Origin of the sequence: Cupriavidus oxalaticus (genome assembly GCF_038900635.1) — a bacterium.
In the GTDB taxonomy this organism is placed as follows: domain Bacteria; phylum Pseudomonadota; class Gammaproteobacteria; order Burkholderiales; family Burkholderiaceae; genus Cupriavidus; species Cupriavidus oxalaticus_B.
Genome location: NZ_JAYMRX010000030.1, coordinates 1 through 57,671, shown reverse-complemented (window position 1 = coordinate 57,671; position 57,671 = coordinate 1). Strand labels below are relative to the sequence as shown.

The window sequence follows — 57,671 nt, the reverse complement described above, 5'->3', positions numbered from 1 at the left end:
CCTTCGCCGGCATCCGGGACTTCTGGAGACACACCATGCCCTACCTGCTGCGCAGCGGCAGTCTGACCAACTACGCCGAAGTGGCGCGGTCCGCAGGACTGAATCCCCATCAGCTTTTGGCCAATGCCAGCCTGAGCCGCTATGCCCTGCTCGACCCGGAGATCCGCATCCCGGTCGAGGCCGTGAGCCAGCTCCTCGAGGCCTCGGCGGCCTCGTCCGGCCAGGTCGACTTCGGCCTGCGAATGGCAGAATCCCGCCAGCTCGCCGACCTGGGCCCCGTGGCGCTTGCCATGCGGGAAGCGCCCAGTCTGCGCATGGCTCTCGATTCGATGGTGCGCTATCTGCACCTGCACAACGAGGCGCTTTCGCTTCATATCGAAGGATCCGGCGAACTGGTCACGGTGCGGGCCGAACTGCTCGGCACGGGTGACGGCGGTCGGCGCCAATCCATCGAGCTGGTGGTCGGGGCAATTCATCGCGCGCTGCATTGCCTGCTCGGCCGCCTGCACGGCGTGCCCCTGGTACCGCACCGCGTCTATTTCACCCACGCGGCACCCGCCAATACGGCCACACATACCCGACTGTTCGGCACAACGGTGGCGTTCAGCCAGGAGTTCGACGGCATCACGTACCGCGCGTACGACCTCGAAGTCCCGTTGATAGCCTACGACCGGTCCACAGTATCCGCGGCCCGGAAGCATCTCGATTCCTTGCTCGCCGAACGTGGGGAGAGCATGACCGACAATGTGAGGCGGCTGGTTGCATGCATGCTGCCGCAAGGCAAGTGCTCGGCCGACGAGGTTGCCCGGCAGTTGGGGATCGATCGCCGCACGGTCCATCGCAAACTCCGGCTCTCCGGCCAGAGCTACCTGACACTTCTCCATGAAGTGCGCGCCGATCTCGCAGTACGCTACATCGCAAATATTGAACGGCCGCTCTCGGAAGTTGCAGCGCTGCTCGGATTCACTTCGCTTTGCGTTTTTTCCAGGTGGTTCGCCACGCGATTTGGTTGTAGTGTGTCGGAATGGCGCGGTCGGCATGCGAACGCGGTCCAATCCGCGCCTGCGCAGTGACTGGTACAAGGAGCCAGACCATGCAGAACCAAAGAAGATCGGCCGATGCCATGCTGCCGACACTGGGCCGCCTATATCGCGAAGTGCGGACGATGAGCCGGCGGGTGCATCGCCAGTCGATCTTGCGGACTCGCGATGGTGTCGGCGACTACGCCGGAAACGTATCCTCGGTGATCAACGATATCCTGGATCAAGGCGACGCCCACGAGAGAGTCGTCTGCTTCGCGTCTGCAGCGGAGTTCGGCATCCCGATGCATCACCAGAGCGAGCGTTGCCGTCTGGCAGCCATCCGTACGGGTTCCAGTGCGATGCGTGTGTTGTACTGGACGGCGGTCCGGCGAATGCGATCGAACTGGCCAGCGCCGGATGAGGAAGCGGATCGCCATGCGAGGACCCGCACATCCCATGTAACTGAAGCATCCAGCCCAGCCATGAAGCGGCCTGAGACGGTGCTTTGCCGACAATGCGAAGCCCTGCGCAGCGATGCGCGGACTTCCCACGGACACGACGCATTGCGTCCCATCTCCGGAATGTATTTCCGATTGGCTGCTAGCGGTGTGCTGACCGAAGCGAGCGAGCACAAGTGCCGAATTTGCAGCACCAGCTGGACGCAACACAGGAGTGCTGCAAGCCTGTTCGTGAGTTGGTCCATTTCGAGGCAAGCGGCTGGTTCCTGATACAGCCGATTTGACCAATGATCGCGGACCTGGCTCTTGTTGAGAAACGACGGCTTTGCACTCGAAAGCTATCGTTGCAGTCGATCGAAAGCCAATGGCTGAGATGGGTCGGAAGTTGCCCCTGACCAACGCATACGACTGCACTCTCGCCCCCCCTCACTTGGGATATCGATCTAGAGCCTCCGCTCGCCGCAGCGCGGGGCGACCGCAAAAAGCAACGGCCCTGCCAATGGGCGAAGTGCGCCAAGCCGGCGGCGCGAACTCGTCACATGAGCCGAGGTACTCACAGTCGTGAGTCCTCGTGGTCCCACCATACGACGCGATCGCCTGAGATCGTCTGAGATCGTCTGAATCCCAACTCCGGTGCATTCATTGAAGAAAATGTCAGGGCCGGCGCCTGTCTGATTGCCGCAGACTGGCTTTCTCTCATGCAGAGGATGTGACGCCATCAGTCCACGGGACCGTGCCCATTCGAAAGTCATGCGCTGGCGCCGGTCGCTCAGGCCAAGGGTGATGCACGCGTCATGTGCTTATCGTGTTTTGCACGTTTTCATTTTTCTGTCCTCGCCAGCCCTACTGGTCAACGAACCAAAGGGGCAAACATGAATGGCATGAAATTCTCCCATCGGCACCAGAAGCGGTTGGCGAAAATGTATAGCACAGATTATACCGACTTAATCTACAACCATTTGTTTTTATTGGTGATTTTACTCATTCATCCAAACTCACATTGCAAGCCATCCATGCACAGACATAAGGGAAGACACGCAATTCAACTTTCGGCAAGTCACGTTCAAGTCAAAATATTCTTGAAAACACCGTGGTGATTTCTTAGTCTTAGCGGAGACCAATTCTCCTGCTTCCCGATGAGCCCATTCTCCATAGCTCTACGAACGTTGCGCGCGAGGTTCGAACTGGCGCAGGGAGAGTTCGCAGCACGGTTGGGCTACCGCCAGGCGTACGTCTCTGCTCTCGAATGTGGTTCCAAGCTTCCCAAGGAAGCGGATCTAGTAGACAGGATCGTTCAAGTCTTAAATCTGGATCCCATGGAGGAGGCTAGCCTGCGCGAAGCCTTTGAAATGTCCCGGCACTTCAACCTTCCGCCGCGCGGCTCGCCCGCCGCAGCGTATCGTTTGTGTGCACAGTTCTCTGAAGTGCTACCCACGCTCTCCCCAGCCGACGCGAAAGCCCTGTCGGCAATGTTGGAAGTGTTCCGTCGCAACAAGCAACCGCCCACCTTCGCCGACCGCGCGTCGGAAGCTACCAAGGAGATTCCGATGTAGAAAATAAAAACGCCACCTAACCCCGGAGGACTAGGCGGCGTGGAGATATCTTTCGATACCTCTGGTGGCACAGTCAGTATCGAACGCGTTCTCCCACCTGTCAAGTCCTCGTCCTGCTTTCCTGCCTGGAAGGGGGGAAGCCTATTCCCCGGAGAGGATAAATGTCTTGTGCCAGAAAGGTAGTCACGCGCTCGCCACATCGGCGAGTCGGACGTATTGCGTGCCCGTGGTTCCAGCCGACTGCGATCGAGTACGAAAGCCTCCTAGAGCGCGATTTCGTTCGACTCACCCTCCTAGACTTGGGAGTCTCGTCGATTTCCCACCAGCCCTTTTCCCTGGATCTTGGGAATCTGGGCAAGTATGTGCCCGACTTCCTGCTCATCGGACCAAATAAGAATCTTGTCGTCGAAGTAAAGCCAGAAGTCCACGCTGCCAGCGCCAGGAACAAACCGCGCTTGGCACGAGCGAAGGAAATCCTGCTTGATCGCGGATACCGATTCGCAGTCGCAACGGACAGGCACATTCATGGGGACGGCCGCCACCATCGCGCAAGCATCCTCTTGCGCCATGCGCGTGGCCAGGTCGGAACTGCCATCTTGGCTCGAGTCGAGGAAGTTGCCTCCCGCCACTGTGGCGGCATTGACATTGGCGGCCTGGCGAAGGCAGCAGACGCGCCGCTGCAGGCAATCCTTCACCTTGTTGGCCGCCGGCGCCTTCGGTTGAATGCGATGCTAGGCCTTGGTGAGGCCGATCCTGTCTATCCACTCGGAGACGGCCATGTCCGTGTACAGACTTGATTGCGGCTTGGTCGTCCAAAACGGGCAAGCGCAATGGCGCGTTCATAGGCTCCTAGATGACCATTCCATTCAACTCGAAAACCAAGCGACCCGGGCGATCCGGCGCATGAAGATCTCCAAGCTTTCAGCGGATATCTTGCAGGGTAAGCTGACTGTCGTCCGAGACGCCGACACTCCGGTGACCAATGTGGAGCGGGGATCCACCTCATCTCTGATGTGCACCGCAACTTTGCCTGATCGGTATAAATCGGATCTCGAACGAAAATACGCCTATGTAAGACATATGCGAAAGATCGGTCTTACAAAGGGGCAACGCACTCGGATCGCGGATGCTATTGAGACCTGCGCAAACCTATTGAAGGACATCCGGCCTCCCAAAGTTTCAACGGTTATGCAATGGATGCGTGACTACGAAAGAAGCGGCGAAAACCCGACCAGTTTAGTATCGCGAAACGTGAAACGCCGCGCGTCACCACGACTCAACCGCGACCTAAGACGCCTTATTGAAAAGATCCTTACGGATTACTACTTCGTTAAGAACGGATGCTCCATACGAACGGCTCACGACAGAGTCATCCGAGCGCTCAGTGAGGAGTCAAGTACGGCACTGCCAACGATGACGGATCGCGGCGTCAGCCTGTCGACCGTCCGCCGCATCATTCTCGAGACGTCTCCATTCGACCGAGATAGAAGCCGCCTGGGAACGGCACAAGCTCGGGCAAAGTGGCGGTTCTCAAAGCCCGGCCGTGCCTCAACGCGCCCGCTAGAACGGGTCGAGATAGATCACACGCTAGCGGATTCGTACGTCATTGATGATAGATTCATTCTACCCCTAGGCCGCCCAGTTATTACTGTGATTGTGTGTACATACAGTGGCTATATCCTTGGCTTCTTCATATCTTTTGAAGGCGAAACTGTCGGGCGTTTGGTCCAGTGCATCAAAATCGCCATACAGCCCAAAGACACAATCACAGCAGGACACTCACTGTCCAACGCATGGCACTCGGTCGGCGGGTGGGAAACACTTTGCTTAGACAACGGCGCCGCAGGTCACACCCAACCATTTCAGCACATAGCAATGGACCTCGGCATGGACATTGAATACTGTCCAGTCCGTATGCCTTGGTTCAAACCTAGTGTTGAGCGATGCCTCGGAGAACTAACCCGTCAGTTGCCTCCAAATGGTCGCCCCAAGAAGCCAGGCTCGAGTCCAGACCCATTCAACCCAAATGAGCATGCTTGCATAACATTCAGTGACTTCTGCTACGGAATTCTCAAATGGGTTGTTGATGTACATCCATTCGAAATAAACGAAAGGAAGTTAGCACGCCCTATCGACCTATTCCTTGAGGGGCTCGATAGCTGCCCGCCTCCCACGTTGATAGACAACACGACGTGCCTCGATGTTATCGCCGGCATAGGTACCACAGCAATGGTCGACCACGGCGGTGTTGTTCGTCAATACCTCCGTTACACGAGCGACGAGCTCGTCGCTCTTAAATCGGAGGTAGGTGCAAAGTTCAAAGCCAACATCAAATATGACCCATACGATCTGGGTCGCATCTTCCTCCAAGACCCACGTACCGGCCACTGGATCACCGTGGGCGCACGAGACCAAGAGTACACCTCCGGCCTGACAGCGACACAGCACAAACTTATTCGAAATGCTGCAGGCAAGAAGCTCACCCTTAGCAATGCAGAGACTGTCTTGAGAAAGGCGCGGTTGGAACTCCAAGACCACTGGGCCAATGCTATCCGGGCCGGAAAGAGGCTGAAAAAAAGCTCCCGCGATCTGGCCCTCTTTCAAGGGCTGAGTTCGATTTCTCGGCCGATCCAACCTGGAAGCCACGCGCCGATGCTTGTCGTCACCGACGATGTCCCATCCGCAGCAAACGCGCCAATACCAAGCTTCGAAGTGTTCACCGGAGATAAGCCATGAGCTACAGCGCGAGAGCCCTACAGGTCGGTCACAGCATTCGCGATATTCGCATTCATCATCCAGCGTTCAAAGATGCTCTAGATGGGGTAGGTCGAATCATTCAACTGGGTAACAACCTCCGCCATCCGTTCGGAGCTTGCATCATCGCACCGTCAGGGGCCGGAAAAACATTGCTTATCGAATCCGTGAAGAGTAATGAATGCGGTTGGTCATACTTGAGGCCTCAGAGTGTCCTCGTTGTGTCGCTTAAGGAAGCGCCTACCGTAGCACAGATTCAGGAGGACCTTCTGTCGAGCTTTGATTATGTCATTGCTCCTCGTACTGGGCGAAAGACAAATGCAGTCCTCTTCAATGTTCTTGTCGCCGCGATCGAACAGCACGACATCTTGCTCATTGTATTAGACGAGTTTCAGCATGTCTTTCTCTCCCGCAAGGATGAAGCGCGCGCCGCCATCGTCGACTGGGTCAAGCGCCTGATGTCCGTAACCAAACGTCCAGTACTTCTTTCCGGCACAGAAGTACTGCGTTCCATAGAGCGGGCCGATCCTCAACTGACGACTCGAATCGCTTCCATCTTCAACATGCCAGATCTCAAGAACGATGAAAACTGGAGAGGTGTCTTATCTGGCTTTGCATACGCAACGAAGGATGAGGTGGATCTCACGGCCCTGACGACCCATGCGAACCTCATGTTCAAGGCCACGCAGGGTGTCATGCGAACACTGAAGGCTTTGATCATGGAAAGTGCAATGATCGCCATTGACGCTCAGCGTGCCTCGGTAGAACGGCAGCATCTTGATCTTGCCTTCCAACGCCTATTCGGCAATGGCTCCTCCAAGGACAACCCCTTTGACTGAGCGTCCGCAAGCATATGAATCCATTCCCTAAGCAGGAAGACATCGCGCCCGGCGAGGATGGAATGGGATACGCCTTACGAATGGCGACAGCGAATGGGCTCACATTTCATGACCTGGCACGACATCTCGCATCGCCAGGTCACCTTTCCCTCCCCGCGAGCTCAATCAACGTTATCGCTTTCATGTTCGGCTGTCGACCAGAACGACTCCGCAATGCCTTTGTCGTTCGCCATTTCCGCAGCGGTAGCCAAGCCGCCTACTTCCTTGGTCAGCTGTTCTTGAAAACCTATCAGCTGCGACAGACCCGTCCCCAACTATGCCCTGTGTGCGTGGGACGGTATGGCCAGACTCGTGCAGCGTGGTCACTTTCGCTCTTGACGTCCTGCGTGTCTCACGAGGTCCGTCTCATTGATCGATGCGTGTGCTCGCGACCGATCCTATGGCGACGACCAAGCATCGGTCTTTGCGAATGCGGGCTACAACTAACGGAAGAACACCAGGGTGCGAGGCAAGCTGACTTTCGGGAGTTGTCGGTGAGCAGGCAAATCGAAAGCTTGCTGGCGTCCGATCATCTTAGTGTGGTGGCGGGGCAAGCGCCGACTTCTCTGAGCGGCTTTGAAAACGTGACCATCGATACGTTCGTCCGCCTGGTTTGGATTTTCGGGATCCTAGACGATCTGCAGATCGATGAGTACCCGAGTAGTGCCAATCGAAGGCTACAAACCGTCGATGCAAGTGTCGTCGCGTGCCGGGCCTACGATCGACTGTCAGCTGTAATCTCCGGTTCGCACACTGCAACAAGAATGCGGCTTGTGGGCAAGGCCCTTCTCAGTCTTTTCGACGACGTCAGCACAGCAGCGGACGCTACGCTGATCTCATTGCTTGCCTCCCGCCTACAAGGGGTCTCCGCCTCCCCCTTTATACCCAGATTGATCGAGATGAATCGACAGCTCTCCTTGTTCGAGGACCATCGTGACCCGATCCCGAAGCATTCTTAGCGTTCCATACCCTTTCCCCGACGAGTCCCCTTCCTCTTGGATTGTTCGTGTCTGTCAATTTCATGACATAACCTACCGATGTCTCGTGACCTCTCTCGGAATGAATCCGGTCCGTGACCCGGATATCACGTCGGAGCATGAGCATGTATATCGCATAGGAACCGGCACTTGTGTTTCACCGAAGCGTCTACGCGAACTGTCTGACACGTTTCGTGCTGTTCAATTGCAGCCAACGTTAAAGAATCTACTGGTTTTTGACGCGGAGAACGCACCGTCCTATCGACACTGCCCAGAGTGCCTTGCTAGCGACTCCATCCCATATTTACGGATTGGTTGGCGGCTCAGGGACTGGATCGTCTGCCCCGATCACCTTACGCGCTTGCTCCATGGATGCCCCCATTGCGGTGCACCCCTTCGATGCGCAACGTCGTGGATGAACCGTGCCAGGAAAAAGTTTCCGCGGATCGACCAGTGCGCTGAATGCAAGTCACCCATGATGGCGGAAGCTAGGCAGGTCGGCTCCCACATCGTCATCGACAAGAACCAAATCAATCTGCAGTACGCGATCTTATCTGCGATACGCAGTGGATCCTTTGCTCTTCGCGGCCCTCATGTGACGGTGCCGTTGGAGTTTCTTGTATGGCTTCGGAAAAATCACTCAGCAATCGACGAATATAGAGTGCACTGGCTCGCCACATGGGCTTCTCGAAAACGCTCTTATACCGCTGCTGAATTTGAAAGGAGAGTCACCGAGGCTTACGACATCGAACGCAAGAACGAATTCAACGGTGAATATACAATCGATTCGTATATCAATTTCTATAGATCGTATCGCGCCGACTCCACTGCAACTGAGGATTCTTGTAGCGAATACGTGGAGCAAAATCGATTTAGTTACTTCATGTCACTGCTGGTAACCGCTTACCATCTTCTAGGGAATAGGAAGGTGACATTCGCAAGCCTTTGCCGGGTGGGGAGGAAGCGTAGAAAACCGCGCGGTTCGCAATGGCTAGAGGCATGCTGGAATGCCAGCCCGCTTCGGCAAGGGCGCCCAGCGTGAAAGTGCAAATCGTCTTTGACAGCCTGCCGTCCAGCACCGATTACCCAAAATCTGAGATGGAGTCCACATGTCCGCTCATACGCTTCTGCCACCAGTCGCCTCAACGGAATTGGAGGATGGTAACGGACAACAGCCTGGCGAATGCGAGAGCGACCATGAGGTCCCACCGAGCATCGTACCGAATGGCGCCCGACGAAGGCTGTGCCAGCAGCATTTCGCAGTCTATCGCGGTTACCTAGAAGGCTTGCCAATCGAAGAACTGGTCGACCGATACTTGGGGCCGGCGGAGGTCGCGTCTCCCCGCGAGGCACTGCGCGCCATTCGTGACGAGCTTTCCATGGCGGCAGCACGCTTGGGGCGACACAAGGCAGTGAAGCTGCTTCGCGAGTCACATCATGGTTCAACTGCCGCCCTGGCAGGGGCCAAAGGGCTACCAACATTGGAGGAATTCCGCGCGCGCTATGATCCGGACGGCGTACTGAGTGAAATGGATTTGCTTATCAGCTATCGCGAAGCGTATGACCCCATTTCGCAAGAAGGCGACGCTGTACGACGCACCCGCCGACAATCGGACATACGTCGGCGTCAGTTCACCGCCCTAAATGAATTGGCCAAGGTGCTCGCCGAGGCACCCTTAGCGCAGCACCGACTGGCCGGCTGGGTCGAGTGGATTGGTCTGCGCGTAGCAGAGCGACTTGCGAAAGTTTCCCTCAATACGGTGGCCGAGTTAGTCGACTACATCAATATGCACGGGTATCGCTGGTTCAAGCGGGTGCCACGGTTAGGCGAGAAAACCGCTCAGCGCCTCGTCTGCTGGCTAGACCGGCATGCTGACACCATTGAGCGCCCCCTCACACTGGTCGCGCGTCGGCCCCAGCGCAGCCTTGCGCCGACGGAATTGGCCGCACAACGTACCCCTAACGCCGGCGTGGCACCCTTGGAATACTACCTGCCTCCGGCCGCGCTCGATGGCACCGCCGGCTCCAACCGCGCGCCAGCCGAACTCAACCGAATTGGCGCCAACAACGACTACGACGCTATCCAACTCTGGGTAGGTCTCGAAGGGATCAGCGCCCACACCCAGCGTGCGCGGCGAAAAGAAGCGGAGCGCTTCCTCCAGTGGGCAATCATTGAGCAACGAAAGCCCCTGTCATCACTAACGACCGGCGATGTGGCCGCCTATGTCAAATTCCTCGCTGATCCGCAGCCATCCGAGCGCTGGATCACCACGCGACGGATACCGCGCTGGCACGCTGACTGGCGTCCATTTGACGGGCCGCTTTCAATGGCCAGCCAAGCCACGACATTTGCGATACTTAGCAGTCTGTGCACTTGGCTCGCGCGTCAGCGCTACCTTTACACCAACCCGTTTGATGGAGTTCCAAAACCTCAAGCCGCAGTGAAGGATCCGAGGGAGCGTAGTCTGAGCCGCGAGCAGTGGAGCGATCTTGTGAACCGTGGCCTGGCTGCACTTTCCGAGGAGGCTCGCCCGCGTGCGCGATTCGCGCTATGGCTCGCCTATGGTACCGGCCTTCGCCTCGCCGAGCTCACGTGCGCTCGCCTGGGCGACCTACAGCACTGCGCGCTCGATGGCACGCAGCAGGGTGCCTGGATGCTTAAGGTAGTGGGCAAGCGACAAAGGGTACGGTATGAGCCGTTCCCCCCGGCGCTCTTCGACGCATTGCTCTTATATCTAAAAAGTCGCGGACTAGGCGCCGCGCCTGCGTCATGGCCGACCGAAGCGCCGCTATTGGCCCCGCTGTCAGGCGAGACTCCGCTTACCCACGGCGCAGTCGCTGCGCTCTATAAGAGCATCTTTACGCGGGCGTTTGATGCAAGCACAAAAGCGGACACCAGCGGCGGCCCCCAACTGCGCCGGGCTAGCGCGCAGTGGTTACGGCATACACATGGCCGCCACGCGGGCGAAGCTGGAACGCCCGCCGAAATCATAGCGGCCAATCTTGGGCTTGCCAGCCTGGCCTCTGCATCCGCTTACGTCCACACCGACTATAGGCGTCAGTTGGAGGAAGTCGACAAATTTCTCTCCAGTTATGCGACTGAAGAGGCGCCGCTCACGTAGAGGTGAGAAGGAAATGCCAAGTTAATCCTTAAAATCGCATTCAGGTCGAGCATGCCATGGGCACATACTGCGTGGCGGATGTGGTGGCGTGGGAAAGCGAGCTGCCCTATTGCACGCCGGCAAACTGTCGGACCTCGACGTGGAGCACATCGCCCAAGCTCGGCCTGGAACGCATCCGACGGCTGCATTGCGTCAGCTTTCGGCCGCAAGCGGCAGCAAGCTGACCGACGGCGAAGGGTCGAGCGGAGAGGATCGCAGCTTCTCGGGGGAGGGTTGTCCGAAGCCAGCTTCGGTCATTCTGAGCCTCGTCACGAACGTCCGTTTCGGCGAGATCGAGTTGCTCGACACGAAACATGATGGTGTCTTGGCCGGAGATCATTACGCACTGTTGGCGCGTGTTCGTCATAAGCTGATTTCTGGACACTCCGCCGACGAGTTCCATCCGCGTTCTAGTCTAGGGGAGCTACCGGAGCGACGTGGGCGCGATGAACGGAACATTGTCGCCGTTGTGGCCGAGCCGGAAGTACTTTGCCTGGTCGGCCCGCAGCGTCACTGCGATCTCATTCGGCGGGTCGCCGTGGAAGCTGCACAGGCCCGCGCCACGGGCCATAGAAGTGCCAAGCAGGCGCTCCCCGAGCGGCACGTAGAAAGTCGCGGTTTCGCTTGTAGCGAGCTTGCCGGCCAATTGGCCGTCCACGTAGAAGCCATAGTCGCAGCCGCCGCCTCCGGCGCCGCTGTCTCGCGTGACGATCACCTTGCTGGTGCCCGGCGCCTGCTGCTGCAAAGCGAAAAGTCGGTCGGCCGCGACCGGCTTCGCTTCGCTGAGCGGCACGTGCGACGTGGCGCAAGCGCTCAGCAATCCTACCAGTACACCTGCAGCAGCCATCCGCAGCATTTCGCCCCCCCGTTCCGTTATGGCCGGGAAGTATATAGGAACGCTCCTATGAACTTTACCCACACGGTTTTTGGACCTCCAGCCAGACGACATTCCGTAAGTGCCGCCGCTTATTCCTCAGAGTACACAGTCCGGCCAATTCCGGTTCCCTACAATTTCCCGGCCATGACCGTGAAAGGCTTTTCGACATCCTCCGCGGCGGCGTTGAGTCGATTGCGGATAGCGTCTGCTCCCATGGACGGCTGATCAAACTGCGACTCGACGCGGGCACGAGCTGCGTTCAACTCGGTCCTCACATCGTCCACACGCATCGTTCGGCGACCGATGCGAACTGCCTCGAAATTGGGCGGTTCCGGCGAAAAAGCGATGTCTAACAGGAAGTTGGCCTGCGCGCGCGCTTGTGCAAACGGCGAGAGCTTCCCAGACGGACGCTTTTTGTTCGATCGAGCCATTTTGCTTTCCCCACAAAACTCACCAGTTCCCCATGCTACTTCATTCCTGGGCAAATCCACCGGCAGCGCCGCTAGAACATTCGTTGGACTGCTGACACGGCGTCCTCGACCTCTTCCTAGCCAGCACCTTCACAGCACTGCCCTCTTATTAGAAGTGGCAAATCAGATGGCTCGCTCTACCACCAACTGGCCGCTTGCTAGCTCCAGCCGCATCAGCTCATGCCTGCCATCTGGATGCTCACGTACCGCGCGGCCAGGATAGCGCGGGTCGGATATGTAGATAGCACGACCTGCCATCAGGTGGCGCTCCGCCTCTGCTCCATCATCGTTGGCGATCATGCTTTCGAAGACGGCAAAGAACTGCTGCTCCTCGAGCGGTGAGGCGTCATCCAACGATTTAAGATCAATCATTGACGCTCCAATGTGCAACGCTTTTCCTAACGCCGAGCGAATTAGCCTTCCGAGAAGGCCGTCTTAGCCTAACCATACTGGAGGACACTGAGTAACGATGACTTTGTGAGGCAACGATCACTAAACGCGCATCATGAAGCCGCTTGAGAAGGCACGACTGTCCGGCTCAAATCGCCATAAGTGGGACGCCTTTCAAGCGGTAAACCCAAGCATAATTTCACGCGACGTTTCTTGCAACGACCCGGGCATGCACCGTCAGTTGAAGCCGGCTTACTGAGCAATGGCATCCCCAAGCATCCTTGCCTGTGTCCAGCGGAGAGGACGCCCGCAGCGGCGCTTTGCCATTTCGTCATAGTTCAAAGTTAAGTGAGATTTCTTTCCGTCGATTACAGGCAAAAGAATACGCGGCTTGCTGATCAAGGACAGGAAGTTTGGGTTTCACAAGGACGTAGCTACAACGATCGCTCATATTGCCTGCCACAACGGGAACCTGCCGCAAGGGGGCCCATGCTCACCGGTGATCTCGAATATGATCGCATCCGTATTGGACTTTCATTTGTCCAGGCTCGCGCGGGACAACGGATGCGTCTATACACGATATGCTGATGACATCACATTCTCTACTAACAAAAAAGCCTTTCCGTCCGCCATTGCAACGCGCAACGAGTCGAGCGAGCATAATTGGAATGTGGGCATTCAGCTCGCTGGACTAATTAAGAAGTCCGGCTTTTCCGTAAATGAAAAGAAGACGAGGATGCAATACAGGACATCTCGTCAACAGGTCACTGGTCTGGTGGTGAACAAAAGAGTCAATGTTACAAGCGAGTACAAACGACTCGTGCGTGCATACCTCTTTTCGCTCATCAATCACAACAGATTCACCATCAAGAAAGTCGAGCGCTCACAGTTAGGTGACGTAGTTTCGCTGATCGATGGCACGCGAGAACAGCTTCACGGGATGTTAGGCTTCGTTCATTCAGTAGACAGCGTTTTTCGGACGAATGTAAAACAACACCCTCAGAACTATCCGGGAATGCAACCGGATATAAAGAAAGATACCAAGAAGCCCACTGGAACATTAGAACTCTATCGACGCTTTCTGTTTTTCACTCGATTTTTCTCGAATACGCTTCCTCTGGTCGTCTGCGAAGGTAAGACTGATATTGTTTATCTGAGCAACGCTGTTCATCAATCGAAATCCGCGTTTCCGCAACTCGTAGCAAAGAATGCTGAAGGCGCTGACGTATTGAATTTTCGATTCTTGAAGTATGCACGCAAGCACAAACGTAAGAAAAACGTGTACTTACCGAACTGTTCCACTGTGCAAATACTCGGTGCAGGAAGTGGCGGAGGGCCAAATCTAGGGAATTTGATATTAAACTATCAGGCGGAATATCATAGATTTCGCGCGCCAAAAGGAAAATATCCAGTTATTTTTGTGGTCGACAATGACAGTGGAGGAAGGGACTTCTTTAGCAAAGTGAAGAATATTGTGAAGATAACAGGACACGAGTCGTTCGTTCGTCTGTTTGGGAATCTCTATATTGTTCCGCTCCCACTCAGTGGTGCATCAGAGAAAAGTATTGAAGAGCTGTTTTCTCCCGCTGACATAGCTAAAGGTATGGACGGGGAATCGTTCGATTTTACTAAAGACAGCAGCGACGCGACCTCTATCGGCAAAGCCGGTTTTGCATACGATTTTGTGGCAAAACAGGCTGAAGACCTTGAATGGAGGGGATTCCATCCACTTCTACAGAACATTTGCGCGGCGCTAGATGATTACGCCGCCCTGACGAAGTGAGCCGGTTAAACAGGAACCCGAGTCGGCGCGAGCTGAACCGCAGCCGACCAGACATTCGCGAGGGGCGACCGCGCGTGCGGCACCAGATTATACTGGTACGGGTGTTACGTACACTGACGTCCAGGACGCGGAGCAGGCGTTGCGACTTTTGGCGACCCTCTCGATGGAAGCGTTGGGTCGTTACGTCTTGTTAGCTGGCAGCCCATCGCACATTCTTTGAAACAGAGCTTCATAGTCACTGAATCGATGAATCGTCTGTATCGTCATGGACCTGTTCGCCAAGATCAGAGCCTGTATTTCCCCCCCTATGAATACTCGTTCGCTTAACGGCACGGCAGCGTCATTGGTGCGCTGAGCTTCCATGAGGCGTATGAAGTCGCTTGGGAATGAATTTACAGAAGCATCTGGAATGCCAGGTTTTGTGCGGAGGCCGTACTCAAGGCGCTCGGACCTGAATGAGTTGGTGGACCGATAGGCAAAACCCACGTATCGAGACTCCGCTTCGGAGTAGCCAATGTGATAAATCGTAGTAGTTTGCGCCTCACTAAGGTTGAACTCCATACCGAGTTCTTGTAGCGGCGGAGTGACGTACTGATCGAGGTGGTGGATATCTCGGGCCAAGAAGCGCTCAAGCTTGACGAACCATTTCGTCGCAAGGTCACCTATCCCCGTGGCAAACATGACACCCTGTAGGTGCGGGAGAGGATAGAGCTTCGTGGTGAAGAAATACGGATTGCCCGTATCGCCCGACATAGCGAGTGTGTCCATGGCGATAATGACTTGTTCCGGTCCAATGTTGAAGATGGCTGCGGTCATGTACGGATCTTATAATGCCTACGTAATTGGCGAGTCACGAGTTTCAAAAGCGGCTTCGAACCTATCGCTTCTGAATCAATGATAGACCAATACCTGCGAAACTCGCCGCGGACATGTAGAGGATCGGTTCCCGACCCAAGTGAGCCACTGTCGAACGGTCGCAAGCCATAGAGTGATTGCCCCGTTCGGAAGGGGACAGCGCAAGATGTCTCATTGTGGTTGACAAGGATGTCGGGCGCTGCACGGAATGGACGAGGTGCGGACATGGTGAGCCGGTTCAACCTAGAACGCGAGCGGCGCGACCTGACCGGCCGACCAGCACATTCACGAGGGGCGGACGCGCGTGCGGCACCCAGATTGCATTGGCACAGATGTTACGTACTCAGGGCCGCGACGCCGAGCAGGCTTTGCGACTGTTGGCGGCTCAGCTCTGCGCGACGCGGTCGCTGCACAGCGTACGCATCGAGCGCTAATCGCTTGGCTGCTGCGCTATGGGATGTCGGCCTGATTGAACGACGGGACTCCATCAGCATAGTGCGCGCGGACCTCTTCTCTGCGGCGGATTCCGGTCAAGTGCTGCCGCTCGGCCCCACACACGAAGCCGCTACTCAAACGACCGGTCCGCTCTGGCGCGGGGATGACCAAAGGGTAGCCTTCGACCTCCACTGGTGCCGTACTTCCTCGTCCCAGGAGCGACGCGACCACGAAATATAACCGTTCCAGATTATGATGTAAGCTAACGCATTGCAACACAATAAGAATTTAAAATTCTGTTTTCGGAAGATCAAAGTGACGAACCTAAAGTTTAGCCTCGATACTATCCAGCAAAAGGCACGCGAGCGAACCGTAAAAACGCAGAACGTTGAATACGATTTGGAAACTCTCATTAAACGCATCGAGCAAAAGACAATAAAGCTTGACCCGGATTATCAACGGCGTCATCGGTGGAGTGCTGAAACGTCGTCACGTCTTATTGAAAGCCTGATTCTCAACATCCCGATTCCCATTGTCTTTATTTCACAGGATGTGGACGTCGATGAAGAAGCCACGAACGGCGCGAGATACACGGTTATCGACGGCCAGCAGCGTCTTACCGCGATCTTCGAATTCATGAAAAACAAGCTGTCGTTGGAAGGACTTGAGACATTATCTGAGCTAAATGGCGCTTATTACAAAGACCTTCCGCCGTTCCTTACAAGGCGACTGGAAGAGCGAACAATCAAGTGCCTTCGCATAGACTCGACGGTAGATGCGCAGGTCAAATTCGATATCTTCGAAAGACTGAATACGGGCTCAATAAGGCTTGAGTCCCAAGAGCTGCGGAATGTTACGGCCAGAGGGCCGTTCAACGACGTACTCAAGAATCTGGCGAAGAAATCATATTTTCGGCGATTGATTCAGGTAGATGATAAGTCACCGGACGAAAGCGCTAAAGTTAAGAAAATGGAGGACGTCGAGCTCGTTCTCCGTTTCTTTGCGTTGAAATATGAAGGACACGAAAAAATAAAGAAGGGCTTTAAGGAATTCTTGACCGTTAGTCAAAACGAGCTTAACAAACTTGATGACGCGGAGATTGAGGCGCGCGCGCAACAGTTCGAGGGATACATGGAATTCCTCCTTGAGGTAATGGGGCCTCAAGCTTTCTCTAAATGGCGCAATGACTCCGGAACCATGAAGAAAATGTCGAACTTTAATGCAGCGGTTTATGACGCAGTCGCCATTGGCTTAGCTTCGACCGTACCACTCACGGAGTTACAAGCACGAAAGGACGAGCTTGCCGCTAAACTGAGTGACGCCAGGTTAATTTTGTTTTCGCAGCCCCCTTTCGTTGATGCAATCTCGGGCAGCGTCAACGATTCAGCCAAGGTCTCTAAGAGAATTTCTATGTTTGCCGAGTATCTCGCCTCATGAGCACGGCTGTTTTCGCGGTAGCCTGCTCAATCCCAGGCAGAATCGAAGAACTGTCGCGTCTTACGCGACTAGCGGAGAATGAGCAAACACGTAGCGAAGAGTCATTCAACACTCTCTGCCGCGCATGCTCGGTTTTGCTTGCATCTCATCTAGAAGGTTTTTTAAAGGATTTATCTAAGAGCATTTCTACAGATCTAAACTATTATCTAAAATCGTTTAGCGGAATGCCAGAAGCTCTGAAGCGAAGTTTTTGCGAAAAAATCGCTTTCTATGAGGGAGTGCCGTCGGAAGAGATTAATGCACGAATTACACAGCTCATTGCATTTTTCTCTGCCAATTCTGTCAACATCGATTTGCAAGCTTTTACTTATAAAGAAAATAAAAATAGGAATGCCGGACCAGACGTGATAGATGCCGCATTGGCAAAGCTGGGTGTACCTTCTGTTCTTGGCTCGATGAAGAACTCCAAGCTTGAAAACGTCTTCAAGAATGATGCAAACTCTACGCATCTAATACGGCGGGACTTGCGCCGCTTCCGCTCTCTTGTATATCACTATCCCTACAGAGGCGTCCCCGCAGCCTACGCGTTCGACTTCAAAAATGCGAGAGGTTCGCAGAAGGGAGCGAATACGTCGCTTTGGCACACTTATATAGAGGAAGTTACGCAAAGGAGGCATCGGATTGCCCACGGGGATACGATGGAGAACGACGCGGACGCGACGATTCTGACGCAGGATATAGAGAAATTAGATGTTCTGATGCACGGGATGCTTTTTGCGGCGACCACCTACTTGGGAAAAAAAGGCTAAGACTCTCAAACCTTCAGAACCACGCCTGTGTTCGCTTACATCATTGAATGCAGGATTACGAGCGAAGGGGCGCTCTAGGCTGAGCAGTTGAATGACCCAAAAGCATCGGATTCTGCCGACCGGTCCCGATCATCGATTCCCCCGGGCGATTCAATGAGCGATGGCGCATCATTGCTTGTGTCCAGCGGAGATGACGCGCGCAGCGGCGCTTTGCCATTCCTCACATAGTTCAAAGTTAAGTGAATCGGAGTGCAGAAGGTTCAAGGTTATGCGAACCAACGGTACAACGTTCAATTAATCACTTGCCCGGAAACGGCGTGTCCGTGTGCTAGTCAGTTCAAGGTTGAATGAATCTCGACACCAAACATGCCCTAGTGCTGTATATTCGTACAGTGTAAGGGCAGGCGACGGTCAGTCAACTGGCCCTCGATCTAGTTCTGGTGGTTACTAGTGCCGGTACACTCCACGCGCCGACAACTCAAACACAACAAAGGTCATGGACAACTTGCAGAGGAGCGTATCGATACTGACTCAGCGACAGGATGTCGTTCCATTCGTTGAGAGCGTTAGAAGCGCGGCCGACTCGGACAAGGATGCGCTCGGATTTTTCCCTAGTCCGGTCTATCTGGAGTACGCGACCAAAGGAAACCTCTTTGTCGCGGCAAATGGAAATGGCGACGAGCATCAGTACGCGGGACACCTTCTCTTTGACCTTAGACAGCCAAGAGCGAAGATTCTCCAAGTCTTTGTTGCCCCAGCCTTCCGAGGCATAGGGTTAGGTAAAAAGCTTGTTGAAAGGCTCAAACAGCATCTGACAGATCTTCAATACGTCTCAATCGAAGCGCGTGTGGCGGAAGATTTGTCCGAATCCAATCGGTTTTGGGAAGCACAAAATTTCCATGTTCAGCGGGTTGAGCCGGGGGGAGCCAGCCGCGGTAAGCAGAGGCGCATGATCGTGGTACGGAACCATGAGCTGGCCTCACCACAACTTTTTGGGGCAAGCGGAATCAATTCAATGAATCCACTTGGTCTCGGCTTCGCTGCAGGGACTGGTAAGCCTACTTATCTCTTGGATATGAACGTCTTGTTCGATCTAGGCCCTAGAAGACAGCGACGCAATGATGTCGTCAACTTATTTCGCGCGGAGCGAATGCAAGTATGTAGCCTGGCTATCAGCTCCGAGATTCGTAACGAACTGGCAAGATCCTGCCCTGCGGGAAAGACCGACCCCATGCAAGATTTCGCATCGATCTTGCCTGCATACCCGGTACTTGAGGAAGACTCCAAACAGCTCACCAAGGAACTCGAAACACTCGTATTTCGCGAACGAAGCCAACGCAACGCACTTACCCCTAACGATAGATCCGATCTAAAGCATCTGGCCACTGCGATCTCCCATGGTCTGGAGGGCCTCGTAACAAGTGATGCAACTATTTTAGGCGCGGCTGCTGATCTACGAGACCGGTATGGAATTGATGTTCTATCTCCTTCAGCGTTCACTCTTCAAGAGCCACACCCCGTCGAAATCACAGCGTATGGAACGGAACCTGATCGGGTCTTGGCATTTAACGAAGCCCTGCACACGGACGACGCAGACATCAGAGCCATGCTGTCTAAATGGAACGTCCCGCCATCACAACAATTAGCGGAATGGGCAACGGTAGACGGCTCCAGGCAGACGAGCCGGCGCTACGTCGCACGAAGCGACGACGGCATTCTCGGCTACTTGACTTGGCGCCACACGATAGACCAGAAAACTATCATCGCAATGGTGGCCGTCGAGGAGCGATCCCCTGCTGCAGCAGACTGCGCGCGGCTGATCTTGAGCAAACTTAATGAGCAAATTCCATCCGATGCTAGCTACCGACGCTTCCCCGTCATCGCGTCGAAAGGCAACTCGACATCTGACTCTGGAAGTGAGCTAATACGCCGGCGGACAGCGTCTGGGCTCATGGTCGGCTGATCAAAGTGTGCCTCGACACGGGCGCGTGCGGCGTTCAACTCGGACCTTAGCTGTTGGAGGCGCACCTTCCTGCGTCCGATCCGGATCGTTTCGGGGTTGGGACGGTCCTGCGAAAACACGAGATCCAACAGGAAGTTAGCCTGTGCTCGCTCTTTGGCAAATGCCGAGCGTTTCTTAGATCGACGTCTTCTGGTGGATTGGGTCCCGTTTCGCTTTCCCATATCGATACCCTCTATTTCACCTCGGTTAGGCAATGAAAGCCCACTCGTGAAAACGGTTGCCGGAGGAGAGTCGTCAGAGAGTTTGTTCTACCACCAACTTGCCACATGCATAATCCAGCCGCATTAGTTCGCGTCTACCATTCGGATGTTCGCGTACCGCGCGGCCAGGATACCGCGGATCGGATATGAATATGGCACGACCTTCCCGCAGATGGCGCGCTGCTTCTGCGCCGTCGTCGTTGGCGATCATGATCTCAAATGCGGAAAAGAACCGTTCCTCTTCAGCAACTGAGGCGTTGTCCAAGGTTCTAACATCAATCATGATCGCTCCAAAGTCACAGGATTCTTCCCTGCAGCTACTGCAAAAAGGGCATCGCTAGTTAGTGAAGATCATGCGGTAGACCGTACGGCACTCACGTCGACCGCAAGGCTCCACACTTGTCCAGGCAGTGCATTGGGCGGCCGCACATGATTGGAAAGCCAGTCGCCGCTTTCTACTTGACATTCCAACCCAGTAATCTCGCCGGATAGCCATTCACGAAGCGCTATTACACGCTCCAGTTGCCAAGACGGTGTACCGTTGTGGCACGGCGGGATTAGGACCGAGACAGAGCCAATTCTATCTGGCGATGACAATAGAACATCACGGAGGCGTGCAAAGTTGGCCGACATGATCCATTCGCTGTGTACTGAGTCGTCGTAAGTTTGAATCAGTTCGATCAGCAAGGTCGGGCTTGTACTGGCGAAGGAAAAGCAGCCTGGAACCTGGCGAACCTCTATCTGTATAGCGTGGGTGTGCCCGCTCTCTCGCGGCAGGCCTGCCACATCGAGGGTCTGAGCCAGGAAACCACCTGCTATGTCTCGATGTCCTACTTCGACGAAACCGACCCGTTCGCAGATTTCGTCGTCTTGCTGCCCCCTGACGACCAGGTTGATCACGGCGAATACCTCGCCATCCTTGCCGAGGCCATACGGGCCCGCAATGGCTGGCAACGCATCCTCAAACGGTGTGCCCCGGATCAGAGGCGCCAACCCCACGTCACGAATATCAGGAATACACCATGAGAAGGGCTGGATCAACGGAGGCGAGGGCGCCGGCTCGTGCAAGGAAAAGTGTCGTCAGGCACTCAAGGCATTCCTGCACACACAAAGCACCCAAGTGCGGGCGGATCGGTTGCTGCAGTTAGCTGACCGCCCGATCTGCGGCACCCTGCAAATCAGCTCGACCCCGAGGCTGCCTCGGTGCTCGTCGATGAAGTCCCTCAGGACTTGAATCGGCGGTGGAGTTCCGCCTGAGCGAAGAACGCGCTGGTCAGCTTCAGGATCTCGTTGGCCCTGCGCAGTTCGCGGACTTCTCTCCAGATCCTTGATACGCTTGGCATCTGCCGTGGTTGTGCCCGCACGCTGCCCGGTGTCGCGCTCGTGCTGGCGACCCCAAGTCAGCAAGGTTCGCAAAGAGCGGAGCCTCCTCGAAACCCGGGGCGGTTGTTCAGGATGCCCAACGTCGCGCTCTTCGCAGTGAAGTTCCCTTGCGCGACGCGAATCGCCAAGGCCTGCATCAACTCGAAAACGCGATCCATATCCGGCGGTTGCTTCTTGGAGCCGAACCTCAGAGTCATTGCGCCCTCCGCCTGTGCCGCGATGAGGGTTGCGCGCGCGTGGCATTCGCGCGCGGTGGCAGACGAGTCCAGTTCGCGTATCAGATCCACATAATTCGCTCGATAGGCCGAGTAGAGTCTTCTCAGGAGTTCATTTGTAATGTCCGAGTGTTGAGCCAGCGCAAACATTTCGAACGAGAATCGGCAAATGCTCGAATCACAGGCTTCTTCAAAAGCATCGACAGTGATCTCACAAAGTCGCTCCAGCGCTGGTTTGCCGCTTGGCTTGCCCATTTCCGCATAGCGGTCCACATAGACCTTCATAAGCGCGCCAATTGTCGAGCGGAGCAGGTCGTCATGGGTCGGGAAATAGTTCTTGAGCGCGGATGGGATGATGCCAAGCTCCTTAGCCACACGCGCTAGTGTAAAGTTCGCATATCCTTCGGTCGCCAATAGGTTAGCGGCACAAGAGATGATCTCGTTGATCTTCACCTCTCGACGTTTCCCTCGGACTGTTACTCGATAGTAGAGGGTGTCCTGTCCCGTTTGTCGAGTGCTCAACTCGAATGGTTTGTTCTTCTCAGAGATGCCGACGTGCGCACTGCTCTTGCCGTGTGCCCTACGATTGCGCGAACCGTGAAGAGGCGCATCGCTTTCCAGTGTCTGTGGCGGCAAGTCAATAAGCATCTTCACAGATCGCTTTGTCAAGCGCACGAATTCTGCATAGTCCTTTTCCGAGTCTCCACCGTGGTATGCGAGTATCATCATTCCAGCCGTCTGCGCGATAATCACGGACGCGCGCACCATGCGCTCCGTGTCAGTCAAAGCCGGGTGGATTTCCGATAGCAACTTCGCAAGGGTGCTTCGATACTCGGTATAGATATCGTCAACGAGATCGGCAGCATATGGCTCATGCTGAGAGAAAGCCCAGGCCTCAAACAGGAACTTCGGTAGACTGGTTTCGTTGATGTCGTGAAAAATGCGGTCTACCAGCGCGGAACAGCGCCGCATGGTGCTGATACCCGACTGGCTTGCGATTGCCGTGTAGTTGCAGATTGTCTGGCGCACATATTCCTGCAGCGCCACGCGTAGCAACTCCTCCTTGGTTCGAAAGTAGTACTGGAGGTTTCCTAATGTGATTCCTGCGCGACTCGCTACACGGCGTGTCGCGAATGCAGCATATCCATCCTCCTGAAACGTTTGTTGGGCCGCAAGAATAATCTGCGCAATTCGTTGCGCAACCGGCCCGCCATCGGGTCTTGCCCCTGCAAGATCGTCAAATGTTTCGCGCTTTATCACGTTCTGTTGCACGTCGGCTCTCCAAGATTTCTTGCCTCGACCAGCCGCTAGTTGTAGGTCGCTACGGTGGTAATAGCATACATCATCCTGTCGCTTCCTATATGCGGCCACTCCTGCCGTGAGGTTGTGGACTGCAGCCTGCTTCGGTTGCAGCCGAGCTCTGCCGTCGACTCGTGGTCGCTACATGTGCCTATGTTCCGGCGCATCTGACTTGCGCCCCCCCCTCCGCCAGTCAGTGTTTTCCCTAGCCTCGTGTTCCTTGATCATAGGTCGCTACGTCGCTACTATTAGGTCAACGAGGCGCTATCAATAGGTCGTACAGGCGTTGTGATGGATGGTGTAGCTCCGAGCAGTAAGCGAGAGCGCCTGTCGGGCAAGTGTCGCACCAACTGGTGTTTTCCCTACCTTTGATCGCCTTGATTGTGGGTCATAACGGCGCTATGTGTAGGTCAATAGGGCGCTTACGTGGCCTGGTGCGATGCCGCATCAACAGAATGTATCTCCCGTAGTGGGATGGATTCGACCCGGCGACCGTGGCAATGGGAAAAAGTAACCTTGAGATTGGCGATCACTCGCGTTGTTGGAGGAAATTGAATCGGTCGACGAGTGTCTTTGATACCGAATTAATTTTCAACTGTTGCTGAAAAAGGAGAGGCTATATGCAAGTAACTGACCAAATGAAACAGGACTTGGCCGTTAATGGGGCCATCGTCATCCGAGGCTTGTTCTCGCCAGAGCAGATGAAGCGTGCGCGTGAGTGTTTCGACTACGCGATCGCCCACCCCGGCGCCGGCAAAATCATCTTCGAAGGAACGAGTGACGCGCACTACAACGAATACGGCAATCCTGCGAACAGAGATATGTACCTGGCATTTGTCCGGGAGGTTGGGCTCCAGGATCTCTTCGCGTCCCTATGGGACTCGGAGCACGTCTGGTTCATTTCCGAAGAACTGTTCATCAAATCAGGTGGGAAGGCAGGACGCTCGCCCTGGCACCAGGACACCTCACTGATACCGGCAAACGGGCCGCACGTGGCCAACATCTGGCTCAGCTTTGAGAGCCTTCCCAAGGAGAATGCGCTCGAATTCGTGCGCGGCTCCCACCTCGGCCCCGAGTATGACGTGCCCGCATATGTCGACCCATCGGACCCTACGGCGCCGGGATGGGGGGGGGACTTCTTCCAGCAACTTCCTGACATCGAGGCGGATCGCAAGAAAGACCCGACGTCGTGGGACGTGATCTCCTGGGATCTAGAGCCTGGCGACGCTCTGGTATTCCACTCTGGCACGCTGCACGGTGGCGCTCCCGTGACGCCTGCCTGCCCGACTCGCCACACAATGGCAATGCGGTTCATCGGCGACAAGCTGTTCTACCGACCGCTGCCCTCCACGATGTGCGGCTATGAGATGGAGTTTGGTGGGGCCAACGATTCGTCGTTGAATCCCGGTGATCCCTACCACCCCAGTCATTACACCCAACTGCGCTGAGCATAGTTGCCGCTACAGCGGCCATCCTCTTACTCTCGGGCGACCGACGGTGAGAGGATAGTGACGTTGAAGTTGGTGAGTATGCGGTCCACGAACGGCGTCCCTCAGAGTCGGCGGCAGAGCGCGTAATGTAACCGTGGGACGGCGGAGGTCAGCAAACCTCTTCCGAGGAAGCACCGCGTTCATGGCTGACCTGGCCTGACGACACACCTACGGATTTAATGTCGATGTGGGCCGCGAATGCGATGGCCCTACCTTGAGCTCTTGGTGACAAAGTTCCCGTGCGCGATGCGAATCGCCACGGCCTTCATCAGGTCGAAAACGCGATCCATATCCGGCGATTGCTTCTTGGAGCCGAACCTCAAAGTCGTTGCGCCCTCCGCTTGTGCCGCGATGAGGGTTGCGCGCGCGTGGCATTCGCGCGCGGTGGCAGACGAGTCCAGTTCGCGTATCAGATCCACATAGTTCGCTCGATAGGCGGAGTAGAGTCTTCTCAGGAGTTCATTTGTAATGTCCGAGTGCTGGGCCAGCGCAAACATTTCGAACGAGAATCGGCAAATGCTCGAATCACAGGCTTCTTCAAAAGCATCGACAACGATCTCACAAAGTCGCTCCAGCGCTGGTTTGCCGCTTGGCTTGCCCATTTCCGCATAGCGGTCCACATAGACCTTCATAAGCGCGCCAATTGTCGAGCGGAGCAGGTCGTCATGGGTCGGGAAATAGTTCTTGAGCGCGGATGGGATGATGCCAAGCTCCTTGGCCACACGCGCTAGTGTAAAGTTCGCATATCCTTCGGTCGCCAATAGGTTAGCGGCACAAGAGATGATCTCGTTGATCTTCACCTCTCGACGCTTCCCTCGGACTGTTGCTCGATAGTAGAGGGTGTCCTGTCCCGTTTGTCGAGTGCTCAACTCGAATAGTTTGTTCTGGACCTGCTTCTCAGAGATGCCGACGTGCGCACTGCTCTTGCCGTGTGCCTCGCGATTGCGCGAACCGTGAAGAGGCGCATCGCTTTCCAGTGTCTGTGGCGGCAAGTCAATGAGCATCTTCACAGATCGCTTTGTCAAGCGCACGAATTCCGCATAGTCCTTTTCCGAGTCTCCACCGTGGGAAGCGAATATCATCATTCCAGCCGTCTGCGCGACAATTACGGACGCGCGCACCAGGCACTCCGTGTCAGTCAAAGCCGGGTGGATTTCCGATAGCAACTTCGCAAGGGTGCTCCGATACTCGGTATAGATATCGTCAACGAGATCCGCAGCGTATGGCTCATGGTGAGAGAAAGCCCAGGCCTCAAATAGGAACTTCGGCAGATCGGTTTCGTTGATGTCGTGAAAAATGCGGTCTACCAGCGCGGTACAGCGCCGCATGGCGCTGATACCCGACTGGCTTGCGATTGCCGTGTAGTCGCAGATTGCCTGACGGGCATATTCCTGCAGCGCCGCGCGTAGCATCTCCTCCTTGGTTCGAAAGTAGTACTGGAGGTTTCCTAATGTGATTCCTGCGCGACTCGCTACACGGCGTGCCGAGAATGCAGCATATCCATCCTCCTGAAACGTTTGTTGGGCCGCAAGAATAATCTGCACAATTCGTTGCGCAACCGGCCCGGCATCGGGTCTTGCCCCTGCAAGATCGTCAAATGTTTCGCGCTTTACCACGTTCTGTTGCACGTCGGCTCTCCAAGATGTCTTGCCTCGACCTGCCGCTAGTTGTAGGTCGCTACGGTGGTAATAGCATACATCATCCTGTCGCTTCCTATATGCGGCCGCTCCTGCAGTGAGGTTGTGGACTGCAGCCTGCTTCGGTTGCAGCCGAGCTCTGCCGTCGACTCGTGGTTGCTACATGTGCCTATGTTCCGGCGCATCTGGCTTGCGACCCCCCCTCCGCCAGTCAGTGTTTTCCCTAGCCTCATGTTCCTTGATCATAGGTCGCTACGTCGCTACTATTAGGTCAACGAGGCGTTATCGATAGGTCATGCAGGCGTTATGATGGATGGTGTAGCTCCGGGCAAGCGAGGGCGCCTGTCGGGCAAGTGAAGTGCTTCGGTTTCGACGTTCTTGAAGCCTAACTATTGAAAGGCCCATATATGAGCATCCGTAAGCTGGCGGCTACATCGTCGCCCCAAGAAGTCTCAGCCGTCCTGCAAGAAGATGGGGTTGTCTGCGTGCAAAACTTCGTGACGCCGGAAACGCTGAGCGGATTGAAGCAGGATCTGCTGCCTCTCCTGGGGCAGGCGGCGGCAGGCGACGATGCGTACTTTCACGGCGACAAGACGCGGCGCCTCTCGCGGCTGTTCGCGCGCACGGATCATGTTGCTGCAATCGCGATGAATCCGCTGTTTCTCGAGGCTTCGCGCAATATCCTGCAAGCGAATCCGCCCACGGTGTGGTGCGGTGACCAGCAGTCGGAAGTTGTGCCCGACATCCAGATCGGCGCAACGCAGGTCATTCAGATCTTGCCCGGGCAGGGCGGGCAACCGCTGCATCGCGACGACTTCGTCTATCTCTGGCGCCACCCGTCCCCGCAACGCGAGACTACCGTGAACGTCATGGTGGCGCTGACTGAGTTCACGCATGAGAACGGCGGAACGCGGGTCATTCCCGGTAGCCACAAGTGGGACGACGAGCGCATGCCGAAAGTCGAGGAGACAGTCTCCGCGGAGATGAATGCCGGCGATGCTCTCCTGTGGCTTGGGTCGACTTACCACGGCGGCGGGGCGAACGTTGCGGATGCTCCCCGTACGGGCATCACGATGCCTTACATCCTGGCGTTCCTACGGCAAGAGGAAAACCATTACCTCTCCATTCCGATCGAGAAGATAAAAGCTTTTCCCGAGGAGTTGCAGCGGCTACTGGGCTGGTCGATGGGACAAACCTACGCCGGCTGGATCGAACGCAATGGTCAGATTGTTTCACCGCTCGAGCTTCTGAAGCTGGAAGAGTTCAAGGAAGTTGGCTTGCTTCCGTGAGTCAGTCCGAAGACGACCAAACGTACTTTATTGATTATGGAATCGACCACTAAACGACAACCAATCATTCCGCCGCCGTTCCAGGTCTGGTACGACGCCTACCACTTCGCGCCCGCGACTCGCGTGGGAGACACGATCTGGGTCTCCGGCCAAGTCGGGGCGACGCCGGATGGAACGGTCGGTGAGGATATTCAGGCGCAGGCCCGGATAGCCTTCGAGTCACTGAAGGCCATTCTCGAGGCGGCGGGCGCGAGTCTGGCCGACGTCGTCGAACTGATGACTTTCCACATCGACCTCCAAGGCGAAATCGAGGGGTTCGCGGCGATCAAGGATGAGTACTTTCCCGAGCGCTTTCCGTCGTGGACGGCGGTCGGGGTAACGCAGTTGGTTTTTCCCGAGTTGCGTGTCGAGGTTCGGGCTGTCGCCGTGGCAGGGTCCGGCGAGAAGACGGTGGTATCGAAGTAACCATAGTTCACCCGAGTGCGGCGTGACCGGTGTGTTGAGGCGAAATCGGAAGGAGAATCATGATGAAGAAGTGCAGAATTGGAACTGCGTCCGCTATTGCGGCCGCTGCATTCCTTGTGATCGGCGCGGCCATCGCCGCGGAAGGTCTCACGCCAGAGGGCGGCGACCGCGCCGCAAGCAAGGACGGCAGCGTGCCGGCCTATACAGGTAAGCAGTCTCCCGAGGCAGGCTGGGAGTGGGGCAAAGTTCGCGGTGATTTCTGGAAACACAAGAACGATAAGCCGCTGTACTCGATCGACGTATCAAACGTCGATAAGTACGCAGAAAAGCTGACGCCGGGTCAGATCGCGCTGGTCAAGCAGAAGAAGGGCTATCGGATGGATGTCTACCCGTCCCATCGCGAGTGCCAGTTGCCAGACGCCATTGCACAGAACTCGACGGCGAATCTTACGGCGGCAAAGCTCGATTCGACCGGCGAGCAGTTGCAGACCGCGAACCTTCCGGGTGTGGCGTTTCCGCAGCCGAAGAGCGGCGCCGAAGCGATGATGAACTACCTTATGCGGTACCGGGGTGAAGGCATTGAATGGCCGTCTGTGGTGACGACTGTCTCCCCCCGTCCAGGTAGCAGCGAATGGATCGATGCAATCAGCACGGCATCTCAATATTTTCCGTCGGGCAAGTTGGGCAAGCGCACGCCTCAGGACGTCGACCAACTCAGCAGTGGCACCTTCTTCAAGATGGAATCGCCGCCGGCACTCGCGGGGCAGGCCTTTGTTCAGCGTCAATTCTTCAACAAGGATCCGGAAACTTTCTACTACTTCCCGGGGCAGAGGCGCGTGCGCCGCATGCCGGCCTACACGCACGATGCGCCGGGGATCGGCTTTGAGAATCAGTACCTGATCGATGAAACCAACATGTTCTTCGGCGCCATCGACCGCTTCAACTGGAAGCTCGTCGGCAAGCAGGAAATGATCGTGCCGTACAACGCCTTCGGCATGTACAAGTTCAATGAGAAATTGCGCGACGTGGTAACGCCTGATGGCATCGCCGCCGCTAACCGGCGCTATGAGATGCACCGCGTGTGGGTAGTGGAGGGCACGCTCAAGCCCACTGCGCGTCATGTTGATTCGAAGAAGGTCTTCTACCTGGATGAAGACAGCTGGCTGGCGCTCGTCGCCAATGACTACGACGCCCAAGGAAAGCTGTGGAGAGTGCGCGAAAGCTACCCGATCCCGGTGTGGGAACTGGGCGGCGCCTGCGATAACGAGCCGTTCGTGCAGTATGACCTGATCAATGGACGCTATGTCACCGATTCATCGACGATTGGCCAGGGTAAGGACATTCGCTGGTACGAGAAGACCAACGATCCGCGCTTCAGGTCGGACTTCTTCACCTCGGAAACCCTGAGGTCAGTGAGCGAGCGCTGAAGGTAGCTACATGGCGGGCCGGCGCGCGTTTGAGGAGGCGCGCGCCGGCGTCGGAACGGGATGGAGGAAGGGCGATGAAAACTACAAAGATGTTTCGGCGGAGCACGATTTCTCTCGCGGTCCTGGGGGCGACGGCATCGAGTGCGTACGCGTACGACTTCACGGCAGGCGCGGACGATGTCATCAAAGGATCTCTGGTCACCAACATTACTGCCGGCGCGGGGATTCGGGTCAAGAGCCCGAGCTGTTCCCTTACGGGTGATCCGAACGCGAATGGATGTGGTGCGGCAGCCAATGTCGATCAATGGGGATTCGGTGACAACGGCAACCTGAACTACCGCAAGGGGCAGGCATTCAGTACTTACCTCAGCGCTACCAGTGAATTGCTGCTGACGATGCCGGGTGAAGGACTCAAGTTCATGGCTCGCGGCACGGGGATGTATGACTTCATGGCCAAGAACACGGAGCGCACGCCGCTGGCGAGCGACGCGAAGGCCCAGATTGTCTACGATGCGCAGTTGCTCGATCTCTGGGGCCAGAAGGATTTCACCATCGGTGATCGGAATGCGCATGTGCGCCTGGGCAACCAGGTAATCAACTGGGGTGAGAGCATCTTCGCGCAGAGCGGCATCAATGCGACAAACTCGCTCGATATCCAGAAGCTGCTGATTCCCGGGGTGCAACTCAAGCAGGCCCTGCGCCCGGCGCCGATGCTTAGCTTCGCTACCGGCCTTCCCGGGGGCTTCAGCACCGAGGCTTACTACCAGTTCCAGTGGAACGGCAACCGCTACCCGCCAGTTGGATCCTACTGGTCGGCCACGAATGGCTTTGGCCGGGGCGCGGAGCCATTCACGATCAGCACAAGGAATTTCAACGTGGGAGGTCCCAGCGCGGGCACGATTGCCGGGCCGGACAGCCACAACGCGAGCACCATCAGCGCCATCAACAATGGCCTTGTCAACGGCGACTTCGCTGGATCCCCATTTTTTGATATCGGTGTCCCCGTCTCGTCGGAATTGCCCGCGAAGTACAGGCCTGAATTCGGTCTGAAACTCAATTACTCGCCGGAATCCTTGCCTGCGAACTTTGCGCTCTATTACATCAACTATATCGATAAGTCGCCGGTGTTGGCGTCATTGCCCAACGGCACATCACAGTTCTCGTATCTCGGCAATCGCCAACTCTTCGGCGCCAGCGCGAACTTTCCTGTTGGCGATTGGGCGATCGGTACCGAGCTGTCGTATCGGCCTCATGACGCCGTGGCGCTATCAGGCTGCTATGGCGCCGGCGGTCCGCTCGATATGAATACCAACGGTGTCCCCGGCATCAATTGCCAGCAGTGGGCCGACAGGAAGAAGCTTCAGTTCGACATCAACGGCATCCTGGCCCTGACGCGCAGCGAGTATCCGTTCCTCAAGCTGCTTGGCGCGGACCAGGCGAATCTGACCTGGGAGGCCACGTGGATCTACTACCCGGGCCTCAGCTCCCACGGCCTTACGCGCACGATCGACGGACAAACCGTGACTCAGGCGACCGCTGCTGGCTACCTGCCATGGTTGAACCAGGGCTCAGGCCTGGGCTATCCGATCGCGATGTCCCAGGGCACGTCCAGTTCGGTGGGCGCAACAGTCGATTTCAACTGGACCTATGACGGCACGCTGATTCCCGGCTGGCAGGTAACGCCCGGCGTGACATTCATGACATCGCTCTATGGCTATACGCCGACCTTCACCGGGAACTACCTCCAGGGCGCGAAGGCAGTGAACTTGTATGTGCTGTTCAATCAGAACCCGACCAAGTGGCAGGCGGGTGTGAACTTCACGGCGTTCTTCGGCGGGCACCAATCGGTGGGACAACCATATGCGGACCGCAACTTCATCGGCGCGTTCGTCACGCGAAACTTCTGACGGGGTAACCCGTGAGGGGCGGCGCACGCGGTGCGCCGCCGGAATACTAAATGGGGTGATGTTGTGCTCAATCGTCTAGTCAGCGGTCTGGAAAGGGTCTTCTTTGGCCACCGCATGATCGTGCTTGCCTTGATCGGGCTGTTTACGGCCGTGATGGCGGTATTCGCCGTGCAACTGCGCATGGACGCCGGCTTCGAGAAGCAGATGCCGATCGGCCATGAATATATCGAGACGTTCCAGAAGTACCGGTCCAACTTGCTCGGCGCGAACCGGATCACGGTGGTGGTGCGTGCCAGGAAGGGCTCCATCTGGACGCCGGAAGGGCTGACGCGGCTGTACAAGGTCACGCAGGCCGTCACGTACCTGCCGAACGTTGACCGCATTGGTGTGCGCTCGCTGTGGACGCCGAATGCCTTCGTCAACGAGATCACCGAAGAAGGGTTTCGCGCCGAGCCGATCATTTCGGGCAACATCACGCCCGATCAACTGACGCCGGAGGTCGTTGCGAATATTCGTCGCGCGACCACGCTCGGTGGTTACGTCGGCACGCTCGTCTCGCACAACGAAGACAGCGCGATGATCACCGCCGAGTTGAACGAACGAGATAGCACGGGCAAGGTGCTCGACTACGTCGCGTTCAACCATACGCTCGAAGAGAAGATCCGCAAGCCGTTTGAAGACGCCGGCTACGAGGTGCAGATCATCGGCTTCGCCAAGCAGATTGGCGACATTGCCGATGGCGCCACGGCCGTGCTGGGCTTTTGCGCGATCGCACTGCTGCTCACCGCACTCGCGGTCTACTGGTACTGCCATTCAGTGCGCTTCACGGTGCTGCTGATCGTGTGCTCGCTGTCGTCGCTGGTGTGGCAGTTCGGCACCTTGAGGTTGCTGGGCTTTGGGCTCGACCCGCTGGCGGTGCTGGTGCCGTTCCTCGTATTTGCGATTGGCGTGTCGCACGGCGTGCAGCAGGTCAACTTCATCGTGCGTGAAATCGCACGCGGCATTAGCTCATACGACGCTGCACGCCACAGCTTCAGCGGCCTGCTGATCCCGGGCGTGCTGGCACTCGTCACCGCGTTCGTATCGTTCATCACACTGCTGCTGATCCCGATTCCGATGGTGCGCGAGTTGGCGATCACGGCATCACTGGGCGTGGCCTACAAGATCGTCACGAACCTGATCCTGCTGCCCGTTGCGGCATCGTGCTTCAACTTCACCCAGGCCTACGCTGAAAGCGCACTCAAGCGCGCTGCCTGGCGCTCGGCGCTCCTGCGCCCGCTGTCGCGGGTGGCGCAGCCGAAGTACGCAGGCGTCACGCTTCTGATCACGTTGATTGTGTTTGGTGTCTCCGTCTGGCAGAGCCGCGACCGCGTGATCGGCACGCTGCAGCCGGGCGCGCCGGAGTTGCGTGAGGAAGCCCGTTTCAACCGGGATGCGACGTCGATCGCGGGCAACTACGACATGGGTCTCGACTGGCTCTCGGTGGCGATCGAATCGAGCGGCAAGGCGTGCGACAACCCTGCGGTTGGGCTGTATGAGAACGAGTTCACCGCCGCCATGCGCACCGAGCCTGGCGTGGTGTCTGCACAGTCGTATTCGGCGATGCTGCGCACGTACAACGCGGGCTACAACGAAGACTATCCCAAGATGAACGTCGTACCAATCGACCCCGACAACTATGGCGCGGTGTCGGTCGATGTGGCCCGCCTGAAGGGCTTCATGACGGCCGATTGCAGCATGACGGCGGTCCACCTGTACCTGACCGACCACAAGGCGACGACGATCAATCGGATCCTTGACGACATCAAACAGTACCGCACAACCCATCCGTTCCCGGGTATCAAGATCCGTCTCGCGGCGGGCAATGCGGGCGTGCTCGCCGCCACCAATGACGAGGTGGAGAAGAGCGAACTGCCGATGATGTTGTACGTGTACGCCGCCATCGTGATTCTGGTGTTCCTGGCCTACCGCGACTGGCGCTCGATGCTGGCGTGCTGTGTGCCGCTGTCGGTGGCGACGTTCATCGGCTACTGGTTCATGAAAGAACTCACGATCGGTCTGACCGTGGCGACCCTGCCGGTCATGGTGCTGGCGGTCGGTATCGGCGTGGACTATGCGCTGTACATCTACAACCGGCTGCAGCGGCACCTGGCCGAAGGCGATCCGATCGAGCGGGCCATGGAGCGTGCGCTGGAGTTTGAGTGCGTGGCCACGATCTTTACGGCCATCACGCTGGCGATCGGCGTGGCGACGTGGAGCTTCTCGGCGCTCAAGTTCCAGGCCGACATGGGCAAGCTGCTGGCGTTCATGTTCCTCGTCAACCTGGTGATGGCCATGACGGCACTGCCCGCGCTGGCCTCGGTGCTGGAGCGCTGGTTTCCGCGTCGCACGCCGGCGCGCGCGCCGGGCCTGCTTAGCCACTGATGCGCGAGAGCACAAATACAGAGACTCAGCCATGATCAAGACGCTTGCTACCTGCATCGCACTGTGTACGGCCACCGCGGCCTTCGCACAAGCGCCATTCAAAGGGACCGTCACCACCTGGGCCGCAAAGCCCGCGCACACGTGGTCTGCTGCCACCCACATGATGCTGCTGGACGCCACGCGCGCCGGTAGACGCATCGTTGCCGTGGGCGAGCACGGCATCGTTCTGCTCTCCGACGACGAAGGCAAGACCTATCGGCAGGCCCGTAGCGTGCCGGTCTCCGCCACGCTGTCCGCCGTCACCTTTGTCGATGACAAGCACGGCTGGGTGGTGGGTCAGTGGGGCGTGATTCTCGCCACCCGCGATGGCGGCGAAACCTGGGAGAAGCAGCGGATGGACACGGCGGCCGATCAGCCGCTGTTCTCGGTGCGCTTCACCAACGACCACGATGGCATTGCCGTCGGCCTGTGGTCATTGATGCTCCAGACCCATGACGGCGGCAAGACGTGGACCAAAACGACGCTGCCGAAACCCCCGGATGGCGGCAAGGCCGACCGCAACCTGTACCACGTGTTCGCGGATCAGAAGGGCGCGCTCTACATCTCCGCAGAGCAGGGGATCGTGCTCAAGTCGAACGACGGCGGCGCGAACTGGAGCTATCAGGCAACAGGCGGAAAAGGCTCGCTGTGGTCTGGCGTAGCGATGCCCGATGGGCGGATTGTCGTCGGCGGCCTGCTCGGCAGCCTGTTCCAGAGCGCGGACGGGGGCGCAACCTGGTCTGCATTGAAGGCGGAAACCAAGAGCTCAATCACCAGTCTCGTGGCAACGGCAAAGGGGCTCGTTGCTGTCGGGCTTGATGGGTTGGTGCTGAAGCAGCGTGAAGACGGCGCGCCGCTGGAGGTTGCGCAGCGTGGGGACCGGGCGGCACTAACCGCCGCTGTGATCGATGCAAGCGGCAAGCCGATTCTGTTTTCGAATGACGGTGTCCTGAAGCCGTGAACAGGTTCGCCATGCGCTGGACGTCGCGATTTAGTGGACCGGCGCGGTTTGTATGTTCTACAAAATAGATGGTTTGAAACTTCCGCAACCTGGTTGCCCACTTTTGAAAGGATGACTCAGATGAAACTTGCAGCGTTGGTCTTCTGTGCGACACCACAGAGATAGGAACTTCACGTTCACGTGGCACACCAGGCTGGCTTTCGGTTGCTTGCCACCCGAAACAGCCCCCGCATCGAATCACGATTGATCGACTTAACTTTCTACAAATCAAATATCAGGAGATAACCATGGCAAAGCACCCCGTCGTAGTCTATGGCGCAAGCGGCTATACCGGCATGTTGATTATGGACTGGCTTATTGACCAGAACATTCCTTTCACGGCCGTCGCGCGCAACGCAGGCCGTGCAAAGGAGATGATGGCGCAGCGCGTCGTGCGCCTCGAATCGGCGGACTACGAGATCATCGAAGCGGAACACGATGTCGACGCCCTCGTCGCCGCCTTCCGTGGGGCCAAGGTGGTGTGCAACACCGTCGGACCGTTTTACAACTTCGGCCTCGTGGCCGTCGAAGCCGCGCTCAAGGCGGGATGCCACTATCTCGACACCACCGGCGAACAGCACTTCATCCGCCAGGTGCGCGAGCAGTTCGGCGAACTGTATCGGCAGGCCGGGCTGCTGGTGTCCCCGTCAAACGCGTACATGTACTCGTTCGTCGAAATTGCCGCCGAGCTGGCACTCGAGACGCCCGGCGTCGATGCGCTGGAGACCGCCACTCTGGCACGCGGCCCGCGTACATCAGCAGGGGTCAGCGTTGGCTCGGCGGCGACAATCTTCGAAGGCTATCGGCAGGAAGCCTGCTACCTGTGGGAAAAGAAGCTCGAGCGTCATGCCCCGAACGCGTCGTTCAATGTTGCCGCTTCCGAGTTCCTGCAGCCGGTGTTCTGCCTGCCGTGGGGTGGAACGTCGCTGCCGATCTACTTTCAGCATGATCCGCGCGTGCGCAGCTGTGTTTCGGCCGTCGGCTTCTACGACAACAACGTGATGAAGACGGTGCATGCGTTTGGGCAGAAATGGGACGCCGAGTACAAGGATCTACCTCGTGAGCAGCAGGACGCGATCCTGAAGCAGCTCGTCGATTCGACCACGCCGACGATGCCGCCGCGGGAACGAACGACAATTCAGCGCAGCGTTGATTTCGCCATCGGGCGTGGCCAGCTGGCTTCGGTGCGCGCGACCGTTCACGGGATCACGCCGTATATCTCGACTGGGGCTATTCAGGCTGCCGGTGTCATCAAGCTCATCGAAGGAGAGACCGCAAAGGTTGGCTTTGCATCCGGCTCCAAAGCTTTCGGGCACCGCTACCTGCTCGGGTTCCTGGAGCAGCGCGGGCTCGCACGCGCAACGGTGACGCAGCTGTAACTGCCATGCCTCCGGCCTGCTCCTCAGGCCGGGACACGACATAGGCAGGACCACGTTCCAGACGCTGTCCGGAGCAGCATTGAAAATCAGTTGAACAAGGAGTTCGCCATGCGACTCAAGCACATTGTTATTGCCGCGGCGGTAGCCGCAGGCGCCCTGGCAGCGGACGGCGGATGGGCGCAGACCACCCGCATTGAAGTGTTCGGCCCGGTCCCGCAGGACTCGCGCTTTGACACGGACACGGAAGGCGCTCGCGGCAGCCGTTTCAACCCGTACACGGACGGCCTGCACGGCAGCCATTTCGACCCGTACGTGGACGGTTTGCACAGCGATCGCGCCGAGCCGGCACAGATTCACAGGAATACGTGATATGGCGATCATTGATTTCTACGACCGCGGGTGGCGCATCAACCCTGACGGCGTCGCCTATATCCAGGGCGAGCGCAGCTTTTCGTTCCAGGAGATTGGCGAGCTTTCCTGCCGCATCGCCAATGGGCTGCTTGCTGCCGGGTTCGAGAAGGAAGCGAAGGCAGCGGTGTGGTCGGACAACGACGTGATCGGGTGGGGCTGTGTGCTTGGCATGTGGCGCGCCGGGATGGCGTACATCCCGGTCAACGGACGCAACGCTCCCACGGAGAATCGGTACGTTCTCGACGCTTTCGACTGTGAAGCGCTGTTTTTCTCGCAGGCGTACGCATCGGTGATCGAAGCACTGCGGCCCAGCCTGCCGAAAGTCAAGCTCTGGGTGTGCATTGATGCCGAGCTGCCGTGGGCGCCGTCGCTCGCAACATGGAGCGCGGGCCAACCGTCGACCATGCCGCGCGTCCATTACGACATGGACGACATCGTGACGTTGTCGGCAACTGGCGGGACGACGGGCGCGCCGAAGGGCGTGATGAACACGCACCGTGCGTTTCAGACCTACTTCGCGCAGTTCATGATCGCGTTCCCCTATGGAACGGAGCGCCCGGTGAATCTTGCCGCGGCGCCGATGACGCATACCGCAGGGATGCTGTCGCTGCCGTGCACGGCACGCGGCGGCACGGTGGTGGTGCTGACGAAGCCCGATCCGGCGCTGCTGCTCGACGCGATCGCAAAGCACCGGGTCACCGAGTTTTTCCTGCCGCCGACCGTCATCTACCATCTGCTCGATGTTCCCGGTATCGAGCTGCAGGATTTCTCGTCACTGAGGTATTTCCTCTATGGCGCCGCGCCGATGTCGGTGGAGAAGCTCAAGCGGGCGATCGAGGTGTTCGGTCCCGTCATGGCTGGCGCCTACGGCCAGACCGAAGCCGCGGCATCGATTGCCTATCTGACGCCGGCCGAGCATTTTTCCGATGGGAAGATCGCGTCCGATGAACGGCTGTCCTCGGTTGGCCGCCCGAATCCGCTCATCTGCGTCGAGATCCTGAACGATCAGGGCGACGTGCTGCCGCAAGGCGAGAGCGGTGAAATCTGCGTGCGCGGTGATCTCATCATGAAGGGCTACTACAAGGCCCCCGACAAGACCGACGAGACGATCATCAACGGCTGGCTGCACACCGGCGATATCGGCCACCTCGACGCCGAAGGCTGCCTGCACATCACCGACCGGAAGAAGGACATGATCATCAGCGGCGGGTTCAACGTGTATCCGAGCGAGGTCGAGCAGGTGATCTGGTCGCACCCGGCAGTTCAGGACTGCGCGGTGATCGGCGTGCCCGACGACAAGTGGGGCGAGGCGGTGAAGGCGGTCGTGGAACTCAACGTGGGCCAGGCGGTGAGCGCCGAGGAGCTTGTCGCGCTGTGCAAGGAGAAGCTCGGTTCGGTCAAGGCGCCGAAGAGCGTGGACTTCGTCGCCGCACTGCCACGAAGCACGGTCGGCAAGGTGTTGAAGAAGGACTTGCGCCAGCAGTACTGGCAAGGCCAGCAACGCAATATCTGAGGCAAGCGACAACCATGATCAACATCTACATTGCAGGCATTGCCATGACCGTATTCGGTCGGCACTTCGAGCGCAGCCTCGACGACCTGGCCGGCGAGGCGCTGCGCGGCGCGTTGCAGGATGCCGGCTGCAGCGCCGATGCAATCGGCACGGCCTTCTATGCCGGCATCACCAACGGGCAGTTGCAGGGGCAATTGTCGATCCCGGGCCAGGTTGTGTTCAGCAAGATCGGGCTTGAGGGCATTCCGGTGTTCAACGTCGAGAATGCCTGCGCGTCGGGCAGCACCGCGGTGCACCTGGCGGTGCAAAGCCTTAAGGCCGGCGCGTGCGACGTGGCATTGGCCATCGGGGCGGAGAAGATGAACGTTCCCGACAAGGCGAAGTCGTTCGCGCTGTTCGAGGGCGGGTGGGATGTGTCCCGCGTCGAGGAGAACTTCGCCAACCTAATGAAACTGGGTGAAGGCGTTGAGCCGCCTCCAGGATCGGAGTCCAGCAAGCCCTACAGCCGCTTCATGTCGATCTATGCGGCATGGTGCCGACATCACATGAAGACCTACGGCACGACGCAGCGCCAGATTGCCGCCGTCTCGTCGAAGAACCACGGACATTCGGTGCACAACCCGTATTCGCAGTTCCGCCAACCGTTCACGATCGACGAGGTGCTCGCGGCACCGCCGATCACCTATCCGATCACGCTGCCAATGTGCGCGCCGATCACGGACGGTGCGGCCGCCGCCATCCTCTGCACCGAAGAGGGGCTGCGGCGCATCGGCGCTGACCGCAGCCGCTGCATCCGGGTGGCGGCAAGCGTGATCCGCAGCTTTACGCACCGACGCTTCGACGAGCCGGAAAAGAACATCAGCCGCCTTGCTTCGCTTCAGGCCTACGAGCAGGCAGGGTTGAGTCCCGAGGACATGGACGTCGCCGAGGTGCACGATGCATCCGCGATGGGGGAGATCATCCAGGCCGAAGGCCTCGGGTTGGTGCCGCTCGGCCAGGGTGGCCCCGCTGCCGAGCGCGGCGATTTCACACTCGGCGGGCGCATCCCCATCAATACGTCCGGCGGCCTGGAATCTAAGGGGCATCCGCTGGGGGCGACGGGCATCGGCCAGCTCTACGAACTGGTCACGCAATTGCGAGGGGAGGCCGGCGCACGGCAAGTGCCGGGCGCACGCCATGCGATTCAGGAAAACGGCGGCGGATTGCAAGGCATCGAAGAGGCGGCACTTGCGGTTCATATCCTGAGCAAAGATTAACTGACGGAGTCTAAGATGATCAAGGATTCCGATACAAAGCAGGACGGGCAGGCCGGCCATTCCAGAATGACCCGGCGCACTTTCGTGAAAGGAGTGGCGACCGCAGCGGTCGTCGTGCCGGCAGTGGCAGCGATGCAAAGCGCGCGCACGGAATCGATGGAGGACGCCAAAGAGATGGCCGACCTGGAAAAGTATCGAGCGCTTGGCGGATGGGTGGAAAAGCCGGATGACCTGCAGCCCGCGCTCGAGGGCGACGTCAGCGCGGATGTGGTGATCGTTGGCGCTGGTTTCGCCGGCCTTTCCGCTGCGCTGGAACTGGCCAAGCGCGGGGCGAAAGTGATCGTTCTTGAGCGTGAGTTTGCCGGTTTTGGTGCGAGCGGGCGCAATGCGGGCTATCTGGCCGGCGCCCTGGGGCTCGAATACGACCTGTTCCTCAAGGACATCGGCAACGAGAAGGCGAAGCAGATCGTCCGCTACTACGAAGACGCTGTCACCTTCGTCGAAGGAAAGCTCAAGGAACACGGGATCGACTGCGATTACAACCAGTCCGGGTTGATCCGCGCGGGCATTCATCCGTCGCAGGAGGAAAAAGTGCGCGAGGGCATGCGGATCGGCGCAGAGCTGGGCCTCCAATCGGATTTTCTGGACGAGGCCCAGATGCGCGCGCGGGGGATTCCTACCGCTTTTCTATTCGGCAACTATGTGCCGCGCGGCGGAACGCTCAATCCCGGCAAGTACGTGATGGGATTGCGGCGCGCGGCGCTTCGGGCGGGAGTGAAGATCTATGAGAACACGCCGTTGCTCTCTTACACCGAAGGGGCGGTCATCCAGGTGAAAACGCCACGCGGCAGCGCGAGTGCTCCTGTGTTGATGCTCGCCACCAACGCCTATACCCCGCAGCTCGGTCTGCTCGCGGACAAGGTGGTGCCGTTGCGGATTTCGGCAATCGAGACGGAACCCCTGTCCGAAGCGCAGTTGGCGGCGCTGGGCTGGCCGCGGCGCGAAGGCATCGTGACGGCGCATTGGACCATGGAAAGCCACCGCCTGACGGCGCACAACACGCTCGTGCTGACAACCAAGCGGATCCACTATCCATACGGCTCGAAGACACCGAATGTGCCCGACTACGATCAGTACCGGGAGCTGAGGGTGGCCTTGCACGACCGCTTCCCGACATTGAAAGGCATCGCCTTGCGAGCATGCTGGAGCGGCTATATCAGCTTCGCTAATGATGCGCTGCCGGTCGTCGGCACCACCGGGGCGAACCAGAACGTTTACTACGCCGCCGGGTGCTCCGGACATGGCGTCGCCGCCCAGTCCATGGTGGGGCACATGATTGCCGAGCGGATTCGCGGTACTGAGCCCCCGCTGCTTGCGGCGTTAAGTCACGAGACGCCTGCGACATTGTCTGAGCCGTTCCGGTGGTGCGTCGTCAACGGAGCACTGGCGGGAGCGAACGTTCTGGATGACCTGGTGAATCGTAAGGTGCGCGACGCTGCCGGACCGGCATAGCGGCAAACGCTTTGACTGCCCTTGACGATGCTGTTCACTATCGTCCGGAAAAATGCTATCACGATCGCTTCAGTGCGGCCGCGGTCTCCAAATGACGACTCGAGCGACGAAAGTGTCTACTGAGAAATGCAGCAGCGGGGATCGGCGCACATCGAGTGTGGCATTCACGCGAACACCCCCGACGGCTTGCGAGCCCAGGGCGTGCGCACACGCAATGCCATTGTTCGCGTTGCGAGGAAACTCTTGCTCGAAACCGGCCCCGTGGATTTCTCGCTGCGCGCCGGGATCAGCGTGAGCAACCTCCAGTACTACTTCCCGACCAGGCCGGCAGTACTGCGGGCGGTCATGGAACCCGAGATCAACGCGTATCTGGATGATCTGAAGCGCGCGCTTGACAGCAGCGTGTCACCGCGCGAAGTGTTTGAGGTGATCCTGAAGCAAACGCTTCACGACGCGAAAGACATCAAGTACGTGTCGCTGTGGCGGCACTTCCTTTCATTCGCATCGACGGATCCTGAGTGCGCCAAGCTGTTTGACGAGTGGTACGAGACGCTGACGCACGAACTCGCACGCGTGATCCGCGGCATGAATCCGAAGTACAACGTCGCCAATAGCATGGACGTCGCCACGCTGGTCATTTCGATGGCCGAAGGGTTGGCGCTTCAGCTCGGGGCAGGGCGCATGAAACGCACTGACATGCGCGGGTTCGAACAGAAATACATTGTGACAGCCAAGTGCATCGTGAAGGGGGAGGTGCCTTGCGTCAGCGATGAATAGGCCGGCGCCGGGCGTCCAGCATGCTGAATATCAGTCACAGGGACGCCACGCACGGACAAGTGAAATTGAAAAAAAATGGAACGATGACGAACATATCCCAGCAACTCTATGTCGCCAGTCTGGCGCACTATCTGGAAGCCCATGTGCCCGGTTTCGAAGGGCCTGTCGATGCGGAAAAATTTGCCGGCGGCCAGTCGAATCCGACCTTCCTGCTGCAGGCGCGCAGCGGCCGCTACGTGCTCAGACGGCAGCCCCCGGGTGAGCTGCTGAAGTCCGCGCACGCGGTGGATCGCGAATTCCGGATCCTGACCGCGCTGTCAGGGACCGGGGTGCCGGTCGCGCGCCCGTATCACCTGTGCGTGGACCGCGACGTGATCGGCAGCATGTTCTATGTGATGAGCTTCGAGGACGGGCGGATCTTCTGGCATCCCGCCCTGCCGGAGTTGCCGCGGCCGGATCGCGCCGCCTGCTACGACGCGGTTTTGCGAACAATGGCCGCGCTCCATGACATCGACGTCGAAGCGGTCGGACTTGCTGACTTCGGCCGGCCTGGCAATTACTTCGAGCGCCAGATCGGCGTCTGGACGAAGCAGTACCGCGCGGCAGAGACCGAGCGGCTCGACGCGATGGAAACGCTGATCGACTGGCTGCCGAATGCGTGCCCCGAAGACGCTGGTCCGTCGACGCTCGTGCATGGCGACTTCCGGATCGATAACGTGATGTTCGAGCGCGATAGCTACCGCGTGAAGGCTGTCCTTGACTGGGAACTGTCGACGCTGGGCAATCCGCTCGCTGATCTCGCCTACTTCTGCATGTGCCTGCGGTTGCCGTCGGATGGCCACGTCCCGGGGCTCGCGGGTCAGGATCGCGTCGCGCTCGGCGTGCCGCAAGAAACGCAGATCGTCGCGCGCTATTGCGAGCTGCGCGGCATCGAACCGATCCGCGACTGGCATTTCTATCTCGCGTTCAGCTTTTTCAGGCTCGCGGCGATCGCGCAGGGCGTGAAGGCTCGCGCGCTGAAGGGCAATGCGTCCAGCACGGCGGCCCTGCGAGTCGGTGAAATGGCGGGTACTCTGGCCGAAGAGGCCGTGCGCGTGATCGAAGCGCGCGGCTGACATGCAGCCGCTCGCGAGCCGCGCGAGCGGTATCGACGCAATTCATCGAATCCCGAATCAATTGAAGGAACAATATATGGCAACGAATCTGTTCGACCTGACCGGAAAGATCGCGCTCGTGACCGGCGCGAGCCGCGGCATTGGCCAGGAAATTGCGAAGCTGCTCGCTGAGCAGGGCGCGTACGTGATCGTGTCGAGCCGCAAGCTCGACGACTGCCAGGCGGTCGCCGACGAGATCGTCGAGGCCGGCGGCCAGGCTGAGGCGGTGACATGCCACGTCGGCCGGATGGAGGACGTCGCCGCGACGTTCGAGCAAATTCGCGGAAAGCACGGCCGTCTCGACATCCTCGTTAACAACGCGGCGGCGAATCCGTATTTCGGCCACATCCTCGACACTGACCTTGGCGCCTACGAGAAGACGGTCGAAGTGAACGTGCGTGGCTACTTCTTCATGTCGGTCGAAGCCGGCAGGATGATGAAGGCGCAAGGCGGCGGCGCCATCGTCAATACCGCGTCGGTGAACGCGCTGCAGCCGGGCGACAAGCAGGGCATCTATTCGATCACGAAGGCCGCGGTCGTCAACATGACGAAGGCGTTCGCGAAGGAATGCGGGCCGCTCGGCATCAGGGTGAACGCGCTGCTTCCCGGGCTCACAAAGACCAAATTTGCGGGTGCCCTGTTCGAGGACCCGGCGATCTACGAGCGATGGCTCGCCGAGATCCCGTTGCGTCGTCACGCGCAGCCGCGCGAAATGGCCGGTACGGTGCTCTATCTTGTGTCGGACGCCTCGAGCTATACGAATGGCGAGTGCATTGTCGTCGACGGTGGCCTGACAATCTGATGCGTCGGTGAAGATCGACTGTTGCGCAGCGAGCCAGTGATGATCAGAGGCGCAGTGAGCTGCCGGCATGTTGCCCGGGCAGACTCGATCAGACAGGGCCAGTGCGCCTCGAAGGCAGACGGGACACGATTCACGCCGCGAGGAACAATTGAGCCGTTAAACCAACATCGCTGAAGTTCCGCTGCAACGGGACCATTGCCGAGAACCTGCGGCGCATGAGCTGCGCAAGGGGATCAAGCACAACCAGTTGGTTGCCAACATGGTCATCCTCGACAACGTCCGGTAGTTGGCGCGCAAGCCGCTCGGGGACTACCTGCTGGACCTGCAGCGGCGCGCGCCGCCGCCCGATCCAATGATCTTGAATCTGCGGTTAGCGGAAATGTGGCGGATTCTTCGCGAATCCCAGCCCTTGTGGGAAGTATTGTCGCGCCAGTCAGTGTTTTCCCTTCCCCTTATTGTCTTGATTGTAGGTCAGTGCGGCGCTATCATTGGGTCAGTAAGGTGCATATAGTAGGTCAACTGAGCGCTGATGTGGATGTGACTAAACGCCTGAAGAATTCAATCACTATTTAAAGCATTTAACGAAAACGGCTGGCACTCAGCAATCCGTTGGGTATAGATCCAGGACAGGAGGAGCATCGAAATGATTCGTCTGCACAAGTCAGTTGCGTTGCCATTGGTCGGGATGAGTGGTTTCGAGACACCGTTGAGCGAAGAGGAAAGTGCGATCCAGAGCACCGTTCACCGCTTCGCGCGCGACGTGTTGCGTCCGATCGGCAAGGAACTCGACCGCATGACGCCTGAGGAGGTCATCGCTGCGGGGTCCCCGTACTGGACGGCGATGGTTGAGAGCGCAAAGCTCGGGCTCGATCCGCAGTTGATCGCGCAGTTTCCGCCGGAGATGGCCGTCCGAATCGAATCGATCATCGGCGAAGAACTTGGCTGGGGCGATGCCGGCTTGGCCGTTTCCCTTGGCGTTGCGACAGCGCCGTTGATGATGGCTCAGTCGGTCGGCAATCAGGAACTGGTCGACATGTGTACCGGCAAGATTGGTTGCTGGGCGAACACGCAGCCCGACCGGGGCGGCGGCGACAGCGCGATCCTCTATCGCGAGGAGATCAGCGCGAACGGAAAGCAGTCGTTGGGCAATGTCACGGCGAAGATCAGCGCCGACGAAATTGTCGTCAACGGGCAGTACTCGTCATGGGTCTCGAACGGGTCGGTTGCGCAAGTCGCGCTCGCCTACATGGCGGCGGATTACGGCGACGGCTTTTACGGAACCGGGGAAAACGGTGCGTACACGAACGGCGTCGGGTTGATCATTCCACTGGACTTGCCAGGAATCTCGCGCGGCAAGCCGCTTGACAAGATCGGCCAGCGCTCGCTGCCGCAGGGCGAGATCTTCTTCGATAACGTCAAAGTGCCGAAGCGCTTCGCCGTTGCGCTGAAGGACGATTATCTCGGCAACCTGGCCTCGACGTGGTCGTACGCAGGAACGCACATGTGTCAGGTTTTCGTGGGCGTGGCGCGCGCAGCGTTCGAACTCGCACTGGCTTATTGCCACGAGCGCAGGCAGGGTGGGGCGCTTCTCATGGAACACCAGATGACGCAATTGCGCGTGGGCGACATGTTGCGCCGGCTGGAGATGGCGCGTGCGATCGCCCGACGCAGCCTGGCGTTTGCCCGGATGTCGCCGCAAAGCCACCCTTACGCGACTGCTCAGGCCAAGGTCAGCGTGACTGAAGAGGCGATGAAGATCTCGCATGAGGCATTCCAGCTCTTCGGCGGCAATGGCACCACTCGCGAGTATCCGATCGAGAAACTGTTCCGCGACGTTCGCTCCGCGTTGATCGAAGACGGCGAGAACTATCTCCTCACGACGCGCCTGGGCGTGCTCGCTGGAAGGCTCTATCAGAACGGGTGGACAAGGGAATAGAGGCGGACAGGCGATGGCGACCGCCCCGGACAGTGCATCGCACACCGCTTCCCATCGCATCGCCGCCGTATCCGTTGACGCTTTGGTCTGGGGTCGGGTCGTCAGGCAGCGAAGCATCAGCGGAGGCGGCACGTTGGTTCGCTATTGACGCGCCATGACACACGGCAGCGGCTCCACGTTCACAGCAGCAACAGAAACACTATGGCAGAGAAACCTCCTTCCGATACTCCGGCCAACCTGCAGCGTAGGCAATGGCTCAAATACGCGGGCGCCTCGGCTGCCGTAGGCGGTCTCGCCATCAGCGTCGGCTCGGCAAATGCCGGGGCCGCCAATACGGCGCCGAACTCGGGTGGCATTCTTGACGTCGCCATCATCGGCGCGGGACTGGCCGGGTTGACGGCCGCGCACGACCTGCAGTTGGCTGGCTGCACCTCCTTCGTGGTCTTGGAAGCGCGAGATCGGGTAGGCGGGCGGACGCTCAACTACAACATCGACGGCGGCTACGTTTCTGAAGTCGGCGGCCAGTGGATCGGCCCCGGTCAGACCGCCGTGGCGGATCTCGCCCGCCAATTGGAGGTCGGTACGTTCCCAAGCTACTACGACGGCAAGACGATCATACTGGGCGGCAATGGCCGGGTGGAAATCGATCTGAAGGGGACGTTCGGCACGGACGAGGCAGTCAGCGGAAAACTCAGCAAGCTGTCGCGTGACGTGCCTTCGGGCGCCCCTTGGAAATCTCCGAAAGTCGGTGAGCTGGACAAGCTCTCCGTCGGTGACTGGCTGGAGAAACAGAACATCAAGCCCGAAGACCAGGCCGGTTGGAACGCAAGCATCGGCCTTTCTGGCGGCGCAGCGCCGGCCAAGATGGGACTCTTGCATTTCCTCTCGATGATCAACTCGGCGGACTGCGACTACACGCAGCTCGACAGCATCAAGCACAGCGCGCAGGAAACCCGGTTCATCGGCGGGTCGCAAATCCTCAGCATCAAAATGGCGCAGCAGCTGGGCGACAAAGTGCGCCTGTCGACGCCGGTGCGCCAGATTTCCGGTTGGGACCGCGATATCGTCACGCTGCATACGGATCATGGCGAAGTGCGTGCCCGCAAAGTCATCATGGCCATCCATCCGGCCTTGTGCCAACAGGTGCAGTTCAACCCGCCACTGCCGGAGAAGCGCGCCGCCTTGCAGCGTGCATGGCCGGCGCATTCACCCGCGCGCAAGACGGCCATGGTCTATCGCCGTCCATTCTGGCGTGACAAGGGCTTGAATGGACACATCTTCGGGGCCGGTGGGCCTGTGATCTGGGCGTTCGACAACTCGCCTCCGGGCGGAGAAATCGGGGTCATCAACGCCTTCGTTGTGATTGCACAGCTTCCGTCGGAGCCGGAGGCAGCAAAGACAATGCTGACCGAACTCTACGCCCGCGCATGGGGCCGTGAAGCCCTGTCGCCGGTGGCCTATCACGATCATGACTGGAGCAAGGTGGACCCCTGGACGATCACTTGTATCTCCGCCATCCCGCCAGGCTTCTGGAGCGCCCATGGCGAAGCGTTGCGCCCGCCGTGCGGCAACCTGATCTGGTCGGGCACCGAGACCGCAGAAATCTGGGCCGGGTACATGGACGGCGCGGTGCGCTCCGGCCACCAAGCGTCTCTTCAGGTGCTCAATGCACTGCGTCGAGCATAAGGGGACGGACATGAAGAAACTCGTTGTGATGATTAGCGTTGCCGCCATCACTGCTGCTGTGGCGCTCGTCGTCCTTGGTCCGGATCAGCTCGATCTCTATCGCCTGGATCGCTTTATCGACGCGTCTGCCAAGGCGTACGAGACTGATGGCGGCCCATGGCCGCACGTGAACGACACCTGCTTCATGTGCCATGGCGTCAAAGGCAATTCGCTCCATCAGGGCTATCCCAGCCTGGCCGGGCAGCCTGCCGCCTATCTGGAAACGCAGCTCCACAATTTTGCGAGCGGCGCGCGGCGCAGTCCGAACATGGGGCCGTTGTCGATGACGATGGGGGATGCGCAGGTCAAGGACCTGGCGGACTACTTCTCCAAGGTGGCGCCCATCGCAAACCACTATTTCAAGCCAGATGCGCAATTGCGCGGGAAGGGACAGCAACTGGTGGTGGGCGGGAACTGTGCGGCATGCCACGGTGCTCAGTTGATGGGGCATGACCAGTTTCCGCGTCTGGCCGGCCAAGGTTACGACTATATCCTGGAGCAGTTCGACGCGTTTGCGTCCGGCGCACGCAGCGAGCCCAGCGGCATGATGAAAAGCATTGCGACAAGCGCCTCTCCGGAAGACCGCAGGGCGATTGCCAACTACCTTGCGAGTCTTGATCCGAGGGGGAATTGATGAGTAACGATAAATTTATGTTGGGAGCTTAATAATGGACCTTAGATCTTTAGTTCTTGTTTGTTCCAGCGCGCTATTGGCGCTGACCGCGGGAACCTATGGCTTGAAGTTAATGAAGAAACGCAACTATCTGCTTGGGATGGAACTGTTGATTGTCTGCGTTTCTGCGACGAATGCCATTGGATTCTTTGCCACAGGATCAACGGTTTCGTATGAAATATCACATTTTTTTGACGCCTTTTCCAGGGCATTTGGCTTTCCTATTATCGTGGTAGCTGGTCTGATGAGCATCACGCACAACTATAAGCCGTCGATTCGCTTGGATGTTGTGGTATTTGCAGCCTCGTTTGCTGGGGCGTTCGTGCTGGTTATGGTGAGTTTCATCGCAAACATTCTCCCCTATCTGTATTTGGTGATGTGGATTATTTTTTCGATCTACCTGGCCTATTTCACTAAGAGGCTGCTGGATGTTGGTGAGGTTTTCAGTGCCGTGGCCTTGGCGCTGGCTTTGGTTACTTCTTTGATTATTGCTGGTATTTACGATTTTTATAAGATACCTGGAGAGGAGACAAACGTTGTGTTCAATTTCTTCGCGCTTGCACTGTGTACGTGGTCTTATTTGAATGCGCAAATTTATTACGCCTACTGTGCATTGGAGCGTGGGCAGAGAAACATCACAGGTTCGATGGGCAGTTTCCTTGCCCAGGTTGACTGAAAGGCATCGATGCGGGCCAGTTCCACGATCGCCTAAATACATTTAGAATTTCATACAGGAGAGTGGAATATGGCTACTTTAGTCGTGAGCTATCCCGCAGTCGACGATGTGACATTTGATCGTGAGTACTATCTTTCGACCCATGCCTCGCTTGTCCGCGCTGCATGGGGCGAGTTTGGCCTGCAGTCGGCGGAGGTTCTGTTTCCGGTATCGGGTCCGCAGCCCTTTGCATGCGTAACCGTACTGCGTTTCAGCGATCAGGCTGGAATCAATGCCGCGCTGTCTTCTGCCAGAACAGCCGAGGTGGTCGGCGATGTGCCGAACTTCACCAATGTCCAACCGACGATCTTCCGGGCAGACAACTGACTGAAGCGGCTTGATTTGTTGCGCTGAAGTGAGCGCGACATGCGCGTGGCGGAGTTCCGGAGCGTTGTCGCGCATGCGCATATTTAGGCAATGAGCGCGTTGTTGCTGTCGAGGATGTATCAGACGTTGTACTGCGGGGAGGAGGGGTGACTTCATGTTCCTACGCCCCCAGTCTTTCTCTCCAGAGCGCGCGAGCTGACAAACGCCTCTCATGTAGGGACGGCACTCTGCGGTGTCCCCTATTGAATACCCAAGTCCAGGAAATCATTGATGCAGCCCAATCTGAGTTTGGCTCCGCAGCGCATCGGCGTGCCGCGGGAAACCTTTCCCGGCGAAAAACGTGTCGCCACGGTGCCCGATGTGGTGGAAAAACTCATCAAGCTTGGCTTCAAGGTGGCGGTCGAAGCCGGCGCCGGCGAAGCCGCCAACTTCAGCGACGACGCTTACCGTGCGGCCGGGGCCGAGATCATCGGCGGCGCCGCGCAGCTCTGGGCCGCGTCCGACATCGTGCTCAAGGTACGCCCGCCCAGCAGTGACGAAGTGGCGCTGATGCGCGAAGGCGGCACGCTGATCGACTTCATCTGGCCTGCCCAGAACCCCGAGCTGATGCAGCAGCTCGCCGCGAAGAACGCCACGGTGCTGGCCATCGACTGCCTGCCGCGCACGCTCTCGCGCGCGCAGAAGATGGATGCGCTGACCTCCACCGCCGGCGTCAGCGGCTACCGTGCCGTCACCGAAGCCGCCAACGCCTTCGGCGGCTACTTCAACGGCCAGATCACGGCCGCGGGGAAGGTGCCTCCGGCCAAGGTCTTCATCGCCGGCGCCGGCGTGGCGGGGCTGGCCGCCATTGGCACGGCGGCCAGCCTGGGCGCCATCGTGCGGGCCAACGACACGCGTGCCGAGGTGGCCGACCAGGTCAGGTCGCTGGGCGGCGAGTTCGTCAAGGTCGACTACGAGGAAGACGGCTCGGGCGGTGGCGGCTACGCCAAGGTCATGAGCGAAGGCTTCCAGGCCGCGCAGCGGCGCATGTATGCCCAGCAGGCCAAAGACGCGGACATCATCATCACCACCGCGCTGATCCCCGGCAAGCCAGCGCCCAGCCTCATTACCGCCGAGATGGTGCAGAGCATGAAGCCCGGCAGCGTGATCGTGGACATGGCGGCCGAGCAAGGCGGCAACTGCGAGTTGACCGTGCCTGGCGAAGCCGTGGTGCGCCATGGCGTGACCATCATCGGCTACACCGACCTGCCATCGCGCCTGGCCAGGCAATCGTCCACGCTGTACGCGACCAATTTGCTGCGCCTGACCGAGGAACTGTGCAAGGCCAAGGACGGCCATGCGGTCATCAACATGGAGGACGACGCGATCCGCGGCCTTACCGTGATCAAGGACGGCGCCATCACCTGGCCGGCCCCGCCGCTCAAGGCCGCTCCTGCGCCGGTGCCCAAGGCAGCGGCTGCCCCCGTGCCCGAGAAGAAATCGGGTCACGGCCATGGCAGCGGAGCGCCTATGTCCGCCAAGGCGCTCACCATCACCTTCGCCGTCGCGGCCGTGCTGTTCTCGTGCATCGGTGCCTTTGCGCCTGCGGCTTTCCTGGGCCACTTCACGGTGTTCGTGCTGGCCTGCTTCATCGGCTACATGGTGGTGTGGAACGTCACGCCAGCCCTTCACACGCCGCTGATGAGCGTCACCAACGCCATCTCCAGCATCATCGCCATTGGCGCGCTGGTGCAGATCGCGGCTCCGGAAGCCGGCATGGACGGCAGGCCCGACGGGCTGATCCGCTGGCTGGCCTTTTCCGCGCTGGTGCTTACGGGCGTCAACATGTTTGGCGGCTTTGCCGTGACACGCCGCATGCTTGCCATGTTCCGCAAATAAGAAGCAAGTAGCACAAGGAAAGACGATCATGTCCCAAAGTCTCGCCACGGTGGCGTATCTCGGCGCCGCCATTCTCTTCATCCTCAGCCTCGGTGGCCTGTCCAACCCTGAAACCTCGCGTCGCGGCAACCTGCTCGGCATGGTTGGCATGACGCTGGCCGTGCTGGCCACGGTATTCGGCCCGCGCGTCAGCGCCTCGGGCATTGCATGGATCGTCGTTGCGCTGGTCATCGGCGGCGGCATCGGCCTGTATGCCGCCAAGATCGTGAAGATGACCCAGATGCCTGAGCTGGTCGCGCTCATGCACAGCCTGGTGGGCCTGGCGGCCTGCCTGGTGGGCTTTGCCAGCTATGTCGACACCTCGGTGCAGTTTCAGGGGGCAGAGAAGATCATCCATGAGGTGGAGATCTACGTCGGCATCCTGATCGGCGCGATCACCTTCTCGGGCTCGCTGATCGCCTTCGGCAAGCTCGCCGGCCGCATCGGCGGCAAGCCGCTTTTGCTGCCTGCGCGCCACTGGCTCAACCTGATTGCGCTGCTGATGGTGATCTGGTTCGGCCATGCGTTTCTTTGCGCCCCCGATGTGAAAGCCGGCATGACGCCGCTGATGGTGATGACGGGGATCGCGCTGGTGTTCGGCGTGCACATGGTCATGGCCATCGGCGGCGCCGACATGCCGGTGGTGGTGTCCATGCTCAACAGCTACTCGGGCTGGGCTGCCGCGGCCACGGGCTTCATGCTGAACAACGACCTGCTGATCGTCACTGGTGCGCTCGTGGGCTCATCGGGCGCGATCCTGTCGTACATCATGTGCAACGCGATGAACCGCAACTTCATCAGCGTGATCGCCGGCGGCTTCGGCTCAGGCGCCCCGGTCAACAGGCCTGCTGGAGGGGGCGAGGCCGCGGAACCGCAAGGCGAGGTGGTGTCCGTGAGCGCCCAGGAGACTGCCGAGATGCTGCGCGAGGCCAAGAGCGTGATCATCGTGCCCGGCTACGGCATGGCCGTGGCCCAGGCCCAGCACACCGTGTACGAGATCACCAGAGCCCTGCGCGACAAGGGCGTGGATGTACGTTTTGCCATCCACCCGGTGGCCGGCCGAATGCCCGGACATATGAACGTGCTGCTAGCCGAAGCCAAGGTGCCCTACGACATCGTGATGGAGATGGACGAGATCAACGAGGACTTCCCGGATGCCGATGTGGCCATGGTCATCGGCGCCAATGACATCGTGAACCCCAGCGCCGCCGAGGACCCGGCCAGTCCCATCGCCGGCATGCCGGTGCTCGAGGTCTGGAAGGCCAGGCATTCGATCGTGATGAAGCGCTCGATGGCCTCGGGCTATGCAGGCGTGGATAACCCGCTGTTCTACAAGGAGAACAACCGCATGTTGTTCGGCGATGCCAAGAAGATGCTGGATGAGGCGCTTGGCGCGCTCAAGGGCTGATCAAAGGCGTTGAGCGGGCTGGTCTGGGCCGTTAGGCACAGAAGCATCAGAGGTGGCAGACAAGCGTTCGATGGCGGCCGGCTACGCGGGCCTGGACAACGAACTGTTCTACATGGACAAGACCATGATGGTCTTCGGCGATGCCAAGAAGGTGGTCGAGGACACGGCCAAGGCCACGGCTTGATGTTGAGTGGTCCGTTTCTTTGGTGAGGGACCGACGGGCACGGCAAAGCGGCGTTACGTCATGCTGTGCTCGGTCGGCGGTAAGTGGCAGTGAAGTAGTAGAGATGAGATCTCCGCTCGGTGCTGCAAATGGCCCACCCCCACCGCAAGGTGGGGGCTTTTTTGCTGGAGAAGGTGCTTTCCGGCGCTAGCCCCTGTGACAGCAGGTATCTGAATCCGGAGAGTGGGGCTCCGGGCAGAGGAGGGCGCGCAATGAGCAAGATCGAGGAAGGCCGGGGGAGTTGGCAAAATGTCCAGCTCGAGGCACAAGCGGCGAATGAGGAAAGCCATCCGCGCTGCGAGCGCGACGTGGCCCGACTCCGCGGACGATTCTTGCGAAAGCCGGTGGCATATGGCGATCCGGCTCATTCGCGACATTGGGAGTATCGAACGCAGTTGGTGGCGAGCGTGGCGACTGCCCTCATGCTTTGCATGGCTGCTGCCATGGCCATGACTCCGCACAGCGCCTACGATGATCGCAAGGCGCCTCGCCTCCAGGTAAGCCTGGGCCAGCCCGAGCTGCACGATCAGCTTGCCAGTCTGACTGAGGTACCTGCCACATACATCCGGGAGGAGCCCATGCAGCGAGGCGACACCATCGCCTCGCTGCTCAAGCGGCTCGGCGTAGACGATCCCGACGCGCAGCGGTTTATCCGCGGCAACGCTGTAGCACGCAACCTCTTCTATCTTGAGCCGGGGCAGGTTGTCCGGGTCGAGGCCGATCAGGACAACTTGCTGGTCTCGTTACATGCGACCCTGGGCGGCAACGTGTCCGCCTCGAAGGAGCTGGTGATTGGGAGAGCCGGCGACGACCCCGACGAGCCCGCTTACAAGGCGGAGGTCCACACGGTCAGGAATGAACTGCGCTATGAGATGCGTTCCGGCATTGTCGCGGCGAAGGGGTTCTTCACGACCATGGACGCTGCCAACGTGCCCGACGAGATCGTCCGGCAGATGGTCTCCATCTTCTCGGGCGTGATCGATTTCCAACACGATATCTTCGCCGGCGATCGCTTTCGCATTGTCTACGAAGCCGGGTTCCGTGACGGAACCTTGGTACGCAATGGCCGCGTGGTCGCGGTCGAACTCATCAACCGCAGCCAGATTTACCAGGCCTTGTGGTATGCCGCCGACGGCAGCAATGCCGGGGACTATTACACGTTCGACGGCCGCAGCATGAAGCGCCCGTTCCTCCGTTCACCGGTCGAGTTCTCGCGCATGTCGTCGGGCTTCGGCTGGCGCAATCACCCCCTGCACCATCAGTGGGTCCAGCACAAGGGAGTCGACTTTGCCGCCCCCACCGGGACCAGGGTCTTCGCCACCGCCAACGGGACAGTCGACTTTGTCGGCGAGCAGACCGGCTACGGCAATATCGTCACCCTGAGGCATCCGGGAGGCTTCTCGACTTATTACGCGCACTTGGCAGGACATGCTGACATCCGGCCTGGTCAGAGCGTCACGCAGGGGCAATTGATCGGATACGTCGGGCAGACCGGCTGGGCGACCGGACCGCATTTGCATTACGAGTTTCGCTTCAATGACGTGCCGCAGGACCCCTTGAGCGCCATCCTGATGGAACCTGTCACCCTGTCCGGACGCGTACGCGAGCGGTTCCTGAATTTTACGAACGACATGCTGAGCCGCATCAACGTGCTGCGCACGTATAGCGTGGCCGCCAACGACAACTGATCAGGGACCGCTCTTGCCGGCGCACAGATCGGCTCAAGGCACATCTCCCAACCACAAGAAGGTGACGTACTGTCGACCCGTGATCCGACTTAAGAGATCGTCCCGCTTGTTACCTTGAACCGGCAGTGGCAAAGCGTATTCTGGTTAGTGCCCTTTTAGTTATGCCGACTTCAGCCTGTCGCGGGCAGCCTGACCTCTCATAGGGTCCCTGCCTTTGTCCCGACGGCTGCAGGTGATGAATCATGCGCAAGCAGCGTTCCGACCGATCAGCAAAGGATCGTTCCTTGATGCCCGACCTTCGGGAGGGCGAACGGCACTTCCGATGGCTCGCGGACGGCATACCGCACATGGTGTTGACCGCCAATCCGGATGGCTGGTTTGATTACTGCAACCAGCGATGGGCAAGCTATACCGGACTGAGCCTCGAGCAGACCCAGGCCGGCGCGTGGCGAACGGCCATACACCCTGAAGATCTGGAAAAGGTCGACCGATGGCCGGAGGCCGTTGCGAGCGGGTGTGAGTACGAGATTGAATACCGTCTGAGAAGGGCATCCGATGGTGCCTATCGATGGCACCTCGAGCGCGGTGCGCCCCTCAAGGACGCCGACGGGAATATCGTGAAGTGGCTGGCATCCTGCACTGACATCGAAGAACAGAAGCAGGCGCAAGCAGGGGCTGAGAGCGCCAACCGCGCAAAGTCGGAGTTCCTCTCAAGCATGAGCCATGAGTTGCGAAATCCCTTGAACGCCATTCTTGGCTTCGCGCAGTTGATGTCCTCCGAGTCTCCGCCGCCCTCCCCATCGCAGCAGGCCAGCATCGACCAGATCCTCAAAGCAGGATGGCATTTGCTGGAATTGATCAATGAGGTGCTTGATCTGGCCAAGATAGAGGCTGGACAGGCGTCGCTGTCCCCGGAGCCGGTATCGGTCGTCGACATCTTGCGCGAATGTCACGCGATGCTTGAGCAACAGGCGTTGAAGCGCGCGGTCCGCATGCGATTTCCCTTGCTCGACTCACCGTGCTTTGTCCGTGCTGACAGGACCCGCCTGAAGCAGATTCTGCTTAACCTGGTTTCCAATGCCATCAAGTACAACCGAGACCAGGGAACAGTCGAGGTGCAAGTGACGATGGGGGATCGCGTTCGCGTCAGCGTGCGCGACACCGGCCCGGGACTGGCACCGGATCGGCTGGCGCAATTATTTCAGCCGTTCAACCGGCTTGGGTACGAGGCCGGCCCGGTGGAGGGCACGGGCATTGGCCTCGTTGTCGCCAAGCGGCTGGCCGAACTGATGGGAGGAGCCATTGGCTTCGAAAGTACGGTTGGCGTGGGCAGCATATTCTGGGTCGAACTCCCCGTTGCACGCGCGCCGGAAATGACTGGTGAGAGCGCAGAGCCAGCGGTACCGGCCCAGCCGCAATCGGAGGGTAACTCGTCGATGCATACCCTGTTGTATGTCGAAGACAACCCCGCCAACCTGAAGCTCGTTGAACAACTTCTTTCGCGCCGGCCCGATGTGCGTCTGCTGACCGCGGTCACCGGGACGCTCGGCTTCGAACTCGCACGCACGTCGCTGCCGGATCTGATCCTGATGGATATCCATCTACCCGACATCAACGGCATCGAAGCACTGCGACTCCTGCGCGAAGATCCGAAGACGGCGCGGATTCCAGTCATCGCCCTCAGTGCCAATGCGATGCCGCGCGACATCGAGAAGGGCATCACGGCAGGATTCTTTCGCTACCTCACCAAGCCAATCAAGCTCAATGAATTCATCGACGCACTGAACGCTGCATTGGAACAGCCCCAAGGAGGGACGGATCGGAGTCCATGAAGCCATGATCAGCGCATCGGACATTCTGGCAGCGAAGATCCTGGTCGTTGACGATCTGGAGGCCAATGTCCTGCTCCTCGAGCAGATGCTGCGCGGGGCCGGCTATGTATGCGTTGCGTCGACCATGGATCCGCGCATGGTTTGCGAGCTTCACAGCAGGAACCACTATGACCTCATCCTGCTTGATCTGCAGATGCCCGGCATGGACGGTTTCGGAGTCATGGGGAAGCTGAGGGAAATCCAGGCGGACAGCTACCTTCCGGTGATCGTCATCACCGCCCAGCCCGATCACAAAGTGCGCGCACTGCAAGCAGGTGCGAAAGACTTCGTCAGCAAGCCGTTTGACCTGGCAGAGGTACTGACGCGGGTTCGAAATATGCTCGAAGTGCGTCTGCTGCACGAGGAGTCGTTGAAATACGGCAAAGCGCTTGAGCAGAAGGTGCGCGAACTGGAAGCGAGCCGTGAGACGATCGTTCGCCAGAGTGATGAGCTCAGGCAACTCTATGAGAAGCTCATTTGCGAGCAGCAGATGACCGAGCGACTGTTGCTCAACCTGCTGCCCGCCCCCATTGCCCAACGTTTGAAGCTGCGTGCCGATCTCATCGCCACCGGTCCACCAGAAATCATCGCCGACAAATTCCAGGAAGTATCGGTGTTGTTTGCAGACATCGTTCAATTCACCCGTTTCTCCCCCAGCATGAGTCCTGAACGACTGGTGGCGGTGCTGAACGAGATATTTGCCGACTTTGACAATATTGCAGACAACCGGGGGCTCGAAAAGATCAAGACCATCGGTGATGCGTACATGGCAGCCGCCGGACTGCCCGTCCCTGCGGCAGACCACGCGGTGCGGGCCGCCCTTATGGCCTTGGACATGATCGAGTCGCTGAGCCGGTTCAATGCGCGAAGCGGCTACAACCTGCAGTTGCGAGTTGGCATCCACAGCGGTGCTGTCGTAGCCGGCGTGATCGGGAGGAGAAAGTTCATCTATGACCTGTGGGGCGATACCGTGAACATCGCCAGCCGGATGGAATCCCACGGCGTAGTCGGTCGCGTTCAGGTCACGGAAGCCACGCGGCAGCAGCTTGGGACTTCATTCCTGCTTGAAGAGCGCGGTTTGATTGCAGCAAAGGGCATTGGTGACATGCATACGTGGCTTCTGGTCGGGAGGACCACTGACGCGAGCGGCGCGCCCAATTCAGTTCATCCGATGCGCTAACGGTCTAGGATACGAAAGGCTTTTGGTGCGCGCGGGTAGCCCTCTCCGCGGATAGTTGGCGCAACTTCTCCCGCGAGCTGCGCGCTCCAGCTGGGTCGCGTCGGCTTTGGTGACCAGGCCGTGGCCGATACTGTGCTGCCGATCACGCTATTAAGATAACTTTTCTTATCTTAATAGCATGATTGCTGCGCTAAACTGGCACGGATGAAATCCGGTCTCACTCTTGGTACCTCGTCTGCCGACGCCCACAATCCGGCACCTCCATCTGGCTTCCCCGATGCCGTCTCGCTCCGCGCGCTGCGCGCCTGGCACGCCGGGCTGTCGACCCGGAACGCCGTGGCGCTGTATTTGGGGGACGAGCGGGTGCTGGGACAGTCGTCGCGCGGCATCCTCGGGCGCATTCGACGCACCCTGGCTGCGTACGGGTCTGACCAAGATAAGGCCGATTTCCTATCATAAGCCTTCCAGTTATATATATTCGAATCTATAGATCTGATTGTTATAAGAGACTGAGCCCTCTATCGAGCGACTCTTCCGCTACACTGGC

At 58.5% G+C, this 57,671-nt stretch carries 46 protein-coding genes, 6 pseudogenes and 1 other annotated feature; of the genes and pseudogenes, 44 read left to right on the top strand and 8 right to left on the bottom strand.

Annotation, left to right across the window (positions count from 1 at the left end; translation table 11 throughout):
- Positions 1–35: 35 nt before the first annotated feature.
- From VSR71_RS30850 to VSR71_RS30810, 11 genes and pseudogenes are all read left to right on the top strand, one after another.
- The gene (locus VSR71_RS30850) at positions 36–1,073 is read left to right on the top strand and encodes an AraC family transcriptional regulator (RefSeq protein ID WP_342917358.1); all 1,038 of its coding nucleotides are present in this window, start codon (positions 36–38) and stop codon (positions 1,071–1,073) included.
- A 20-nt stretch (positions 1,074–1,093) separates the two neighbouring features.
- The gene (locus VSR71_RS30845) at positions 1,094–1,750 is read left to right on the top strand and encodes a hypothetical protein (RefSeq protein WP_342917357.1); all 657 of its coding nucleotides are present in this window, start codon (positions 1,094–1,096) and stop codon (positions 1,748–1,750) included.
- A gap of 866 nt (positions 1,751–2,616) precedes the next feature.
- Positions 2,617–3,033: a helix-turn-helix transcriptional regulator gene (locus VSR71_RS30840; RefSeq protein WP_342917356.1), complete on the top strand. Its 417-nt coding sequence runs from the start codon at positions 2,617–2,619 to the stop codon at positions 3,031–3,033.
- Between the two features lie 161 nt (positions 3,034–3,194).
- Positions 3,195–3,830 carry a Tn7 transposase TnsA N-terminal domain-containing protein gene (locus VSR71_RS30835; RefSeq protein WP_342917355.1) on the top strand — a complete coding sequence of 212 codons (636 nt, stop codon included), beginning with the start codon at positions 3,195–3,197 and terminating at the stop codon, positions 3,828–3,830.
- A 106-nt stretch (positions 3,831–3,936) separates the two neighbouring features.
- Positions 3,937–5,769 (top strand): Mu transposase C-terminal domain-containing protein, encoded by a 1,833-nt coding sequence (locus VSR71_RS30830; RefSeq protein WP_342917354.1) that lies wholly within the window; start codon positions 3,937–3,939, stop codon positions 5,767–5,769.
- Positions 5,766–6,626, top strand: coding sequence for an ATP-binding protein (locus VSR71_RS30825; protein WP_342917353.1), 861 nt, complete (start codon positions 5,766–5,768; stop codon positions 6,624–6,626). The genes VSR71_RS30830 and VSR71_RS30825 overlap by 4 nt, the downstream gene beginning before the upstream one ends.
- Positions 6,627–6,640: 14 nt before the next feature.
- A pseudogene (locus VSR71_RS35420) lies at positions 6,641–7,021 on the top strand (TniQ family protein); the annotation flags it as partial.
- A 138-nt stretch (positions 7,022–7,159) separates the two neighbouring features.
- Positions 7,160–7,624: a hypothetical protein gene (locus VSR71_RS30820; RefSeq protein WP_342917352.1), complete on the top strand. Its 465-nt coding sequence runs from the start codon at positions 7,160–7,162 to the stop codon at positions 7,622–7,624.
- A pseudogene (locus tag VSR71_RS35415) lies at positions 7,599–7,994 on the top strand (TniQ family protein); the annotation flags it as partial. The gene VSR71_RS30820 and the pseudogene VSR71_RS35415, both read left to right, overlap by 26 nt.
- A 123-nt stretch (positions 7,995–8,117) precedes the next feature.
- Positions 8,118–8,684, top strand: a complete 567-nt coding sequence (locus tag VSR71_RS30815) for a hypothetical protein (protein WP_342917351.1) — start codon at positions 8,118–8,120, stop codon at positions 8,682–8,684.
- Between the two features lie 67 nt (positions 8,685–8,751).
- Positions 8,752–10,764, top strand: coding sequence for a phage integrase family protein (locus VSR71_RS30810; protein ID WP_342917350.1), 2,013 nt, complete (start codon positions 8,752–8,754; stop codon positions 10,762–10,764).
- 463 nt (positions 10,765–11,227) lie between these two features.
- Here the strand turns inward: VSR71_RS30810 and VSR71_RS30805 are convergent, their stop codons facing one another.
- The 3 genes from VSR71_RS30805 to VSR71_RS30795 form a co-directional block, all read right to left on the bottom strand.
- Positions 11,228–11,659 (bottom strand): hypothetical protein, encoded by a 432-nt coding sequence (locus VSR71_RS30805; RefSeq protein WP_342917349.1) that lies wholly within the window; start codon positions 11,657–11,659, stop codon positions 11,228–11,230.
- Positions 11,660–11,808: 149 nt separating this feature from the next.
- Positions 11,809–12,111, bottom strand: a complete 303-nt coding sequence (locus VSR71_RS30800) for a hypothetical protein (RefSeq protein ID WP_342917348.1) — start codon at positions 12,109–12,111, stop codon at positions 11,809–11,811.
- 162 nt (positions 12,112–12,273) lie between these two features.
- Positions 12,274–12,522 (bottom strand): hypothetical protein, encoded by a 249-nt coding sequence (locus VSR71_RS30795; protein WP_342917347.1) that lies wholly within the window; start codon positions 12,520–12,522, stop codon positions 12,274–12,276.
- Between the two features lie 382 nt (positions 12,523–12,904).
- Between VSR71_RS30795 and VSR71_RS30790 the strand changes: the two are divergent.
- Positions 12,905–14,323: pseudogene (locus tag VSR71_RS30790) on the top strand (retron Ec67 family RNA-directed DNA polymerase/endonuclease); the annotation flags it as partial.
- Positions 14,324–14,503: 180 nt separating this feature from the next.
- Here the strand turns inward: VSR71_RS30790 and VSR71_RS30785 are convergent.
- A complete protein-coding gene (locus VSR71_RS30785) occupies positions 14,504–15,139 on the bottom strand; it encodes a hypothetical protein (protein WP_342917346.1) in 636 nt (211 codons plus the stop codon).
- A gap of 789 nt (positions 15,140–15,928) precedes the next feature.
- Here VSR71_RS30785 and VSR71_RS30780 point away from each other — a divergent pair.
- From VSR71_RS30780 to VSR71_RS30770, 3 genes are all read left to right on the top strand, one after another.
- Positions 15,929–17,050: a DUF262 domain-containing protein gene (locus VSR71_RS30780; RefSeq protein WP_342917345.1), complete on the top strand. Its 1,122-nt coding sequence runs from the start codon at positions 15,929–15,931 to the stop codon at positions 17,048–17,050.
- Complete coding sequence (locus VSR71_RS30775; protein WP_342917344.1) at positions 17,047–17,859, top strand: HEPN domain-containing protein; 813 nt, start codon at positions 17,047–17,049, stop codon at positions 17,857–17,859. The genes VSR71_RS30780 and VSR71_RS30775 overlap by 4 nt, the downstream gene beginning before the upstream one ends.
- 496 nt (positions 17,860–18,355) lie before the next feature.
- Positions 18,356–19,822 carry a GNAT family N-acetyltransferase gene (locus VSR71_RS30770; protein ID WP_342917343.1) on the top strand — a complete coding sequence of 489 codons (1,467 nt, stop codon included), beginning with the start codon at positions 18,356–18,358 and terminating at the stop codon, positions 19,820–19,822.
- Positions 19,823–20,116: 294 nt separating this feature from the next.
- On the opposite strand, the gene VSR71_RS30765 is transcribed toward VSR71_RS30770, so the two are convergent.
- Positions 20,117–20,365 (bottom strand): hypothetical protein, encoded by a 249-nt coding sequence (locus tag VSR71_RS30765; protein WP_342917342.1) that lies wholly within the window; start codon positions 20,363–20,365, stop codon positions 20,117–20,119.
- Between the two features lie 383 nt (positions 20,366–20,748).
- Here VSR71_RS30765 and VSR71_RS30760 point away from each other — a divergent pair, with 383 nt between their 5' ends.
- Positions 20,749–21,108, top strand: a complete 360-nt coding sequence (locus VSR71_RS30760; protein ID WP_342917341.1) for a hypothetical protein — start codon at positions 20,749–20,751, stop codon at positions 21,106–21,108.
- A gap of 123 nt (positions 21,109–21,231) precedes the next feature.
- On the opposite strand, the pseudogene VSR71_RS30755 reads toward VSR71_RS30760, so the two are convergent.
- Positions 21,232–21,492: pseudogene (locus VSR71_RS30755) on the bottom strand (transposase); the annotation flags it as partial.
- Positions 21,235–21,351, bottom strand: a sequence feature (AL1L pseudoknot). (Overlaps the previous pseudogene by 117 nt.)
- Positions 21,483–22,952 carry a TetR/AcrR family transcriptional regulator gene (locus VSR71_RS30750; protein WP_342917340.1) on the bottom strand — a complete coding sequence of 490 codons (1,470 nt, stop codon included), beginning with the start codon at positions 22,950–22,952 and terminating at the stop codon, positions 21,483–21,485. The gene VSR71_RS30750 and the pseudogene VSR71_RS30755, both read right to left, overlap by 10 nt.
- A 647-nt stretch (positions 22,953–23,599) precedes the next feature.
- On the opposite strand from VSR71_RS30750, the gene VSR71_RS30745 reads away from it, so the two are divergent.
- A complete protein-coding gene (locus tag VSR71_RS30745; protein ID WP_342917339.1) occupies positions 23,600–24,427 on the top strand; it encodes a phytanoyl-CoA dioxygenase family protein in 828 nt (275 codons plus the stop codon).
- Between the two features lie 251 nt (positions 24,428–24,678).
- Here VSR71_RS30745 and VSR71_RS30740 read toward each other — a convergent pair whose 3' ends face one another.
- Positions 24,679–26,097, bottom strand: coding sequence for a TetR/AcrR family transcriptional regulator (locus VSR71_RS30740; protein WP_342917338.1), 1,419 nt, complete (start codon positions 26,095–26,097; stop codon positions 24,679–24,681).
- Between the two features lie 416 nt (positions 26,098–26,513).
- On the opposite strand from VSR71_RS30740, the gene VSR71_RS30735 reads away from it, so the two are divergent.
- From VSR71_RS30735 to VSR71_RS30610, 27 genes and pseudogenes are all read left to right on the top strand, one after another.
- Positions 26,514–27,395, top strand: a complete 882-nt coding sequence (locus VSR71_RS30735; RefSeq protein ID WP_342917337.1) for a phytanoyl-CoA dioxygenase family protein — start codon at positions 26,514–26,516, stop codon at positions 27,393–27,395.
- Between the two features lie 36 nt (positions 27,396–27,431).
- Positions 27,432–27,860 (top strand): RidA family protein, encoded by a 429-nt coding sequence (locus tag VSR71_RS30730; RefSeq protein ID WP_342917336.1) that lies wholly within the window; start codon positions 27,432–27,434, stop codon positions 27,858–27,860.
- Between the two features lie 59 nt (positions 27,861–27,919).
- A complete protein-coding gene (locus VSR71_RS30725) occupies positions 27,920–29,287 on the top strand; it encodes a DUF1329 domain-containing protein (RefSeq protein ID WP_342917335.1) in 1,368 nt (455 codons plus the stop codon).
- A 74-nt stretch (positions 29,288–29,361) separates the two neighbouring features.
- Positions 29,362–31,194 (top strand): DUF1302 domain-containing protein, encoded by a 1,833-nt coding sequence (locus VSR71_RS30720; protein WP_342917334.1) that lies wholly within the window; start codon positions 29,362–29,364, stop codon positions 31,192–31,194.
- A 63-nt stretch (positions 31,195–31,257) separates the two neighbouring features.
- Positions 31,258–33,618, top strand: a complete 2,361-nt coding sequence (locus tag VSR71_RS30715; RefSeq protein ID WP_342917333.1) for an efflux RND transporter permease subunit — start codon at positions 31,258–31,260, stop codon at positions 33,616–33,618.
- 31 nt (positions 33,619–33,649) lie between these two features.
- Positions 33,650–34,618, top strand: a complete 969-nt coding sequence (locus tag VSR71_RS30710) for a WD40/YVTN/BNR-like repeat-containing protein (protein WP_342917332.1) — start codon at positions 33,650–33,652, stop codon at positions 34,616–34,618.
- Positions 34,619–34,905: 287 nt separating this feature from the next.
- On the top strand, positions 34,906–36,036 hold the full coding sequence (locus VSR71_RS30705) for a saccharopine dehydrogenase family protein (RefSeq protein WP_342917331.1): 1,131 nt from the start codon (positions 34,906–34,908) through the stop codon (positions 36,034–36,036).
- A 90-nt stretch (positions 36,037–36,126) separates the two neighbouring features.
- On the top strand, positions 36,127–36,405 hold the full coding sequence (locus VSR71_RS30700) for a hypothetical protein (RefSeq protein ID WP_342917330.1): 279 nt from the start codon (positions 36,127–36,129) through the stop codon (positions 36,403–36,405).
- Position 36,406: 1 nt separating this feature from the next.
- Entirely contained in the window at positions 36,407–37,960 is a 1,554-nt protein-coding gene (locus VSR71_RS30695; protein ID WP_342917329.1) for an AMP-binding protein, read from the top strand.
- Between the two features lie 14 nt (positions 37,961–37,974).
- Entirely contained in the window at positions 37,975–39,216 is a 1,242-nt protein-coding gene (locus tag VSR71_RS30690; RefSeq protein WP_342917328.1) for a thiolase family protein, read from the top strand.
- Between the two features lie 132 nt (positions 39,217–39,348).
- On the top strand, positions 39,349–40,728 hold the full coding sequence (locus tag VSR71_RS30685) for an FAD-binding oxidoreductase (RefSeq protein ID WP_342917377.1): 1,380 nt from the start codon (positions 39,349–39,351) through the stop codon (positions 40,726–40,728).
- A 243-nt stretch (positions 40,729–40,971) separates the two neighbouring features.
- Positions 40,972–41,505, top strand: a complete 534-nt coding sequence (locus tag VSR71_RS30680; RefSeq protein ID WP_342917327.1) for a TetR/AcrR family transcriptional regulator — start codon at positions 40,972–40,974, stop codon at positions 41,503–41,505.
- A gap of 83 nt (positions 41,506–41,588) precedes the next feature.
- Entirely contained in the window at positions 41,589–42,620 is a 1,032-nt protein-coding gene (locus VSR71_RS30675) for a phosphotransferase family protein (RefSeq protein WP_342917376.1), read from the top strand.
- A 76-nt stretch (positions 42,621–42,696) separates the two neighbouring features.
- On the top strand, positions 42,697–43,461 hold the full coding sequence (locus tag VSR71_RS30670) for an SDR family oxidoreductase (protein WP_342917326.1): 765 nt from the start codon (positions 42,697–42,699) through the stop codon (positions 43,459–43,461).
- A 194-nt stretch (positions 43,462–43,655) separates the two neighbouring features.
- Positions 43,656–43,972: pseudogene (locus VSR71_RS35410) on the top strand (hypothetical protein); the annotation flags it as partial.
- 132 nt (positions 43,973–44,104) lie between these two features.
- The gene (locus VSR71_RS30665; protein ID WP_342917325.1) at positions 44,105–45,397 is read left to right on the top strand and encodes an acyl-CoA dehydrogenase; all 1,293 of its coding nucleotides are present in this window, start codon (positions 44,105–44,107) and stop codon (positions 45,395–45,397) included.
- A 201-nt stretch (positions 45,398–45,598) separates the two neighbouring features.
- Positions 45,599–47,083: a flavin monoamine oxidase family protein gene (locus VSR71_RS30660; protein WP_342917324.1), complete on the top strand. Its 1,485-nt coding sequence runs from the start codon at positions 45,599–45,601 to the stop codon at positions 47,081–47,083.
- A 10-nt stretch (positions 47,084–47,093) separates the two neighbouring features.
- Positions 47,094–47,756, top strand: a complete 663-nt coding sequence (locus VSR71_RS30655) for a c-type cytochrome (RefSeq protein ID WP_342917323.1) — start codon at positions 47,094–47,096, stop codon at positions 47,754–47,756.
- A 34-nt stretch (positions 47,757–47,790) separates the two neighbouring features.
- A complete protein-coding gene (locus VSR71_RS30650; RefSeq protein ID WP_342917322.1) occupies positions 47,791–48,471 on the top strand; it encodes a hypothetical protein in 681 nt (226 codons plus the stop codon).
- A gap of 69 nt (positions 48,472–48,540) precedes the next feature.
- Positions 48,541–48,837, top strand: a complete 297-nt coding sequence (locus tag VSR71_RS30645) for an EthD family reductase (protein WP_342917321.1) — start codon at positions 48,541–48,543, stop codon at positions 48,835–48,837.
- Positions 48,838–49,107: 270 nt separating this feature from the next.
- Complete coding sequence (locus VSR71_RS30640) at positions 49,108–50,715, top strand: Re/Si-specific NAD(P)(+) transhydrogenase subunit alpha (RefSeq protein ID WP_342917320.1); 1,608 nt, start codon at positions 49,108–49,110, stop codon at positions 50,713–50,715.
- A 28-nt stretch (positions 50,716–50,743) separates the two neighbouring features.
- Positions 50,744–52,162: a Re/Si-specific NAD(P)(+) transhydrogenase subunit beta gene (pntB, locus tag VSR71_RS30635; RefSeq protein ID WP_342917319.1), complete on the top strand. Its 1,419-nt coding sequence runs from the start codon at positions 50,744–50,746 to the stop codon at positions 52,160–52,162.
- Positions 52,163–52,214: 52 nt separating this feature from the next.
- Positions 52,215–52,346, top strand: coding sequence for an NAD(P)(+) transhydrogenase (Re/Si-specific) subunit beta (locus tag VSR71_RS30630; protein ID WP_342917318.1), 132 nt, complete (start codon positions 52,215–52,217; stop codon positions 52,344–52,346).
- 251 nt (positions 52,347–52,597) lie between these two features.
- Positions 52,598–54,073: a M23 family metallopeptidase gene (locus VSR71_RS30625; RefSeq protein WP_342917317.1), complete on the top strand. Its 1,476-nt coding sequence runs from the start codon at positions 52,598–52,600 to the stop codon at positions 54,071–54,073.
- Positions 54,074–54,315: 242 nt separating this feature from the next.
- Complete coding sequence (locus VSR71_RS30620; protein ID WP_342917316.1) at positions 54,316–55,905, top strand: hybrid sensor histidine kinase/response regulator; 1,590 nt, start codon at positions 54,316–54,318, stop codon at positions 55,903–55,905.
- 4 nt (positions 55,906–55,909) lie between these two features.
- Positions 55,910–57,124, top strand: a complete 1,215-nt coding sequence (locus VSR71_RS30615) for an adenylate/guanylate cyclase domain-containing protein (protein WP_342917315.1) — start codon at positions 55,910–55,912, stop codon at positions 57,122–57,124.
- A 204-nt stretch (positions 57,125–57,328) separates the two neighbouring features.
- Positions 57,329–57,571, top strand: a pseudogene (locus VSR71_RS30610) (integrase); the annotation flags it as partial.
- Between the last annotated feature and the right edge of the window lie 100 nt (positions 57,572–57,671).

Bases quoted from the DNA above. Each gene is read 5' to 3' on its own strand.
- VSR71_RS30730 (WP_342917336.1), top strand. From the start codon at position 27,432: ATGGAATCGACCACTAAACGACAACCAATCATTCCGCCGCCGTTCCAG.
- VSR71_RS30710 (WP_342917332.1), top strand. From the start codon at position 33,650: ATGATCAAGACGCTTGCTACCTGCATCGCACTGTGTACGGCCACCGCG.
- VSR71_RS30685 (WP_342917377.1), top strand. From the start codon at position 39,349: ATGCAAAGCGCGCGCACGGAATCGATGGAGGACGCCAAAGAGATGGCC.
- VSR71_RS30775 (WP_342917344.1), top strand. From the start codon at position 17,047: ATGAGCACGGCTGTTTTCGCGGTAGCCTGCTCAATCCCAGGCAGAATC.
- VSR71_RS30645 (WP_342917321.1), top strand. From the start codon at position 48,541: ATGGCTACTTTAGTCGTGAGCTATCCCGCAGTCGACGATGTGACATTT.
- VSR71_RS30770 (WP_342917343.1), top strand. From the start codon at position 18,356: ATGGACAACTTGCAGAGGAGCGTATCGATACTGACTCAGCGACAGGAT.
- VSR71_RS30815 (WP_342917351.1), top strand. From the start codon at position 8,118: ATGATGGCGGAAGCTAGGCAGGTCGGCTCCCACATCGTCATCGACAAG.
- VSR71_RS30720 (WP_342917334.1), top strand. From the start codon at position 29,362: ATGAAAACTACAAAGATGTTTCGGCGGAGCACGATTTCTCTCGCGGTC.
- VSR71_RS30800 (WP_342917348.1), bottom strand. From the start codon at position 12,111: ATGGCTCGATCGAACAAAAAGCGTCCGTCTGGGAAGCTCTCGCCGTTT.
- VSR71_RS30625 (WP_342917317.1), top strand. From the start codon at position 52,598: ATGAGCAAGATCGAGGAAGGCCGGGGGAGTTGGCAAAATGTCCAGCTC.
- VSR71_RS30845 (WP_342917357.1), top strand. From the start codon at position 1,094: ATGCAGAACCAAAGAAGATCGGCCGATGCCATGCTGCCGACACTGGGC.
- VSR71_RS30745 (WP_342917339.1), top strand. From the start codon at position 23,600: ATGCAAGTAACTGACCAAATGAAACAGGACTTGGCCGTTAATGGGGCC.
- VSR71_RS30705 (WP_342917331.1), top strand. From the start codon at position 34,906: ATGGCAAAGCACCCCGTCGTAGTCTATGGCGCAAGCGGCTATACCGGC.
- VSR71_RS30825 (WP_342917353.1), top strand. From the start codon at position 5,766: ATGAGCTACAGCGCGAGAGCCCTACAGGTCGGTCACAGCATTCGCGAT.
- VSR71_RS30690 (WP_342917328.1), top strand. From the start codon at position 37,975: ATGATCAACATCTACATTGCAGGCATTGCCATGACCGTATTCGGTCGG.
- VSR71_RS30735 (WP_342917337.1), top strand. From the start codon at position 26,514: ATGAGCATCCGTAAGCTGGCGGCTACATCGTCGCCCCAAGAAGTCTCA.
- VSR71_RS30695 (WP_342917329.1), top strand. From the start codon at position 36,407: ATGGCGATCATTGATTTCTACGACCGCGGGTGGCGCATCAACCCTGAC.
- VSR71_RS30795 (WP_342917347.1), bottom strand. From the start codon at position 12,522: ATGATTGATCTTAAATCGTTGGATGACGCCTCACCGCTCGAGGAGCAG.
- VSR71_RS30810 (WP_342917350.1), top strand. From the start codon at position 8,752: ATGTCCGCTCATACGCTTCTGCCACCAGTCGCCTCAACGGAATTGGAG.
- VSR71_RS30835 (WP_342917355.1), top strand. From the start codon at position 3,195: ATGTCTTGTGCCAGAAAGGTAGTCACGCGCTCGCCACATCGGCGAGTC.
- VSR71_RS30620 (WP_342917316.1), top strand. From the start codon at position 54,316: ATGCGCAAGCAGCGTTCCGACCGATCAGCAAAGGATCGTTCCTTGATG.
- VSR71_RS30650 (WP_342917322.1), top strand. From the start codon at position 47,791: ATGGACCTTAGATCTTTAGTTCTTGTTTGTTCCAGCGCGCTATTGGCG.
- VSR71_RS30615 (WP_342917315.1), top strand. From the start codon at position 55,910: ATGATCAGCGCATCGGACATTCTGGCAGCGAAGATCCTGGTCGTTGAC.
- VSR71_RS30850 (WP_342917358.1), top strand. From the start codon at position 36: ATGCCCTACCTGCTGCGCAGCGGCAGTCTGACCAACTACGCCGAAGTG.
- VSR71_RS30830 (WP_342917354.1), top strand. From the start codon at position 3,937: ATGAAGATCTCCAAGCTTTCAGCGGATATCTTGCAGGGTAAGCTGACT.
- VSR71_RS30660 (WP_342917324.1), top strand. From the start codon at position 45,599: ATGGCAGAGAAACCTCCTTCCGATACTCCGGCCAACCTGCAGCGTAGG.
- VSR71_RS30725 (WP_342917335.1), top strand. From the start codon at position 27,920: ATGATGAAGAAGTGCAGAATTGGAACTGCGTCCGCTATTGCGGCCGCT.
- VSR71_RS30805 (WP_342917349.1), bottom strand. From the start codon at position 11,659: ATGCTGCGGATGGCTGCTGCAGGTGTACTGGTAGGATTGCTGAGCGCT.
- VSR71_RS30765 (WP_342917342.1), bottom strand. From the start codon at position 20,365: ATGATTGATGTTAGAACCTTGGACAACGCCTCAGTTGCTGAAGAGGAA.
- VSR71_RS30655 (WP_342917323.1), top strand. From the start codon at position 47,094: ATGAAGAAACTCGTTGTGATGATTAGCGTTGCCGCCATCACTGCTGCT.
- VSR71_RS30640 (WP_342917320.1), top strand. From the start codon at position 49,108: ATGCAGCCCAATCTGAGTTTGGCTCCGCAGCGCATCGGCGTGCCGCGG.
- VSR71_RS30675 (WP_342917376.1), top strand. From the start codon at position 41,589: ATGACGAACATATCCCAGCAACTCTATGTCGCCAGTCTGGCGCACTAT.
- VSR71_RS30670 (WP_342917326.1), top strand. From the start codon at position 42,697: ATGGCAACGAATCTGTTCGACCTGACCGGAAAGATCGCGCTCGTGACC.
- VSR71_RS30785 (WP_342917346.1), bottom strand. From the start codon at position 15,139: ATGACCGCAGCCATCTTCAACATTGGACCGGAACAAGTCATTATCGCC.
- VSR71_RS30665 (WP_342917325.1), top strand. From the start codon at position 44,105: ATGATTCGTCTGCACAAGTCAGTTGCGTTGCCATTGGTCGGGATGAGT.
- VSR71_RS30840 (WP_342917356.1), top strand. From the start codon at position 2,617: ATGAGCCCATTCTCCATAGCTCTACGAACGTTGCGCGCGAGGTTCGAA.
- pntB (WP_342917319.1), top strand. From the start codon at position 50,744: ATGTCCCAAAGTCTCGCCACGGTGGCGTATCTCGGCGCCGCCATTCTC.